This window comes from Clostridium algoriphilum (genome assembly GCF_020443705.1).
GTDB classification, from domain to species: domain Bacteria; phylum Bacillota; class Clostridia; order Clostridiales; family Clostridiaceae; genus Clostridium_AD; species Clostridium_AD algoriphilum.
This window is the reverse complement of record NZ_JAIZZK010000013.1, coordinates 57,672-108,265: the sequence shown is the minus strand read 5'-3', so window position 1 is coordinate 108,265 and position 50,594 is coordinate 57,672. Positions and strand designations below refer to the sequence as shown.

General features: G+C 31.8%; 49 protein-coding genes, 1 pseudogene and 2 riboswitches (1 of these 52 only partly in view). Of the genes and pseudogenes, 33 read left to right on the top strand and 17 right to left on the bottom strand.

The window, feature by feature from the left end; all coding sequences use genetic code 11:
- Window positions 1-132 precede the first annotated feature (132 nt).
- The 10 genes from LGK95_RS11350 (at window position 133) to LGK95_RS11305 (ending at window position 11,005) form a co-directional block, all read left to right on the top strand.
- Window positions 133-1,173 (top strand): ABC transporter substrate-binding protein, encoded by a 1,041-nt coding sequence (locus tag LGK95_RS11350; protein WP_226124899.1) that lies wholly within the window; start codon window positions 133-135, stop codon window positions 1,171-1,173.
- Between the two features lie 25 nt (window positions 1,174-1,198).
- Window positions 1,199-2,104: an ABC transporter permease gene (locus LGK95_RS11345; RefSeq protein WP_226124898.1), complete on the top strand. Its 906-nt coding sequence runs from the start codon at window positions 1,199-1,201 to the stop codon at window positions 2,102-2,104.
- A gap of 2 nt (window positions 2,105-2,106) precedes the next feature.
- Window positions 2,107-2,898: an ABC transporter permease gene (locus LGK95_RS11340; protein ID WP_226124897.1), complete on the top strand. Its 792-nt coding sequence runs from the start codon at window positions 2,107-2,109 to the stop codon at window positions 2,896-2,898.
- A gap of 35 nt (window positions 2,899-2,933) precedes the next feature.
- Complete coding sequence (locus LGK95_RS11335) at window positions 2,934-4,268, top strand: aminotransferase class III-fold pyridoxal phosphate-dependent enzyme (protein WP_226124896.1); 1,335 nt, start codon at window positions 2,934-2,936, stop codon at window positions 4,266-4,268.
- Between the two features lie 76 nt (window positions 4,269-4,344).
- Window positions 4,345-5,664: a M20/M25/M40 family metallo-hydrolase gene (locus LGK95_RS11330; RefSeq protein ID WP_226124895.1), complete on the top strand. Its 1,320-nt coding sequence runs from the start codon at window positions 4,345-4,347 to the stop codon at window positions 5,662-5,664.
- Window positions 5,665-5,687: 23 nt separating this feature from the next.
- Window positions 5,688-7,235 (top strand): NCS1 family nucleobase:cation symporter-1, encoded by a 1,548-nt coding sequence (locus tag LGK95_RS11325; protein ID WP_226124894.1) that lies wholly within the window; start codon window positions 5,688-5,690, stop codon window positions 7,233-7,235.
- A gap of 69 nt (window positions 7,236-7,304) precedes the next feature.
- A complete protein-coding gene (gene hydA / locus LGK95_RS11320) occupies window positions 7,305-8,678 on the top strand; it encodes a dihydropyrimidinase (protein ID WP_226124893.1) in 1,374 nt (457 codons plus the stop codon).
- A gap of 4 nt (window positions 8,679-8,682) precedes the next feature.
- Window positions 8,683-9,006: a hypothetical protein gene (locus tag LGK95_RS11315; protein ID WP_226124892.1), complete on the top strand. Its 324-nt coding sequence runs from the start codon at window positions 8,683-8,685 to the stop codon at window positions 9,004-9,006.
- A complete protein-coding gene (gene preA / locus LGK95_RS11310; protein WP_226124891.1) occupies window positions 8,996-10,213 on the top strand; it encodes an NAD-dependent dihydropyrimidine dehydrogenase subunit PreA in 1,218 nt (405 codons plus the stop codon). Before LGK95_RS11315 ends, preA begins: the two co-directional genes overlap by 11 nt.
- Window positions 10,214-10,570: 357 nt before the next feature.
- Complete coding sequence (locus tag LGK95_RS11305; protein ID WP_226124890.1) at window positions 10,571-11,005, top strand: hypothetical protein; 435 nt, start codon at window positions 10,571-10,573, stop codon at window positions 11,003-11,005.
- A gap of 103 nt (window positions 11,006-11,108) precedes the next feature.
- Here LGK95_RS11305 and LGK95_RS11300 read toward each other — a convergent pair whose 3' ends face one another.
- Entirely contained in the window at window positions 11,109-12,506 is a 1,398-nt protein-coding gene (locus tag LGK95_RS11300; protein WP_226124889.1) for a hypothetical protein, read from the bottom strand.
- Window positions 12,507-12,637: 131 nt separating this feature from the next.
- The gene (locus tag LGK95_RS11295; RefSeq protein ID WP_226124888.1) at window positions 12,638-13,648 is read right to left on the bottom strand and encodes a DUF3048 domain-containing protein; all 1,011 of its coding nucleotides are present in this window, start codon (window positions 13,646-13,648) and stop codon (window positions 12,638-12,640) included.
- Between the two features lie 187 nt (window positions 13,649-13,835).
- On the opposite strand from LGK95_RS11295, the pseudogene LGK95_RS11290 reads away from it, so the two are divergent.
- Window positions 13,836-14,030, top strand: a pseudogene (locus LGK95_RS11290) (FAD-dependent oxidoreductase); the annotation flags it as partial.
- A gap of 70 nt (window positions 14,031-14,100) precedes the next feature.
- Here the strand turns inward: LGK95_RS11290 and LGK95_RS11285 are convergent.
- The 3 genes from LGK95_RS11285 to LGK95_RS11275 form a co-directional block, all read right to left on the bottom strand.
- A complete protein-coding gene (locus LGK95_RS11285; RefSeq protein WP_226124887.1) occupies window positions 14,101-15,135 on the bottom strand; it encodes a CdaR family transcriptional regulator in 1,035 nt (344 codons plus the stop codon).
- A 115-nt stretch (window positions 15,136-15,250) separates the two neighbouring features.
- Window positions 15,251-16,393, bottom strand: a complete 1,143-nt coding sequence (locus LGK95_RS11280; RefSeq protein WP_226124886.1) for a glycerate kinase family protein — start codon at window positions 16,391-16,393, stop codon at window positions 15,251-15,253.
- A gap of 42 nt (window positions 16,394-16,435) precedes the next feature.
- Window positions 16,436-17,719, bottom strand: a complete 1,284-nt coding sequence (locus LGK95_RS11275) for a GntP family permease (RefSeq protein ID WP_226124885.1) — start codon at window positions 17,717-17,719, stop codon at window positions 16,436-16,438.
- Between the two features lie 294 nt (window positions 17,720-18,013).
- Between LGK95_RS11275 and LGK95_RS11270 the strand changes: the two genes are divergently transcribed.
- Complete coding sequence (locus LGK95_RS11270; RefSeq protein WP_226124884.1) at window positions 18,014-18,556, top strand: carbonic anhydrase; 543 nt, start codon at window positions 18,014-18,016, stop codon at window positions 18,554-18,556.
- Between the two features lie 12 nt (window positions 18,557-18,568).
- On the opposite strand, the gene thiT is transcribed toward LGK95_RS11270, so the two are convergent.
- Window positions 18,569-19,213: an energy-coupled thiamine transporter ThiT gene (gene thiT / locus LGK95_RS11265; RefSeq protein ID WP_226124883.1), complete on the bottom strand. Its 645-nt coding sequence runs from the start codon at window positions 19,211-19,213 to the stop codon at window positions 18,569-18,571.
- A gap of 87 nt (window positions 19,214-19,300) precedes the next feature.
- Window positions 19,301-19,405, bottom strand: a riboswitch (TPP riboswitch).
- A gap of 228 nt (window positions 19,406-19,633) precedes the next feature.
- Between thiT and LGK95_RS11260 the strand changes: the two genes are divergently transcribed.
- The 3 genes from LGK95_RS11260 to hydG all read left to right on the top strand — a co-directional run bounded on the left by LGK95_RS11260 (window position 19,634) and on the right by hydG (window position 22,458).
- Window positions 19,634-20,425: an alpha/beta hydrolase gene (locus LGK95_RS11260; protein ID WP_226124882.1), complete on the top strand. Its 792-nt coding sequence runs from the start codon at window positions 19,634-19,636 to the stop codon at window positions 20,423-20,425.
- A 296-nt stretch (window positions 20,426-20,721) separates the two neighbouring features.
- A complete protein-coding gene (locus tag LGK95_RS11255; protein ID WP_226124908.1) occupies window positions 20,722-20,976 on the top strand; it encodes a TM1266 family iron-only hydrogenase system putative regulator in 255 nt (84 codons plus the stop codon).
- Between the two features lie 63 nt (window positions 20,977-21,039).
- A complete protein-coding gene (gene hydG, locus LGK95_RS11250; protein ID WP_226124881.1) occupies window positions 21,040-22,458 on the top strand; it encodes a [FeFe] hydrogenase H-cluster radical SAM maturase HydG in 1,419 nt (472 codons plus the stop codon).
- Between the two features lie 61 nt (window positions 22,459-22,519).
- Here hydG and LGK95_RS11245 read toward each other — a convergent pair whose 3' ends face one another.
- The 5 genes from LGK95_RS11245 to LGK95_RS11225 all read right to left on the bottom strand — a co-directional run bounded on the left by LGK95_RS11245 (window position 22,520) and on the right by LGK95_RS11225 (window position 28,022).
- Window positions 22,520-23,974: an MDR family MFS transporter gene (locus tag LGK95_RS11245; RefSeq protein WP_226124880.1), complete on the bottom strand. Its 1,455-nt coding sequence runs from the start codon at window positions 23,972-23,974 to the stop codon at window positions 22,520-22,522.
- A gap of 160 nt (window positions 23,975-24,134) precedes the next feature.
- On the bottom strand, window positions 24,135-24,722 hold the full coding sequence (locus LGK95_RS11240) for a TetR/AcrR family transcriptional regulator (protein ID WP_226124879.1): 588 nt from the start codon (window positions 24,720-24,722) through the stop codon (window positions 24,135-24,137).
- A 182-nt stretch (window positions 24,723-24,904) separates the two neighbouring features.
- On the bottom strand, window positions 24,905-25,822 hold the full coding sequence (gene metA / locus LGK95_RS11235) for a homoserine O-acetyltransferase MetA (RefSeq protein WP_226124878.1): 918 nt from the start codon (window positions 25,820-25,822) through the stop codon (window positions 24,905-24,907).
- A gap of 65 nt (window positions 25,823-25,887) precedes the next feature.
- Window positions 25,888-27,177: a homocysteine synthase gene (locus LGK95_RS11230; RefSeq protein ID WP_226124907.1), complete on the bottom strand. Its 1,290-nt coding sequence runs from the start codon at window positions 27,175-27,177 to the stop codon at window positions 25,888-25,890.
- A gap of 187 nt (window positions 27,178-27,364) precedes the next feature.
- Window positions 27,365-27,475, bottom strand: a riboswitch (SAM riboswitch).
- 88 nt (window positions 27,476-27,563) lie between these two features.
- Entirely contained in the window at window positions 27,564-28,022 is a 459-nt protein-coding gene (locus LGK95_RS11225; protein WP_226124877.1) for a YbaK/EbsC family protein, read from the bottom strand.
- A 362-nt stretch (window positions 28,023-28,384) separates the two neighbouring features.
- Between LGK95_RS11225 and LGK95_RS11220 the strand changes: the two genes are divergently transcribed.
- The 5 genes from LGK95_RS11220 to ybaK all read left to right on the top strand — a co-directional run bounded on the left by LGK95_RS11220 (window position 28,385) and on the right by ybaK (window position 32,355).
- Complete coding sequence (locus LGK95_RS11220) at window positions 28,385-28,846, top strand: hypothetical protein (protein WP_226124876.1); 462 nt, start codon at window positions 28,385-28,387, stop codon at window positions 28,844-28,846.
- A 246-nt stretch (window positions 28,847-29,092) separates the two neighbouring features.
- On the top strand, window positions 29,093-30,019 hold the full coding sequence (locus LGK95_RS11215) for an ABC transporter ATP-binding protein (protein ID WP_226124875.1): 927 nt from the start codon (window positions 29,093-29,095) through the stop codon (window positions 30,017-30,019).
- Window position 30,020: 1 nt separating this feature from the next.
- Window positions 30,021-30,965, top strand: a complete 945-nt coding sequence (locus LGK95_RS11210) for an ABC transporter permease (protein WP_226124906.1) — start codon at window positions 30,021-30,023, stop codon at window positions 30,963-30,965.
- A 166-nt stretch (window positions 30,966-31,131) separates the two neighbouring features.
- A complete protein-coding gene (locus tag LGK95_RS11205; RefSeq protein ID WP_226124874.1) occupies window positions 31,132-31,656 on the top strand; it encodes a hypothetical protein in 525 nt (174 codons plus the stop codon).
- Between the two features lie 228 nt (window positions 31,657-31,884).
- The gene (gene ybaK, locus LGK95_RS11200; RefSeq protein ID WP_226124873.1) at window positions 31,885-32,355 is read left to right on the top strand and encodes a Cys-tRNA(Pro) deacylase; all 471 of its coding nucleotides are present in this window, start codon (window positions 31,885-31,887) and stop codon (window positions 32,353-32,355) included.
- Window positions 32,356-32,390: 35 nt separating this feature from the next.
- Here ybaK and yjeM read toward each other — a convergent pair whose 3' ends face one another.
- On the bottom strand, window positions 32,391-33,902 hold the full coding sequence (gene yjeM, locus LGK95_RS11195; protein WP_226124872.1) for a glutamate/gamma-aminobutyrate family transporter YjeM: 1,512 nt from the start codon (window positions 33,900-33,902) through the stop codon (window positions 32,391-32,393).
- A gap of 280 nt (window positions 33,903-34,182) precedes the next feature.
- Between yjeM and LGK95_RS11190 the strand changes: the two genes are divergently transcribed.
- Window positions 34,183-35,535 (top strand): pyridoxal-phosphate dependent enzyme, encoded by a 1,353-nt coding sequence (locus tag LGK95_RS11190; protein WP_226124871.1) that lies wholly within the window; start codon window positions 34,183-34,185, stop codon window positions 35,533-35,535.
- An 86-nt stretch (window positions 35,536-35,621) separates the two neighbouring features.
- On the opposite strand, the gene LGK95_RS11185 is transcribed toward LGK95_RS11190, so the two are convergent.
- From LGK95_RS11185 to LGK95_RS11175, 3 genes are all read right to left on the bottom strand, one after another.
- Window positions 35,622-36,188 carry a sugar O-acetyltransferase gene (locus LGK95_RS11185; RefSeq protein WP_226124870.1) on the bottom strand — a complete coding sequence of 189 codons (567 nt, stop codon included), beginning with the start codon at window positions 36,186-36,188 and terminating at the stop codon, window positions 35,622-35,624.
- A 34-nt stretch (window positions 36,189-36,222) separates the two neighbouring features.
- Entirely contained in the window at window positions 36,223-36,732 is a 510-nt protein-coding gene (locus LGK95_RS11180; protein ID WP_226124869.1) for a DUF2179 domain-containing protein, read from the bottom strand.
- Window positions 36,733-36,991: 259 nt separating this feature from the next.
- The gene (locus LGK95_RS11175; protein WP_226124868.1) at window positions 36,992-37,447 is read right to left on the bottom strand and encodes a hypothetical protein; all 456 of its coding nucleotides are present in this window, start codon (window positions 37,445-37,447) and stop codon (window positions 36,992-36,994) included.
- A 232-nt stretch (window positions 37,448-37,679) separates the two neighbouring features.
- Between LGK95_RS11175 and LGK95_RS11170 the strand changes: the two genes are divergently transcribed.
- From LGK95_RS11170 to LGK95_RS11140, 7 genes are all read left to right on the top strand, one after another.
- On the top strand, window positions 37,680-38,114 hold the full coding sequence (locus LGK95_RS11170; protein WP_404814422.1) for a MarR family winged helix-turn-helix transcriptional regulator: 435 nt from the start codon (window positions 37,680-37,682) through the stop codon (window positions 38,112-38,114).
- Between the two features lie 35 nt (window positions 38,115-38,149).
- Complete coding sequence (locus LGK95_RS11165; RefSeq protein WP_226124867.1) at window positions 38,150-39,589, top strand: MFS transporter; 1,440 nt, start codon at window positions 38,150-38,152, stop codon at window positions 39,587-39,589.
- Between the two features lie 317 nt (window positions 39,590-39,906).
- Window positions 39,907-41,139: an aminopeptidase gene (locus tag LGK95_RS11160; RefSeq protein ID WP_226124866.1), complete on the top strand. Its 1,233-nt coding sequence runs from the start codon at window positions 39,907-39,909 to the stop codon at window positions 41,137-41,139.
- A 205-nt stretch (window positions 41,140-41,344) separates the two neighbouring features.
- On the top strand, window positions 41,345-41,512 hold the full coding sequence (locus LGK95_RS11155; protein ID WP_226124865.1) for a zinc-ribbon domain-containing protein: 168 nt from the start codon (window positions 41,345-41,347) through the stop codon (window positions 41,510-41,512).
- A gap of 192 nt (window positions 41,513-41,704) precedes the next feature.
- Window positions 41,705-42,454, top strand: a complete 750-nt coding sequence (locus LGK95_RS11150) for a hypothetical protein (protein WP_226124864.1) — start codon at window positions 41,705-41,707, stop codon at window positions 42,452-42,454.
- Window positions 42,455-42,656: 202 nt separating this feature from the next.
- Entirely contained in the window at window positions 42,657-43,331 is a 675-nt protein-coding gene (locus tag LGK95_RS11145) for a response regulator transcription factor (protein WP_226124863.1), read from the top strand.
- 20 nt (window positions 43,332-43,351) lie between these two features.
- Window positions 43,352-44,725 (top strand): sensor histidine kinase, encoded by a 1,374-nt coding sequence (locus LGK95_RS11140; protein ID WP_226124862.1) that lies wholly within the window; start codon window positions 43,352-43,354, stop codon window positions 44,723-44,725.
- A 92-nt stretch (window positions 44,726-44,817) separates the two neighbouring features.
- Here the strand turns inward: LGK95_RS11140 and LGK95_RS11135 are convergent, their stop codons facing one another.
- On the bottom strand, window positions 44,818-44,982 hold the full coding sequence (locus tag LGK95_RS11135; RefSeq protein WP_226124861.1) for a hypothetical protein: 165 nt from the start codon (window positions 44,980-44,982) through the stop codon (window positions 44,818-44,820).
- 217 nt (window positions 44,983-45,199) lie between these two features.
- Here LGK95_RS11135 and LGK95_RS11130 point away from each other — a divergent pair, with 217 nt between their 5' ends.
- Entirely contained in the window at window positions 45,200-45,925 is a 726-nt protein-coding gene (locus LGK95_RS11130; protein WP_226124860.1) for a hypothetical protein, read from the top strand.
- 41 nt (window positions 45,926-45,966) lie between these two features.
- Window positions 45,967-46,386, top strand: a complete 420-nt coding sequence (locus tag LGK95_RS11125) for an acyl-CoA thioesterase (RefSeq protein WP_226124859.1) — start codon at window positions 45,967-45,969, stop codon at window positions 46,384-46,386.
- A 138-nt stretch (window positions 46,387-46,524) separates the two neighbouring features.
- On the opposite strand, the gene LGK95_RS11120 is transcribed toward LGK95_RS11125, so the two are convergent.
- Window positions 46,525-47,133 carry a 3'-5' exonuclease gene (locus tag LGK95_RS11120; RefSeq protein ID WP_226124858.1) on the bottom strand — a complete coding sequence of 203 codons (609 nt, stop codon included), beginning with the start codon at window positions 47,131-47,133 and terminating at the stop codon, window positions 46,525-46,527.
- A gap of 167 nt (window positions 47,134-47,300) precedes the next feature.
- On the opposite strand from LGK95_RS11120, the gene LGK95_RS11115 reads away from it, so the two are divergent.
- The 3 genes from LGK95_RS11115 to LGK95_RS11105 form a co-directional block, all read left to right on the top strand.
- Complete coding sequence (locus tag LGK95_RS11115; RefSeq protein WP_226124857.1) at window positions 47,301-48,974, top strand: sensor histidine kinase; 1,674 nt, start codon at window positions 47,301-47,303, stop codon at window positions 48,972-48,974.
- Window positions 48,975-48,978: 4 nt separating this feature from the next.
- The gene (locus tag LGK95_RS11110; RefSeq protein ID WP_226124856.1) at window positions 48,979-49,677 is read left to right on the top strand and encodes a LytR/AlgR family response regulator transcription factor; all 699 of its coding nucleotides are present in this window, start codon (window positions 48,979-48,981) and stop codon (window positions 49,675-49,677) included.
- A gap of 220 nt (window positions 49,678-49,897) precedes the next feature.
- On the top strand, window positions 49,898-50,594 hold the start of the coding sequence (locus LGK95_RS11105; RefSeq protein WP_226124855.1) for a carbon starvation CstA family protein. The gene runs 740 nt beyond the window's last position; 697 of the gene's 1,437 nt are visible here — the first part of the coding sequence; the start codon lies at window positions 49,898-49,900; its stop codon lies beyond the right edge, outside the window.

The window sequence follows — 50,594 nt, the reverse complement described above, 5'->3', positions numbered from 1 at the left end:
AATTATAACAAATAGAGGGGGTCATTGTTTTTTTTATTATAAAAGTAGCTTAAACCCTTGCTAATGCAAGGATTCAAATAAATAAAACAAAGATAGTGTTAACACTATCTAGTTTAAGGGGGAGATATTAAAATGAAAAAAATATTAACGGGTATTTTATGTTTAGGGCTTATATTAAATCTTACAGGGTGTGGATCTAAAACTGCAACTACGGCAACGAAGGAATTAGTGGTAGTTGACTGGGGTGGAAATTATACAGACGTTAGTAAGAAAGCTAGGTATGAACCATTTGAAAAGAAATATAATGTAAAAATTAAAATTGTATCTCCTACAGATTATGGTAAATTTAAGGCGATGGAGCAATCAGGAAATATAGAATGGGATGTTGTTAACGTTGATGCGGATTTTGCTATAAGAGGAGCAAAGGATAATTTATTTGAAAAACTTGATTATAATGTAATAAAAACTGATGGTGTAGATAAAAAATTTATTTCAGATTATGGTATTGCATCTGAAACCTTTGCTGTTGCGATTTCATACAACACAAATTCTTTTACTGCTGCTAATCACCCAACGACTTGGAGTGACGTTTGGGATACAAAGAAATTTCCAGGAGCTCGTTCTTTTCAAAAATTTGCTGAGGGTACTTTAGAAGCTGCATTACTTGCAGATGGAGTTAAACCAGATAAATTATATCCATTAGATGTTGACAGGGCTTTTGCAAAACTTGATAAAATTAAGCCTAGTGTAAAATCATGGTGGACATCTGGAGCACAAGCACCACAACTACTTGCAACTGGTGAAGTTACTGCAGCTGCAGCCTGGAACGGAAGAGTACTTGCCGCTAAAAAACAAGGTTCTCCAGTGGACGTTGAGTATAATCAAGCTATAATACTTGCAGATTCTTGGGTAGTACCAAAAGGATCAAAAAACAAAGATTTAGCAATGAAATTTATTAATTACTGTACTACAGCAGAAACTCAAGCTGAATTTTCAAAGCTAGTAGACTATGGTCCAACTAATTCAAAGGCATTACCATTATTAAGTGAAGAAATTAAAACTAGACTAGGAAAATCAACTAGTAGCGCTAAGCAAACTGTTGCCGATATTAAGTGGTGGGCAGACAATTTCAATGCTGTAGATGCACGTTTCCAAAAATGGCTTTTAAAATAATATAAGAAGATTCGGGGGTATAGTTATGGAACATGAATATTCAAAAACAAACAAAGGGATACATAATGAAAATGTACCCTTTTCCATTAAATTAAAGAAAATGTTAGATCCTAAATGGATTATGATTTTATTACCGGTAGCTTTTATTTTGATTACTACATTTATACCTATGATAAACCTATTTAAATTAAGTGTAGTAGATGAAAATGGTTTTACAATGAAATATTTATCGCAGGTTTTTACAGAGCAAATATATTTAAAGGTTATATTTCTTACATTAAAAATTGCATTTTTAGTTACTATAAGTTGTTTAGTACTTTCATATCCGGTTTCTTACTTTATTATAAAATTAAAATCTCCTAAATTAAAGAAAGTTATATTGCAACTTATTATGATACCATTTTGGATAAGTTTACTTGTAAGAACTTTCTCTTGGATAGTAGTACTTCAAGATCAAGGGGTAGTTAATTCTATTCTAAAAAGTTTGGGAATTACAAGTCAACCTGTTTCTTTGGTGTATAACACAACAGGGGTATTAATAGGAATGACTCATGTATTACTTCCTTATATGATTTTGAATGTATATTCAACAATGGAAGGAATAGATAGAAATTTAGTTCAAGTAGCTCAAGTAATGGGAGCAAAACCTACAAGAGCATTTTGGGAAATATTTTTCCCGTTATCAGTTCCTGGAATATTATCAGGATCAATGCTAGTATTTATTCTTGCTTTAGGTTACTTTATTACTCCGGCATTACTTGGTGGTGCTCAGGACATGACGATTTCTATGCTTATTCAAAATAATATAAGTAATACTTTGAACTGGTCTTTAGCATCGGCTCTTGCATTAGTATTATTTTTAATCACACTAGTATTGCTTGGTGGATTACTCTTCTTAATGAGAAACCATCCTGCACTTAAGGAGGATTAATTATGTGGCTTGCAATTATAGCAATATTGGTATTGCTTTTTATAATAGTTCCAATTTTAGTATTAATACCATTATCATTTACATCCGTGAATTATTTTACATTTCCACCAATCGGATTTTCAACGAAGTGGTATCAAGATTTCCTTCAAAATGAAGAATGGATTGAATGCTTTTTTAGAAGTCTTGGGGTTGCATGTTTAACTGCGATATTTGCAGTAATCATAGGAACACTAGCTGCGATGGCTGTTTCTCGAACAGATTTTAAATACAAGAAAGCATTTATGGCTTTAATGGTTGCACCAATGGTAATACCGGTTGTAATTATAGGTATAGCACTTTATAATTTTTATGCACCACTTAGGTTAAACAATACTATTACAGGACTTGTATTGTCGCATACTTTGCTTGCGATACCAATAGTATTTATTACATTAACTGCAGGGCTTAAAGGAGTAGATTCTAACATTGAGCTTGCAGCTGCTGGACTTGGTTCAAAACCCTTTGGTGTATTTTTTAAAATTATATTACCTCAAATTAAAACTTCAATGTTATCTGCATGTTTATTTGCTTTCATTACATCACTCGATGAGATAACAGTTACAATATTTTTATCCGGTACTGATACAAAAACACTACCAATAGCTATGTGGGAAAGTATGAGAAATAACATAACTCCGACTATTGCTTCAGTTTCAACGATTCTAATATTTGGAACTGTATTATCTTTTTTATTGCCGGAACTTTTGAAAAAATTATTTCATAAAAGACCTTTGGACCGAATTGTTGAAAAGTAATCTATTGTAGAAAAAATATTAATTAGGGGTGAAATATGGAAATTTTAGAAGCTAATAAAATTAAACAGCAAGATAAAAAATATAATCTGCATTCTTGGAGTGCTCAAGGAAATTTAAACCCGATTGTAATAGAAAAAGCTGAGGGTATTTATTTTTGGGATAGCGATGGGAAAAAATACTTTGATATGTCATCCCAACTAGTAAACCTTAATGTTGGTCATGGTAACAAAAAAATTATCCAGGCTATAAAACAACAAGCTGAAAAGATGGCTTATATGGGACCGGGTTATGCAGTGGATGTTAGATCAAAGCTAGCAGCTAAAGTAATAGACAAAGCTCCAGGCAACATGGCAAAAGTATTTTTTACTTTAAGTGGAGCTGAATCTAATGAAAATGCAATAAAAATGGCGAAGATGGTAACAGGCAGAAATAAAGTATTCTCAAGATATAGGTCTTACCATGGAGCTTCATATGGAGCAGCAAATCTTTCGGGAGAACCAAGACGTTATACTTGTGAACCTGGCATTCCTGGATTTGTAAAATTCTTTGATCCATACATTTACAGAGAAGGTATAGAGTTTAAATCTGAGGAGGCAGCAAGTAAATATTATGTTGATAAACTTCGAGAACAAATTATATATGAAGGTGCTGAGTCTGTAGCTGCAATTTTTATTGAAACTATAACTGGAAGTAATGGTGTAATAATTCCTCCTAAGGGGTATCTACAAGGGCTAAGGAAAATATGTGACGATTATGGAATTATGCTTGTGTGTGATGAGGTTATGACAGGATGGGGAAGAACAGGAGAATGGTTTGGGTGCAATAACTGGAATTTAGAACCTGACATGATTACTTTCGCGAAAGGTATAACTTGCGGTTACGTTCCATTAGGCGGAGTTATAGTAAATGAGAAAATAGCAAAATATTTTGATGATAATGTTTTATATTGTGGACTTACGTACAACGCGCATCCTTTAAGTTGTGCAGCTGGTTGTGCGACTCTAGAAGTATATGATGATGAAAACCTTATAGATAATTGCAAAGCTATGGGAAAAGTATTGGGAAAAGAACTAGAAAAATTAAAAGGAAAACATGCATCAGTAGGTGATGTAAGATATATAGGCTTATTTTCAGCAGTGGAATTAGTTAAGGATAAAGCTACAAAAGAGGCAATAGTTCCTTACGGCAAAGACCCAGATAAAATTATGGGTAAAATTGTAGGAGCATTAAAGGATAAAGGATTTTCTACCTATTCTCATGAAAATTGTATTATTGTAGCACCTCCATTAATTATAAAGGAAGAGGAGCTCAAAGAGGCTCTAGTTATGCTTGATGAAGTATTAAGTTATGTAGATGAAGAATTAATTTAGAAAATCTGAGGAGTTTTATTGTCATAGGCCTGAGGACATGATAAAAACAGATTTTACGGTGGGGGGGGTTAAATTTATGAGAGATATAATTGAAGTTATAACAGAGCTAGGTGAGGAGTTTAAATCAGGTACTATAAAATTTACTCAGAAGTTAATACAAACTCCAAGTATAAGTAGTACAGAAAAAGCTGTATCTGACCTGATACTTTCTGAAATGAGGAAGCTTGAATATGATGAATACTTTAGAGATGATATGGGAAACATTGTTGGAATTGTAAAAGGAACCGAGCCGGGGCCAACTATAATGTATAACTCTCATTTAGATCATGTTAGCCCAGGAGATGTAAACAATTGGGAGGGGTACGATCCTTATGGTGGGGAAATAGATTTATGTGAAGTAAATGCACAGGATAAATCAGTAACAGAAATAGCAGAGTGTATTCATGGACGGGCAGCTTCAGATGTAAAGGCAGGAGAAGCCGCACAAATATATGCAGGTGGAATACTCGCAAGACTTAAATATTTAGGTTATGGATTTAAAGGGAACTATATGTTTACTGGAGTTGTACAGGAAGAACCAGCTGAAATGGTGGGAATGATCCATCTTATTGATAAGACATTTCCTGCAAAAGGAATAAATTATGATGCTATGGTATCCTCCGAAGCTACCTCATTAAAAATTTATTGTGGACATAGAGGAAGAGTAGAGTTTTTGTCAACGATTTATGGTAGAACCTGTCATGGAAGTTCGCCATGGCTTGGAGTTAATTCTATTTATAAGGCAATACCACTTATAAGTAAAATAAAAGATGAGCTTTATCCATCACTTCCTTGTGATGATAAATTAGGAAAAGCATCTATATCTATAAATATAATAGAATGCTCACCAGGAGCATTGTCCATTATACCTGATAAATGTATGCTTTCAATAGATAGGAGAACTATTCCAGGAGAGACTGCTGAAACATCAAAAGCTGAAATAGAGAAACTTATACATCAAATAGTTAAAACAGATCCAGAATTTAAAGCTTCTATAAAGGTGAAAGCTGCATTAGAAAAGTCTTATACAGGGGTAGAGTATGAAGCTGTTAAAGATATGAGTCCATGGAAAATAGCAGAAGATCATCCCTTTGTATTAGCAGCGGCTGAAGGTCTTAAGGAAGTTGGTCAAACGGTCAAATATGGATATTGGGAATTTGGAACAGATGCTAGTAAAACTGCAGGCATAGACAGAAAACCAACTATTGGATATTCACCTATGCAGGAGCAATATGCTCATACACCATACGACAAGGTACGAACTGACTTTATATCAAAAGCTTTAATAGGCAATGTAGCAATATTTTTAAAAGTTATTGGTTGTGAAGATAAAGCTTTTGAACCACTTAAGTGGTAATTAATTGTTAGGGGGAGTATAATATGTCAAAAGTAGTAAAGACGCAAAGAGAAATTAGAGGGTTGTTTGAATTAACAGATGCAGCAGTAAGTAAAGTAAAAGATAGCCCTTATTATAATGTTGATTTAGCAGCAACAAAAATTAAAGAAAGAACTTGGGGAGCTTACAACATTGCTGCTTTATGGATAGGAATGTGTGTCTGCATACCTACATATATGATGGCTTCTGGTATAATGGCAGCAGGTTTAACCTGGTGGCAAGCACTTTTGAATATTACACTCGGCAATCTTATAGTATTAATTCCTATGCAGTTAAATTCACATGCAGGTACCAAATATGGTATACCGTACCCAGTATTTGCGAGGTTATCATTTGGAGTGAGAGGTTCAAACATTGCGGCTATGGCAAGAGGAATTGTGGGTGCAGGTTGGTTTGGAATTCAATGCTGGATTGGTGGAGAAGCAATAAATACCGTATTTTCTACATTAAGTCCAGCATGGGCGCATTGGTCACTTGGGATTTGGATTTCTTTCTTTGCATTCTGGGCAGTAAATGTAGCTATAGCATATAAAGGACTTGAAGCTATAAAATTTATGGAATCTTGGGGAGCACCAATACTTGGTATAATATCCTTGGCTTTAATGTATTGGGCGTTTACATCAGTAGTAGGTTCAGGAAAAAGTGTAGGAGATATATTCAATATGCCTGTTGGAAACAAAGCTACAAATTTTTGGAAAACATTTATGGTAAGTTTGACAGCAAATATAGCATTCTGGTCTACACTTTCATTGAATATTCCTGACTTTAGTAGATATGCAAAGAGTCAAAAGGATCAAGCAAAAGGACAAATTTTGGGATTGCCTTTAACTATGCTTGCATTTTCTTTCGTGGGAGTATTTGTAACAGGAGCTACAAAGGTTTTATATGGTGAATTTATATGGGATCCAGTACAGGTTATTCAAAAGATAGATAGCCCTATGGCTGCTATAATAGGGGCAATAGGAATAACAATTGCAACACTTACGACTAATATTGCAGCGAATGCAGTGGCAACATCTAATGATATATCAAATTTAAGCCCTAAGAAGATATCATTTAAGAAGGCAACACTTATAACAGGGGTTCTTGGAGTAGCAATAATGCCTTGGAAACTAATGTCTACAGCAAGTGCATATATTTTTGGATGGCTCGGAACTTATGGATTATTACTTGGACCTTTAGCTGGTATATTTATTGCAGATTATTATATTCATCGTAAAAAAGTTATAGATGTATATTCTCTGTTTGCTGGCAGTGAAGGACGTTACTGGTACAAAAATGGTGTCAACAAAAATGCTATATACGCTTGGATACTCGCAGCTATACCTCCTATCATAGGAAAGTTTGTTCCAAGTCTTGGTTTCTTAGCTGATAGTGGGTGGATAATTGGATTTCTTTTAGGAATGCTAATATATACGCTTCTTATGAAAAATGATAAAGTTACTCTCCTATCAGAAGAAGAAAGCGTAAGAATAACAGAAGTAGTAGAAAATTCTTCTGACCAGAATATAGAAAAAACTAATGTTTGTTAATTAAAATAATAACTTCTGTGCATGATTATATGCGCAGAAGTTATAAAATTTATGGGAGATGTGTATAATATGGACTTAGTAATAAAGAATGGAACAATAATAACTGCAATTGATACTTATATAGCTGATATAGGTATAGAGGATGGAAAGATTTCTGTTATAGGTAAAGATATTATTGATCCTTTATCAAGGGTTATAGATGCAAAGGGTAAATATATAATTCCAGGGGCCTTAGATGCCCATACACATTTACAGATGCCTTTTGGAGGCACGGTTTCATCAGATAACTATGAAGCTGGTACAAGGGCTGCGGCATGTGGAGGTGTAACCACTGTGTTTGATTTTGCAATTCAACAAAAGGGAGATGGAATAATTCAAACTGCCCAAAATAGAGATAAGCTTTGTGCCCCCAACGCTTGCGTAGATTATGCGTTTCACGTAGCTATAACTGATCTTACCCCTAAAGTATTAGAAGAATTTCAAAGTGCAGTGGATTATGGTATTCCAAGCTTTAAGGTCTTTATGGTATATAAAAAAGAAGGTTTAATGGTTGATGATGCTGTGCTTTGTAAAGCATTAAAAAAATCTAGTGAAACTGGAGCTATGATTAGTGTTCATGCCGAAAATGCAGATTTAATTGATTCAAGAATAGAAGAGTACTTAAGTGAAGGCAAAACATCTGCATGGTATCATTATTTATCTAGACCTGAATTTGTAGAAGCAGAAGCTGACAAGCGAGCTATACATTGGGCTAAATCATTTAATGCACCATTATATATAGTTCATCTAGCTAATAAAGAAGGCATGGATGAAGTTAAAAAGGCGAGAAGTGAAGGGTATGAAATATATGCAGAGACTTGTCCTCAATATTTGAATTTTAATAGTGATGTCTATAAAAGAGAAGATGGAAGAAATTTTGTATGCTCTCCACCAATAAAAGGTCAAGAAAGCCAAGATGCTTTATGGGAAGGAATAAAAACTGGTGATATTGCGACTATTGCAACAGATCATTGTCCATTCCAAAGTTATGAGAAAGATTGGGGAAAAGATGATTTTACTAAAATACCAAATGGATGCATGGGTGTAGAAAATATGTATCCATATATGCTTAGTGAAGCAAATAAAGGTAGACTATCCTTTAATAAGGTTGTAGAGTTATGCTCCTCGAATCCAGCAAAAATATTTGGGTGTGCTCCAGCAAAAGGAACTATAGCTCCAGGAAGTGACGCAGATATAGTGATTTATGATCCAGAGAAGGAAGTTACTATAACAAAAGAAAATATGCACTCCAATGTTGATCATACCATTTGGGAAGGAACTAAAATTAAAGGCTATCCTGTAATGACGCTGTCAAGAGGGAAAATAGTATTTGAAAATGGAGAATTTAAAGGAGAGCCAGGCTGGGGGAAACTCTTAAAAAGAAAAGGCAGAAAGGTAAGGTAACATTATGATTAATAAATTTATTATTGAAGAAGAAGTAAACAGATGTTTGCTTTGCTTTGATGCTCCTTGTAGCAAGAAATGCGAAGTAGGAAAGGATCCTGCAAGCATTATATTGTCATTAAGATTTAAAAATAATAAGGCAGCTGCTGTTAAAGCACAAGATTTTGAATCTCAATATGGATCTTGCGTAAAAGCCTGCCACAATAAAATGAGCTGTATGAAAAATTGTATAAGAGCTAAAATTGACAGACCGATAAAAATACCTATGCTTATGAATTATATTAGTAATTCAAATAAAATAGAAGAGGAGGTAGGGGATGAAAGGTAAAGATTTATCTATAGATTTTTGTGGTATTAAGTGTGAAAACCCATTTTTCCTTTCATCTTCAGTTGTAGGTAGTAATTTTGAAATGTGTTCAAAAGCTTTAGAAATGGGATGGGCTGGGGTAGCATTTAAAACGATTGGTTTTTATATATCAGAGGAGGTTTCTCCCCGCTTTGATGTAATAGGAAAAGAGGCAACGAACTTTATAGGAATGAAAAACTTAGAGCAAATCTCTGACCATCCTTTAGAGCAAAATTTGAATTGGATGAGGCGACTTAAAGAAAAGTATCCTTCTAAGATCCTGATTGCATCCATTATGGGTGAAACAGAGGAAGAATGGACTAAACTTGCAAGGCTAGTAACGCAGGTTGGAGCAGATATTATAGAATGCAATTTTTCCTGCCCTCAGATGGCAAAGGAAGAAATGGGAGCCGATGTTGGTCAAAATCCGGAATTAGTAAAAAGCTTTTGCGAAGCAACTAGAAAAGGAACTAATCTTCCAATACTAGCTAAGATGACACCAAACCTTGGAAATATTGTGATACCTGCGGTTGCATCAATTGAGGGAGGCGCTGACGGCATCGCCGCTATAAATACAGTGAAAAGTATTACAAGGGTTAATTTAGGTAACTTAGCTCCGTATCCTTCTATTGAAGGTAAATCCTCAGTCTCTGGTTATTCAGGAAAAGCTATTAAACCTATAGCATTAAGATTTATAAACGATTTAGCTAAAAGTGATAAATTAAAAAATATCCCTATAAGCGGTATGGGAGGCATTGAAAACTGGGAGGATGCAGTCGAATTTATTCTGCTCGGGGCTTCAAACCTTCAAGTTACAACTGCTGTTATGCAATACGGCTACAGAATAATCTATGATTTAATTAGTGGCATTTCTTACTATATGGAGAAGCGAGGATTTGAGACAGTTGGAGATATAGTAGGCAAAGCACTTCAAAATGTTGTTCCCGCAGATGAGTTACCTAGAGATTTTATAATATACCCATTAATTGATAATGTTAAGTGTATAGGTTGTGGGAGATGTTATATATCCTGCAGCGATGGTGGACATCAAGCAATTGAGTGGGGAAGTGATCTTCGAGTTCCCTCCATAATTAAAGACAAATGTGTCGGTTGTCATTTATGCGGGCATGTATGTCCAGTAGGTGCCATAGAGCAAGGTGAAAAGAAATATAAAAATAAGAATATATAAGGGGGTGCCAATAGATGATTAAATATCATTTAAGGAGGCAGCCCGTTTTTCATATCATTCATCGAAAATTTACAAAATAAATGTATATAATTTTATATGAATAAATTATTAAAAGAAATGCTTGTTTTTAAAGCTTTCCAAGAGTTTGGTAATAGATTGTTAACAATATTGACACTTAAATGCAACAATTATTTGTTAGTATTATTATAAGAAGCAGAGGTACTGCAAGAGGTTTTTAGGAAAGTTAATGTAAAAGATTTATTGCATTAACAAGTTATACTAAAAGATTATGCTTAACCAACATTAAATTGAAATTTATATTATAGCCTTTAAGGGCGGAAATGGAGACAAATTATTATGAATGTTAAATCTAAAAATGGGTCTAAAAAATTAGGGAAATCTGCTATTTCAATTGTTTTGTATATTATCGCAGCAATTGTAGCAATCATGGGAGTTGCATTGTTAGTTAATAATATCTACTTATTTAAAAATACAGTTTCTCAATATGTAGCTCAAGGTTATGCTGCTGCTACTGTAAAAAAGGAATTAATGACATCACAGCTTCTACCAGGGATATTTGAACCAGTTGGCGTATATGGAGGCATTGCATTTCTTCTATTAGGCGTTGGTATAGTTAATAAGAAAGTTTCAAATTGTTTAAGATTGTTAACTAAAGCTGAAGTTTGCAACGATATTATAGAAGAAGATGTTGTAAACCCAAATGTTGTTAATGCAGGTAATGCAGATATAACTAAGAAGACAGAAAACGTGAAAAATATAGAAAAAGCTTAATGAATATGCAACAAAAGGACTTGCATCAGTATAATTGATGCAAGTCCTTTTTAAATCCTAAATTTTATAATAATAATTTTGCTTTGTTACATGAAATATTAGTTTAAATAATCAATATAGCAACTATTGTAGTAACTATTAACCCTATAATTACCGGCTTAACATTTTTCTTAGCAAGTTCAAAAGGATCCACACCACAAATAGCTGCTACTGGTATTACTGCCCAAGGGATTATTGTTCCTCCACCTACCCATATTCCAGCTATTTGGCCTAGTGCTGTAAGTGTAGCTATGCCACCGCCGAGTGCTGTTGAGAAAATTCTAGCAATAGAACCAACTAGTGGTATGCCGGAAAAACCAGAACCGTCTAGTCCAGTTATTGCGCCAACAATTGTAATTGTACCGGCTGAAACAACAGAGTTCAGTGGAACTAGGTTTGATAATGCCACGCCTAAGTCATTAACTATTCCATTAGAACTTTGGGGAAGTATTTTTCCGAAAATATCAATGAGAGCTGAATCTCCTAGATAAAAGAAAGCAGCTATAGGAATAACTATACCAAATATCTTAAATCCAAATTGCAAGCCTTTAACAAGATTATCTGTGATTTTCTCAAGTGAATGACTCTTATAAGTAAATACTGAAACTAAACTTAATACAAATACAGCTGTACCTCCAATAAGAGCTGTTGCGTCTCCGCCTTGAAGTTTTGAAGTATACATTATATAGATGTCTATTGCGAAAAGCACAAATATCAATAACGCCAAAATTCTTCTAAGTCTTTTTGAAGATATAAGCATTGTGTCTGTTGTATTGATAGGTGATTCTACTATTTTGTTTTGGCTTAACGGTATGCCTGCTTTAATATCTTTACGAAGAAGATAAAAGGCTACAGTAGTTGTAACTAAACCCATTGTGATTACAAGTGGGATGCTTGCAGATATAACACTCGATATAGGAATGCCTGCTCCACCTGCTGTAAGTTTAGGTGCTGCTTGAATTATATAATCACTTGAGAGAGCTATGCCGTGTCCAAATAAGTTCATTGAGATAGCAACGCCCATGGCTGGTAATCCGGCTTTGATAGCTATAGGTAAAAATAATGCTCCCACAAGAGCGACTGCTGGTGATGGCCAGAAAAACCAGGACAAAATCATCATAACAATTCCAATAACCCAATAAGCTACCCAATAATTTTTAATGACCCCTTTAAAAGGAGACACTATTTCATCATTTATGCCAGAGGCCACAAGAGTGTTGCTCATAGCAGTTACAATGGATATTATGAAAATTGTAGGCATTAATTCCTTTGTTGCGTAAACAAAACTATTAAATACTCCCATGGTAGACTCTGAAATAGACCCAGTACCTGCAATACCTAAAATAAATATACCTACTATACATATAAGTGTTATATCTTTCTTCTTCACCATAGCAAATATTATTATAATAATGAAGATAAGATATATATAATGGAGGGGTGTTAAAGTTACATTAATCATCAACTACTCCAATTAGAATTATTATAATATATGTTATGACAAAATACATACCTTGTTACAATATTTTATGTACATATTTGTATATTTTATGGGTTATATTGTAAATAGGGTGTTCCAGCTTCTATCATAATTTATTTTATGTCAATAACAGTACTTTTGTCTACAATGTTCCACCAGGTCTTACCAGGATTTAAAGGCAAAGAATTACCTTTCTCATCTGTTAGAATAGTTTGAGATGTAGAATCTTTTTTCGACCAGTGCATTTTAACAAACTTACCATTGCTAATAACATAGCCATCCCCTGTGCCAACAAGCTGAATGTCTAAATGAACTCCGTCTTTCTGATTTTTAATGGAAGTTATTTGTACAACTACATTCTTAAATGATAGAGGGAGATTATCTTCTTTATTATTTGAAGATTTTCCATCCATGCTTTTTAGGTAAAAACCATTTTTAAAAGCGTAACTAGTATTGTAGAGTCTATTCATTTTTAATACTACATTTGTTACTTTAGGAGATGTAGCATTATCCCAGTAGCTTTTGTCAAATTTTAATTTAACAGAAGGTGAGTATGCATAATTCTTTGTTTTAACAAGGGCTCTTAACTTTTCTGTAGATGTATAAAGGTTATGCGGTGATTTCCTTATTGAATCTCTCCAGTAAGTAGAAGTATTTGTCATTTCATTCATACTCATTAATTTTTCGCTCTTTATTTCATTAAGGGCTTCTTGACTTCCTCCACAATGTGCAAAGGGCAAATTATATTCTTTTGCTATATCTAAGAAATAAGGTCTAGCGCTTCTGAGTGGTCCGATTTTTTGTGCATTTTCCTTTTGAAATAATGCAATAAATCTAGGGGTACCGCCTTCAGCCATGGTTTCATAAACTATATCTGCAGCGTTTAAACCTGATTGAGGTCTTGCAGGTACAGAGTTTTCTACTATGGCAAGTACAGCTACATTATCTAATACTTCCTTTTTAACTTCTTCACCTGTATATGGTGAATAGTATTTTTGAACTGAATTCACAGAGGGTTTTGATTTGCTAGGATTAGCAATGGGTTCGGCTTTTTTGCTACATCCCTGAGTTATAAAGCTTATTGATAGAATTATACATAATAGTAGCTTGGACTTGTTTTTCAAATTAAACATCTCCTTAGTAAATTATTTAGAAAAATTGGAATACTTTCCTCTATTATAAACTATTCGAATTATCATGTATTTAGTATTATACTAATAGTTTTAAAATATCTATTCTAATGTAAATGTTTATATTAGAATAGATATTAATAAAGACTTAATATTATAAGTATGTTGGGAGGGTCATTTTATGTATGACGTAATTATTATAGGGTTAGGGGTAGTGGGAGCGGCTATTGCAAGAAATCTTTCAAGATATAATTTAAAGATATGTATTCTAGAAAAAGAAGATGATGATGTTTCTACTAAAGAATCAAAAGCTAACAGTGGTATAGTTCATGGAGGCTATGCTGCTAAATACGGTACATTAAAAGGACGATTATGTGGAATATACTCGAAAAATCAGGCATAAATCTAAGGCAATTAGCATTTGCCTTGGATGATTATCTTTGAAATTATATCCACATTAATCCACATAAGAGTTCAAAGAGCTCAAGCAAAATCTTTGGATTTTTACCGGTCAGTTGTTTAATTCTATCTAGCCTGTAATTTAAAGTATTCCTATGTATGTTTAGGCTACTGGCAACTTTATTGATATCACCATTTTGTTCAACATAAATTTGTATAGTTCTAATAAGTTCTAGTTTCTTTCCGGTTTTATCAAGATTTGTGAATAGAGATATTAATGATTCTTTTTTGTTACAAGATAAATTTATAAAGAACTTTAAATCACTATAGTTATATATTAAAGATGATGGTTTTATCTTAATGCCTAAATTCATTGCTAGAGCTGCATTTTCTAGTGAAATAGCAGCTATCTCTTCTTCTCCTCCTAAACTTATTTTACGAACACTACCACTTTTTTCTATATCTCTTAATACTTCACTAGATTTAAGATTATCTGTAACAAAAAAGACCGTTTTACTATCACTTAAATTATAATAATGTGTGTATTTTTCACGTAATATTTTATATTCGCTTATGTTATCATTATTATTATATACAAGAATAGCTTGACACTTCTTAGTAAGATCAAGACCATAATTTTTAGCCTTCTGACGAAAGGCATCATCATATGTTGTTTTTCTGTGGGCAACATCATTGTAAAATTTCAACATGGTTAACCTTTTGTTTTGTATTTCTTCAATTGTCTTGGATTCTTCAATTAAGAGAACTGCGGTTACACGTACCAGTTTGCTAAACCTACTTACTTCATTAGGATTACCTGTAATGCCTACTACCCCTATTACTTTATTATTTATAATGATAGGCTCATTTACTCCCGGTTTTATTCTAGCACTATTTTCATAAACCTCATTGATAAAGGCATTATTTATAGCTTTTATAGCTCCTTCATGAACGTTGCCAATTCGGTTAATATCTCCACTTCCTATAATTACTCCATTTTCATCCATAACATTTATATTGTAGGGAATTACATTCATCATTTCTGAAACGATTTTTTGTGCTATATTTTTTGATAATTTCATATTATTCACATCCTTTTAATTAAAAGTAGTATACAACAAAATAGAAGAACAATTCCACACTTGTTCTAATTGAGTTAAAAAATCAGAGCCAAGAGTGGTGTTCTCCATAAATGTATTATAATAAGTTCATCAGTCTTATAATGTTTTCAGCTGTCTTTTCAATGTTTTTCTGACCGTTCTCTAAAGCTTCTTCTATAGGAGTTACCTCTCTCATAATGCTAAATATCGAACCTATGCCCTTTTCATATAATATATCAATATCCTTACCAACTCTTCCAGCTAATGCAATCACTGGTTTATTGTATTTGGAAGCAAGCAATGCAACACCTAAAGGAGTCTTTCCATATTGGGTCTGAAAATCTATGCTTCCTTCTCCGGTCCAAACCATATCTGATTCTTTTATTTTTTGTTCTAGTCCAGTATACTCAATGACAATATCAATACCTTTTTTTAAAGTACCATTTAAAAAAGCCATAAGCCCAGCACCTAGACCGCCTGCGGCTCCGGAACCTGCTTCATTTAATACATCTTTACCAAGTTGTTTTATAATTATATCAGCATAATGTTCTAAATTACAGTCTAATGTTTTAATCATTTCTTTGGTAGCTCCCTTTTGTGGACCAAATACTTTTGAAGCTCCTCTTTCACCACAAAGTGGATTATTAACATCACAAGCGACTTCTATAATAACTTCTTTTAAGCGTGGGTCAAAATCACTTAAATCAATACTACACAGTTTCCCTAATTCTCCACCACCAAAAGCTAGCTCATTACCATGTTTATCTAATAGTTTTCCACCAAGAGCTTGAAGGACTCCCGCTCCGCCATCGTTTGTGGCACTCCCTCCAATTCCTATTAATATCTTTTTAACGCCATGATCTAAACAAGCCTTTATAAGCTGACCAGTACCATAAGTTGTTGTTAGCATTGGATTCCTTTGCTTTGGAGTTACTAGTTGTATTCCACTGGCACTGGCCATTTCTAACATTCCTACTTCACCATTTCCTAAAATACCATACTGGGCGTAAACATCAGTTCCAAGTGGACCGACTACTTTTAAAGAATATACTTTTCCTTTAGTAGCATCAACTAATGACTGCATAGTTCCTTCTCCACCATCAGCCATAGGTACATGAACACAACGAATATTACTATTAGCTTTTTTTATTCCTCGTTCCATTGCTTCACAAGCCTCTTTTGCTGTCATGCTTTCCTTAAAAGAATCCGGTGCTAATACAATAACATAGTTTTTTTTCATAATATCACTCCTAACTTAGATATATTTAATGAGTTATTTTAGTTATTTTAAAAATCCAAATATAATTGTTGCTGTAATTGCCATAGATCCACCAACTATAGATTCATATGGAATTAGTTTCATACGGTCTTTAATTTTCATTTTTACAGAATCTCCTGTAGCATGAAAGAAATTACCTTGTGGTAAATGATCAATAACTGTAGCTCCTGTATGAACCATAATTGCCGCATTTAATGGTGCAACTCCCATAGATAATATTGCCTTCCCAAAGCTTCCAGATGCAAGAATCGACCCTGTTGATGTTGACGCGGTAGCTCCTGCCATAAGTATCCCTGATATTGGCGCTAAGAACACACCTGAAATACCTGCTGATTGAATAGATTGTACCACTACAGCACTTAAGTTAGATTTAGAAATGATACCAGCTATTGCACCTGCGCCAATTAGTATTATTGCAGTACCTGTCATTTTATTTAAACCTGAGGTTGTATATGGGATAACTTTATCAAATTGACCCATTGCAAGTAAACCTATTAAGCCTGCAACTGGAAGTATAATCATGGAATCAATATTAATTTTTACCAAAAAATCTATATGTAGTATGTTTCCGATAGGACTAATTGATAAAAGTATTATTGCTACAAGTGGTGCCACCATTGATTTAGCGAAACTTGGTTTTTCTTTAGTATTAGTTACAATAATTTCAGTTTCTTTAATTAGTTCGCCTTTTTTACTTAACAATGTAGCAACGAAATATGTTACAATTAACCCTACTATTGCTGGTATAAACCCATTAATCATTACTTGTGCTAAATCTAAATTAAAGCCTTTTGCTATTGCTATGGTATTTGGATTAGGGGAAATTATATTTCCAGCCTTACCACCACCAATCATTGCTAAAAGTATTGAAGATTTAGTAAGTCCAACCTTTCTTCCTACGGATAATGCTATTGGTGCAACTATAATAACTGAAACTGCAATAAACACACCTACAGCAGTTATAACCATGGTTGCTATGGCAATTGCCAAAAGAGCTTTTTGTTCACCGAGTTTTTCAACTATAGTTTCAGCAATTCTCTCTGCTGCACCAGACTCAATTAAAATACCTGCAAGGATTCCCGCTGCAAGGACTCTAACCACTGCTCCCATTACGCTATTAGTGCCATCAATAACAATCTGTGTGGTCTGTGCTAAACTTGCACCACCAACTAATCCACCTATGATAGCACCACCGAAAAGTGCGTATACAGGACTTACCTTTTTAAATATCAAAACTATCGCAACTATTAAACCAAATATTGCCCCAGTCCAACTTATAACAGCCATTTTATTTCCTCCTTATGAACAATGAAGTAGTTTACTATGATTAACGTTTTCATAGCTAATATATTAATAGTAATGTATATATTAAATTTTTCATATTGGTTAATTAACATTTTTTATTGTTCATTTGCACAATGTAGATACAATATTTTATAGTATAACAGTTGTGTTAATATTGTATTAACATTATTTATAAAATTCAAAAAGTAGTATTAGTAATTATTAGGTGTGCTATAATAATAAAAATAAATAAAATCATACATTAAATTAAAATAAATGTAAGGAGATGATGTCATTATGGATAGATTAATAAAAATTAACACTAAAGAAGATATATTTGAAAAATACAGAAATACACCTATTAGTGATTTGTTAGAATATCATGATTTAAATATGCCATATAAGGCGGTAAGTAGTCCACAGATGTTAATAGGAATGTGCATGGATAACAGGAAATATCTTCATATACCAAACAACTTTGCATTTATAATTCGTTCTGGTGGAGGAACTCTACGCTATAGTGAATTTAAAGTTTCTTATACAATAGCTATAGGAGGCATTAAAACTATTGCACTTATAGCTCATAATCATTGTGGTATGGTTAATTTGATGTCGAAAAGAGAAGGGTTTATTCAAGGACTAGTTGATATAGTGGGATGGGAAAGACAAAGAGCAGAAGATCACTTTATGAACTTTGCTCCGATGTTTGAGATAGGTAATGAAATAGAATTTGTGCTTGAAGAAGCTAAGAGGTTAAGAACTAAATATCCCAATATAGTAATAGCTCCCATTTATTACAACATAGATAACAATTTGTTGTATTTAATTAAGGAGGATTAGCAAATAGTTAGATTAATCTAAGATAGTTTGTTTTATCACTAGTTTAGATAAACGCTTTATAGGTAAAATTCCTATAATTACACAGGTGATAAGTGCTTCTAAACTCATATATGAGCCGTTATATAAAAGGGAGTATAAATAAACTGAAGTTCCTTTTGGAGCATAACTTCCAAAAAATACAACCCCAGATATAAAATGGCATGCAAATCTTGCGAGCATTGCGAGAATTACTCCAATAAGTATTCCTTTGGTATTACGTGATCTAAAGTAACCAACAATTCCTATAGCCATAAAAGGAAGTGGATAATCAAAAAGTACCTGTACAGGGTGCAGTGCAAAGGGACTCATAATAAAATTAATAATTCCAAATAAGAAGCCTGTTAAAAATCCAACTTCAGGACCATAAAATAAAGCTATAAGTACAATGGGAACCATGCTTCCGGCGGTAACACTGCCACCTTGCGGTAATTTGATAATTGTAATAAGTTGTAATACTGTAGCTAATGCGACAGATATTCCGACTAAAGTAATCATTTGGGTAGTAAACTTGATTTTCCGTATTTTTATAACTACAAAGATTAATAATAGTACTCCGAGTAGTGCAAAAAGAGCAATAGGACTTTTGGTAATTTCAGCAATTCTTTCGTTAAAAGTCATTTGTATAGCCTCCACGTATTGTGCTACAGAAGTATTATGGTGAAAACAGAAAAACTATATTCGCAAAAGGAATATAGTTAATGTATTTATACATTATAACCGCTTTCCTCCGCTGGTATTATCCAGATCAGGTATAAGGGACAATGAATTAAATGTTCATATCTCAGCCATAAGGCACCCCTAGCACATATATTATTATTTCTATTTAATTATATAACAGTATATTACATTTTACAACAAGGTTTGATATATTATTAAGCATAGAAGGAGTGATATTTGTTGTTCTATTAAGTGAAGTTATTTACGACAGTGTATTATTTTTAAATAAAAAGGAAATATAATTCTATAGATAATATCTTAAGACAATATACTTTTAATAGTATATGTGTTTAATATATAATATAGAGGGGGAAATAAGAAATGTCATTTTTACAAGTAAACTTTTCTTCAAAGACATTAAACAGAAATGTTACTTTTAATGCCCTTATACCAATAGACACAATTGAAATATCTGGCCAAGCAAAAATCGAGAAAAAACCAATGAAAGCTCTTTATCTTCTGCATGGATTAACACAAAATTACTCTAGTTGGGTTTGCAGTAGTAGAATTCAAGAACTATCTATAACACATAACATAGCAGTTTTTATGCCATCTGGAGAAAATAATTTTTATGTAGACGATGATGATAAAGGAGAATTGTTTGGAGAATTCATAGGAAATGATTTAATAGAATTTACGCGGTCAATATTTCCAATATCAAAGAAAAGAGAAGATACATTCATAGGTGGACTATCTATGGGTGGATATGGAGCAATTCGAAATGGTTTAAAATACTCTGAAAATTTTAGTCGTATCATAGCATTATCTTCTGCTCTTATTACCTACAATATTGCTGGAGTTTCTACTGATTATAAGGATGAGATTGGTGACTATAAATATTACACGAGATTATTTGGTGAATTACCAAAACTTCAAGGCAGTGATAAAGATCCAGAGGCACTTATTATTAATTTAAAGAAGAGAAACTCTTCAATTCCTAAAATATATATGGCATGTGGTACAGAGGACTCATTATTAGAAGTGAATCATAGATACCGTGATTTCTTAATTTCAGAGAAAATAGGTGCAACATACGTAGAAAGTTCTGGTGGCCATACGTGGGATTTTTGGAATGAATATATTGAAAAATCAATTATATGGGCATTAGATTAAGTAAGCAAAATAGTAGCTTGCTATTTACTATAAGGAGTGTTACGGTATAATTGATTTTAGGTTATGGGTTAGGGATGGAGTGACATCTGCTATTTATTTTAGCATATCATATAATAAATTTTATTAATAAAGTTATCGTTCTGAATGCATAGGGTTCGTCCCGAATGAGAAGGCGAGAGAATAGTTGTAATGATTCAAAGACATACCTTTTGGTGGTGTCTTTGGTTTTATTAACCTATCCTTGTGCCTTTTGGGTGCAGGGATTTTTTAAATTAATTAAAGAAAGGATTTTATGGATGGAGACAAGAATCGCTTTAATCGGAATTATTGTTGAAAACACAGATGCTGCTCCAAAACTTAATGCTATTCTTCACGAATATAGACAATATATTGTAGGTAGAATGGGAATCCCATATATGAAACGTCATATTTCTGTAATAAGTGTAGTTGTGGATGCACCTAATGATGTTATCAGCTCACTATCAGGAAAACTTGGAATGCTACCAAATGTAAACATCAAAACACTTTATTCTAAAGTGCCACCACAATAACAAATAAAAACATCTTAATCGTTTTATAGATAATAAATAATAACATTAAAAGGAGTTTATGCTATGTATGATTCTAAGTCGAAAATTGCAACAGAGTTTATTGAAGACGGTGAAATTTTATCCACCATTGCCTATGCGCAGGAAAACAAAGAAAATCGAGAATTAATTGATAGCCTAATAGAGCGTGCAAAAGACGGAAAGGGGTTAACTCATAGGGAGGCTGCTGTGCTTCTAGAATGCGATTTGGATGATGAAAAAGAAAAAATGTTTAAGATAGCAAAAGAGATTAAGCAGAAGCTTTATGGCAATCGAATTGTTATTTTTGCTCCTTTATATCTATCAAACTATTGTGTAAATGGATGTGTGTATTGTCCTTATCACTCTAAAAATAAAACAATATCACGTAAAAAGCTTACGCAAGAAGAAATAGTTAAAGAGGTTATAGCACTTCAGGATATGGGACACAAGAGATTGGCTTTAGAATCAGGAGAAGACCCAATAAACAACCCAATTGAATATATTTTAGAAAGTATAAAGACAATATATAGTATTAAACATAAGAATGGTGATATACGCCGAGTAAATGTTAATATTGCTGCGACAACAGTAGAAGATTATCAGAAGCTTAAGGAAGCTGGCATTGGTACATACATACTTTTCCAGGAAACTTATAATAAGAAAAGTTATGAGCAGCTTCATCCAACAGGACCAAAACACAATTACGCATATCATACTGAAGCTATGGATCGTGCAATGGAAGGCGGTATTGATGATGTGGGAATTGGAGTCTTGTTCGGTTTAAATATGTACCGTTATGACTTTGTAGGTTTGCTTATGCATGCAGAACATTTAGAGGCAGCTATGGGAGTGGGTCCACATACTATCAGTATTCCACGCATTTGCCCTGCTGATGATATTGATCCAAATACATTTTCAAATTCAATTTCTGATGAGATGTTCGAAAAAATCGTGGCTGTTATTCGTATTGCTGTTCCATACACAGGCATGATTGTTTCTACCCGTGAATCGAAAACAACCCGCGAGCGTGTACTAGAACTAGGAATATCTCAGGTAAGTGGAGGTTCTTGTACAAGTGTCGGAGGATACTCTGAGCCGGAATCCGAAGAAGATAATTCAAAGCAATTTGAAGTAACCGACACCCGTAAATTGGATGAAATCGTAAACTGGTTATTGGGGCTGGGCTATATTCCAAGCTTTTGTACTGCCTGTTATAGGGAAGGACGTACAGGTGACCGTTTTATGAGTCTTGTTAAGGCTGGTCAGATTGGAAACTGTTGTCAACCTAATGCATTGATGACACTTAAAGAATATTTGGAGGATTATGCATCACTTGATACTAAAATAAAGGGTGAGGCAGTAATTGAAAAAGAAATTCCTAATATTCAAAATGAAAAGGTTCGTGCAATTGCAGTAGAACATTTAAAAGAACTTAAGGAAGGGAAACGAGATTTTCGTTTCTAACATTAAAAAGGTGTATAGCAAAATTGTGCTATACACCTTTTTATATTTAAATAACAACAATTTAAGATTTTACTTGTGATTCTTTAGTAACACTTTTATGATCACGACTTAAGAGCAGTGTTAATATAAAACCAATTGCAATAATTATGGCAGCAATGCTCAAAGAGTGACCAAAACCATTATATATAGCTTTTACTTGATCTTGAGAGTTGCTTTGATTGCCTACATTATTTAAGTAACTATTTTGGTATGCGGTCATAATACCTAAAAATAAAGCGGAACCCAAAGCACCAGCTATCTGCCTTACAGTATTTTCTATTGCAACACCATCTGCTTGATTTTTATATGATAATTCATTAAGTGCATTTGTCTGACTAGGTGACATCGACATAGATATCCCTATGCATATAAAACAATATAAAACAGCAATTGTTGCTATAGAAGTTGATGGTGTAATACGCGATAATATTAAAGTGAAAATGCATATTATTGCCAAACCTGATGGAATCAATGTTTTACCACCTATTTTATCATAAATTTTACCAACAAATGGAGTTACTATAGTAATACAAAGAATTCCTGGCAATAAAGCAAGTGCTGATACGAAAGTTGATGTTTTTAAACCGTTTTGTAACAGTAGAGGTATTATCATACCCAAAGGAAATAGTAACATCTGCATTAGTACAATTAATATCATACCTATTGTAAATACAGGATATTTGAATGATTTTAATTCTAACATTGGCTCCTTTAATAATAATTGGCGTTTACCAAACAAAATTAATGCGATTAGTCCAATTGCAAAAACAATAAGCATATTAAACGTACTTATAGTACCAAATGCGCTTATTGCATATATAACTCCTGCAAAACCTATAGTTGATAACAAGATAGATAAATAATCAATCTTTGGTTTTGTTATTACCGATGTATTCTCTAAAAATATATAACCAAAAACCATACAAGCAATCAATAGTGGAATTAATATTATGAATAATGCATGCCAACTAAAAAGTTGTAGTAATAAACCAGCGACTACTGGAGCAAGTGCAGGCCCTAATGTAATTACAGAAATGCATATTGCTACTGCTGAGCCACGTTTTTCAGGTGGATTCACTACTAAAGCTGTATTCATCATAATGGGTATTAACATCCCTGTACCAGATGCTTGGATTAATCTTGAAATTAATAAGGCAGCAAAGGACGTAGAAAATATAGCCAGTATAGTTCCTACTAAAAATAATGTCATTGCGCTTAAAAATAATTGCTTTGTAGTAAAAGTATGAATAAGAAAAGCTGTAATTGGTACAAGAATTCCAACTACTAATACATAGCCAGTTGTAAGCCATTGTGCTGTTGTAGCTGTAATATGCATTTCTACCATTAATGTCGGAAATGCTACATTGAGTATGGTTTCGTTAAATAGGGATATAAAACTTCCAATTAGTAACACAATCATAATTGCTTTTGCATTATAATATTCTGCTACTTTTGTATAACTTTTGGTTGCGTTCATAAATTATAATCTCCTCTGAAACAGTATTAGACCAGTCTATATAAAAATAAAATAACCTATACATTTTGAAAAAACATTTCTTAAGTTATGCTTTTAATAACTAGCTTAAAAGAAAAATTTTATCAAAATGTTATTTTAATACTTATAATAATTTATAAATTTAGATTTTATTATTTAAATAAGGAGTCAATAGAATTTTTATCTGATTACTAACAGTAAGGAAAATCTCATCACTTCTATGAGTAAGTGATACTGTTATAGCACCTTCAATAATAATTTGGATGAACGTGCCTAATTCTTTTGCAATTTCTTTTTCAATTCCACTTTGAACTAATTTTTTGACATACATGGTTTGTAAATCTGTAAAAGATTCACTACAAGCTTCTCTTAGTGGTTGGCTTGACAAATAGGTTTCTAATGCTATAAGACTTATAGAAAAGCCTATTGGTTTACTTTCTTTTTTAAAATCTTCCATTATGTTTTTGATAAGGTTTTGAATGGCTTCAATTGGATTTGGATACTTATCTAATACAATCTGTAATCTTGCTTGAATAGATGTACTTGCTAGGTGTATAGCCTCTAAGGCTAACTCCTCTTTCCCATTAGGGAAATAATAATATAGAGAACCTTTAGGTGAACCACTTACTTTTAAAATTTCGTTTAATCCTGTAGCGTTATACCCTTTAAGTTGAAAAAGCATTGCTGCCACATTAAGAATTTTTTCTCTTGAATCAGTTTTACTTCTCATTAAAATAATGTCCTTTCTTGAAATATAATATAACGACTGGTCTATATGTTTATTATAAACATTAGCTTAATAATGTCAAGATATTCTGGTGAAATAATTTGAATACATACTCGACATAACCAATGAACTAGGGGACATATAAAAGTTGCTGACATAAATATTATCAGCAACTTTTATATGTGTTATTTAAGATGTACTAAATTGTAAGGCGTTTCTTGATAAACATAATAATTTAGCCAATTTGCGAAAAGTAAATTTGAATGACCTCTCCACTTTACAATAGGTTTCTTTGTTGGATCATCTTTAGGATAATAATTCCTTGGAACATTTCTATCTATACCGTTTGCAATATCTCGGTCATATTCTTTTTTTAATGTTAAAGGATCATATTCCGAATGTCCAGTTATAAAAATTTGGCGTCCTTTTTTTGCTGATACAATATAAATTCCTGATTCATCAGATTCTGATATTATTTCAAGTTCATCTATTTTATCAATATCAGCTTTTCTTATCTCAGTATATCTCGAATGTGGAACATAAAATTCATCGTCAAATCCACTTACAAGTCTAACATTTTGTTTTATTATTTTATGTTTGAATACACCAAACATTTTACTATCTAGTTTATGTTTATGCAATCCGTAATGATAATGAAGCCCTGCTTGAGCACCCCAACAAATATGCAAGGTAGAGTATACATTGCGTACACTCCACTCCATGATTTTTTTGAGTTCCTCCCAGTAATCTACTTCTTCAAAAGGTACATTTTCAATTGGTGCGCCTGTTATTATCATTCCATCAAATTTTAGATCCTTTATTTCATCAAAAGTATTATAAAACTTAATTAAATGTTCTTCAGATATATTTTTACTCGCATGACTTTCTGGGTGAAGAAGTACTACATCAATTTGCAATGGAGAGTTTCCAAGAAGTCTTAGAAGTTGCGTCTCTGTATCTATTTTTGTAGGCATCAAGTTTAAAATTATGATCTTTAAAGGACGAATATCTTGATGAAAGGCGCAGTCTTCTGTAATAGTAAATATATTTTCTTTATTTAAAGTTTTATATGCTGGAAGATTGTCTGGTATTTTTATTGGCATTTAGATCCTCCTTGTAACACGGCATCGTCTAAAATAACTGCTTAATGCCTTAGTTGTATTTGAAACTATTTAACTGCTTTTTCTAGAGCTTGCTTCAAGTCGTATATAATGTCATCAATACCTTCAACACCAATTGATAGTCTTATTAAATCAGGAGTAACTCCAGCAGCTTTTTGTTCTTCCTCATTAAGTTCAGCATGTGTTGTGCTTGATGGGTGAATTACGAGCGATTTAGCATCTGCAACATTTGCAAGTAATGAGAATAATTTTACACTGTTAATAAATTTTTTCCCAGCTTCAAGTCCACCTTTAATTCCAAAAGTGAATATTGATCCTGCTCCTTTTGGTAGATATTTTTTAGCTAAGTCTTTATACTTACTGCCTTCAAGTTCAGGATAATTTATCCATGAAACACTTGGATGGTTACTTAAATATTTAACAACAGCTCTAGCGTTTGATACATGTCTCTCAACTCTTAATGACAATGATTCAAGTCCCTGAAGAAATAAAAATGCACTTTGTGGACTAAGCGTTGCACCGGTATTTCGAAGTAGTTGAACTCTAGCCTTTAAAGCAAATGCTGGAGCACCTAAATCGGCATATACGAGTCCATTGTAGCTTTTGTCTGGAGTAGTAAAATCAGGGAACTTACCGCTTGCAGCCCAATCAAATTTGCCACCATCAACTATAACTCCACCAATAGTAGTTCCATGTCCTCCAATGAACTTCGTTGCTGAATGAACAACTATGTCAGCGCCATACTCAATTGGACGACAAAGGAAAGGAGTTGCGAATGTACTATCAATAATAAGTGGTATTTTATTTGCATGTGCAATATTTGCTACTGCTTCTATATCTAAAACATTTATTTTTGGATTTCCTATTGTTTCACCATAAAGTGCTTTCGTTTTATCAGTTATAGCTTTTCTAAAGTTTTCAGGATCATCTGGGTCAACAAAAGTTACGTTGATTCCAAGTTTTCTAAGGGTAACATTAAATAATTCATAAGTACCACCATAAAGTGTACTTGTAGCTACTATTTCATCGCCGCAGCTTGCAACGTTTAGTATTGCATAGAATATTGCAGCTAGACCTGAAGCTGTAGCAAGTCCAGCCACGCCACCTTCAAGAGCAGCTACTCTTTTCTCAAAAACGTCTGTAGTTGGGTTCATTATTCTTGCATACACATTTCCAGGTTCTTTTAATTGAAATAAATTTGCTGCATGATCTGCATTTTTAAATACAAAAGATGATGTTTGATAAATTGGAACTGCTCTTGATCCTGTAGTAGGGTCAGGGACCTGTCCTGCATGTACCTGTAATGTTTCAAAACTTAATTTTCTCTCACTCATAATAATATCTCCTTTTTAATTTATTAATTTTATTTTGACATTTTAAATATTTAATAGTTATATTGTTGAAAGAGGTACTAAAATGTGTTAATACATCTACTTTGATGAAAAAAAAAGCAGCCTTCCTATAAGGAAAGCAGCATGATTAACTTTAATAAACAATAAAATTGTATAATAAAATTTGCTATCGTCCTTATCTTTCAGATTTTATAATCTGATGGAATTGACACCATTGCACTCATAAAAAAATGCTGGTTGTCGGGCATCATCGGGCCAGTCCCTCTGCCGCTCTGGATAAGTTGTATTTAGTTATTAGTGCCTAGTATATTACTCATAAATGTAATTGTCAATACTTTTTATATAGCTTCTTGGAATAATAATTATTTTGTTTATTTACAAACGTCGATATATTCAGCTTGAGTAAGCTCTTGCATTACTAATGGCTTGATTTTTAAGGCTGTATATGCTGACCCAGCTGCTGGGTAGACATATTCATAGTTTTCAAGGGAAACATCTATGTATACTGAAATAGGGTTTGTTAACCCGAATGGGCATACTCCGCCTACAGGATGACCTGTTATTTCTGCAACTTCATCGTGATTTAACATTTTTGCTTTAGTCTTGAAAAAGTCTTTGTATTTTCTATTATCTATTCGTGCATCTCCTTTAGTAACAATCAAAATATCTCTATCTTTAAGACGAAATGATAATGTTTTTGCAATTAAAGCTGGGTCAACCCCTAAGGTTTTGGCAGCAAGGTCAACAGTTGCACCGCATTCTTCAAGAATAAACACTGGATCTTCAAGTCCATGCTCAACAAAAAAATTCTTTACACTTTCAACACTCATAAGTAGCCTTCTTTCATTTGTGGTCTAATAGTTTTAAGTTTAAAAGTATGATAAGTGTTTTATTGAATGTTGTCAATAGTTAGATAATATTATTATGTACAAAATTAGGGTATATAGTCGATTAAAACTATATTAGTTAATAAAGGAATTTATTCATTAATATAGAATAAGTATAGTATACATAATTATATAAAAGTATAATATTAAGTAAACAAAATAACATGGGAATTTCTAAATTTTATATAAAAGTACTAATGATTTTAATATTTAGATTATACGAAAGGAATGTTAAGTTCTTCAAGTTGACGATACTTCACTTAAAAATAGTGTTGTAGAGAAATACATAAAAGGATGTGTTTAGAATGGGAAGAAGTACACTTGTAAAAAGTGCAGATAAAATAGGCAGAGTTAGTGAAGATTCAATAAAAGAATATGTGGACAAAATGGAAGCGCTCGCTGTGGGAATGAACGAGATAATGCTTAGAAGAGAAGATATTTTAGAACTTATAGGCGGCGAAAAAAACATTACAATGATGAAAGAAAATCATAATAATCATCTACGATTTGTTGCATCAATATTGCAAACACCTGATTCAGGAATTCTGGTGGATACTACTTTAGGGGTTTTTCGCGCATATATGAGCAGGGGTTTTAGCCCAGATTATTGGGAAGTTCAATTAAACACTTGGAGAGAACTGCTGAAACAAAATATGACTGATAAAGCATTCTTGGAGGTAATCAGTATTTATAATTGGTTTACTGTAAATATACCTCATTTTACAGTAGTTGCAGATGAAAAATCAAAACATATGGACAATGATTAAGGAATACGACTAATAAATGACATACTTGATGTGTCTGCTTAAATTATGCAAATCAAAAAGCTAGTCCTATGTGTGTAACATATAGGGTTAGCTTTTTTTATTAGTTGATTTATCAGTGTTCATCATTGAGGTACAGGAACTATTGCCTCTGGTTTGAAATATAGAGTACTACGTGTTATAATACACTATGGCAATTACCTGTTTTTGAGTGGTAAACAATTTAAAATACATATAAGGAGGTTCTATATGGAAGTGAAAAATATAGTGCAAATTAAGAATGTTACAAAGAAAATCGGAAAAAAACTTATAATAGATGACCTTACTTTTGATGTTCATTCTGGTGAGGTGTTTGGATTCCTTGGACCCAATGGTGCAGGGAAAACTACTACTATTAAAATGCTTTTAGGACTTATGACTATGACTAAAGGTGAAATATACATTGATGGAGCTAATGTTGAGAAGGATTTTGAAAAAGCCATTGCTAGAGTGGGTGGGATTATTGAAAACCCAGATTTATATAAATATTTAACCGGATATCAAAACCTTGTTCATTTTTGGAGAATGTACCCAGATGTAAAGAAGGAACGTATTGATGAGGTTATTAAAATTGTTGGCCTTGATAAGAGAATACATGACAAAATAAAGACATATTCTCTAGGCATGCGCCAAAGGTTAGGGGTTGCACAAGCCCTAATTAATTCTCCAAAGCTATTGGTACTCGATGAACCTACTAATGGACTAGATCCTGCCGGAATTCATGAACTACGGACTCATTTAAGAACTCTTGCAAAAGAAGAAAATGTTGCGATTATAGTATCTAGTCACCTGCTTTCAGAAATGGAGCTTATGTGTGATAGGGTAGGAATAATACAAAATGGAAAATTAGTTGGAATTCAAGATATGAGCGAAATGCTTGATGATGTCGACGATTCAGCTGTAGCTCTAATAGTTAAACCAATTAAACAAGCGAAGACATATTTAGAAAGTCTTAATAGTAACTATAAAGCACAAATTGATGGAAATGAGATTAAAATTAAAGAGGATATAGATAATATTCCTGAGTTAATTGAGAAGCTTGTAGATCAGGGAATTAAGATATATGGCGTTCGAAAGGTACAACAAAGTTTAGAAAATAAATTCTTGAAAATGACAGGGGGTAACGAAATTGCGTAAGATGATTAGTTTAGTTCGTAATGAAAATATGAAGCTTGCCCATCATACTAGTACTTGGGTGATGATGGGAATAATGGTTCTTCTTATAGTAGTTGTCGGATTGGTAACTAGATTTGCAGTTCCACAAGCACCTGCAAGTAATTGGAAAGCAGATATAACAACTGAAAATCAATTTATTAAACAAACAATAGCTAAGCCAGAAATAGAAAAGTCACAAAAAGATCAGGGTATTAAGCAGTTACAAACTAATGAATATCGTCTTAAACATAATGTGCAACCTATACAAGGTAACTCATTATGGGGATTTGTAGAAGGGATATCAAGTAACTTTATATCATTAATTGCCCTTTTTGCAATTATAATAGGTGGTGGCATAGTGGCAAACGAGTTTTCAGGGGGAACGATTAAACTATTACTAATTAGACCTTCAAAGCGGTGGAAAATATTGTTGTCAAAATATATTGCTGTTATAGAGCATATTATTCTAATGCTCTTAGTACTTTTAGTGGTATCATTTGTTCTTGGAGGAATATTGTTTAGCTTTAAGGGCGCAGGTACATCATTGCTTACCAATTCAGGTGGGATAATTACTGAAACTAGTATGATGTCGCATATTGTGCAACTTTATGGACTTGAGTCTATAAACTTGCTTATGATGGTTACTTTATCATTTATGATTTCTACAGTTTTCCGTAATAGTGCAATGGCTATAGGAATTGGAGTTTTTCTTCTAACTGTAGGGAATGTAATAACAGTATTCCTTGCTAGATTTGATTGGTCAAAATATATTTTGTTCGCAAATACTAATTTAAATCAATATATTAATGGGGAGCCATTGGTTAAAGGAATGACAATGACATTCTCAATTATTGTATTGATAGTTTATTTTATTATTTTTAATGCTATTTCATATATTGGTTTTACTAAACGGGATATAGTATCATAATATTATAAATATGATGTAGACAAACTAGGTAAATATAAATTTACCTAGTTTTTTTATTAAAATCATAATAGTCAGTTATCTCTTTATAAGGTAATACATGTTATAGTAACAAAAGAAGAGTACTAGAGTAATATAAAGTATAATAAATATTATTTTGGAGGTACTTATGTACGATTATCGTTGTGAAGAATGTGAAAATCTTGGACAGTGTAGGCACATGGAGAATATGCCTATGGCAAATATGCCCATGATGAACATGCCTATGGGAAATATGCCCATGATGAATATGCCTATGATGAATATGCCTATGATGAACATGCCTATGATGAATATGCCCATGATGAATATGCCTATGTGTGATGAAGATGATGAAGATGATGAAGATTTAAAAAGTATGTATCCTAAGGTTTATATTAGGATGTACCCAATGGTTAAACATCACTATAATATGATTGTAGCAAAATATGGAAAAATGTACTGCCCTAGCGAAGATGAAATGGATCATATGTGTAAAGATATATGTGACAAGTACAAAGAACATCATAAAGACGACGATGACGACGACGATTGCAATGATGATGGTATGAGGGATTTATCACGTCGCGACGGCGGTGGAGGCATACTTGGAGATTTAGCTAGAATACTGCTTATTGGAAATTTAATTGGGGGAAGAAACTACTACGGATTTTAGAATTACCGCTAGGTAATGTTAAGTAGAACGAGTTAACTTTAAGTTTTATCCACATAAAAAAACTGTTGAAGTAAGTTCAGCAGTTTTTTGTGGTTAAGTTCAACTTCTTAGATTAAGAGAATGATTAGTATGTTATTTGTCTAGGTAGTGCATAAGGTGAAGAAAGAGGATATAATAAGGAGAGTTTATAAATTAACGTGTTAATTTAATGTAGTTAGGAGAATTATGATGATAAAAACAAATGTTATGCGGATTTTAGATAAAATAAATGTTGAATATGATGTTATAACTTATGATGTTAAGGATGAGAAGGTAGACGGAATATCTGTGGCAAATAAGATAGGAAGAGTTGAAAAATATGTTTATAAAACCTTAGTTACACATGGAGCTTCTAAAACTATTTATGTTATCGTAATTCCAGTTAGAGAAGAAATAGACTTTAAGAAAGTAGCTAAAGTAACTAATGAAAAAAGAATAGAAATGCTAGACTTATTGGATCTTCATAAGTATACAGGTTATATTAGAGGTGGTTGTTCGCCTATAGGTATGAAAAAACAATATAAGACATTTATAAGTGAAGGGGCTCTTGATATGGATAAGATAATTATTAGCGCTGGAAAAATAGGATTTCAAATAGAAATTAATGCAAATAAATTAAAAAGTATTATAGAATGTGAGTTTGCTGATTTGACAAAGTAAAATGATTCCTGCCATACACAGAAATCATCCTATTCTTAGTTATTTATATATTTTTTTTCATAGCTCCAATACATTATCCAGGCAACCGCCGCAAAGAATATTGGTCCAGCTATACTCCAAATTGTTGTTTTTAAATCTCCTTCGAGTGCTGGTTGTAGTATTGAGAAGAAGTTTGCAAACCCAACAGTGAACATAACTATTGCTGTCCATATTACAGCACTTCTGTCAGTTTTAAATATTTCAAAAGGCTTAATAATATCTTTATTTTTTTTAAATGGTGCGAATGCAAACGCTATAAACATGTATGGAAGGGTCATAGCTACGTTAGTCATTGATACTAACACATCGAAGAATTTTGACATATTATCTCCACCAAAGGATACAAGAGCAATCATAACACAAACTATTGCAGCTTGAATCCACATTGCCCTTTGAGGCAATCCGTTTTTCATTTTTGCAAGTTTCCCAGGCCATAACTTAGCTGGAGTACCCAAAATTAACTGTTTTAATGGAGAAAACATTAATGTGAAGAAAGCACCTGCTAAAGCTAAGAACATTGAAATTCCAACGAATCTAGCTATTCCGTGTGCCATAGCTAATGAAGTAGCTTCACTTGCACCGAATGCCTGACCAAGAGCGTATCCTAGGTTGCCCATTACTACATAACCAGCATTGCCTAAGTGAACGCTCTTGTCATTCATAACAGTTGCCCAGTTAGTAAATATACCAGTAAGGAATATTCCTAGTGAGTATCCAATTGAGATAACAACTGCTGAAATAACAACACCCTTAGGGAATGTTTTCTCAGCATTTTCTGTTTCATCAACTAGGCCTCCAACAACTTCTATACCACCATAAGCAAATAAAGCAAATACTATGAATGCAAAAGCTGAAATTATATTTCCAGTGTAAGCAGGGTTTGGTGAAGATGTGAATGAGCTAAGTCCAACTACCGGTTGAGCTAGTTGGCCATGATTTCCTATAAGTACTGCTATAGCTCCAACAAATAAGACTATGTTTAACAATGCAACTGCAGTACCACCTAGTGAAGTTACCTTCTTAATTTTTTCTAATCCTTTAGTTGATACATAGGTAACCAATATTATCCAAAGAATTCCAAGTAGTCCTAGAGTTTTAGGTCCAGTTAGTCCCGTTATTCCAAATAAAGCCCAAGTCTGTGTTGTATCTTTACCAAATATCGCATTTGATATTGGAACCCAAACTCCTGATGCAACGTTAACCATCCAAACTACATAGGATGCATACCACATGAACGTTCCCATAAAAGCAAATTTAGCTCCTACTGATTTTTCCATCCATGAGTAAATCCCACCCTTTTCGTTTTTGAAAGCTGCACCAAATTCAGCCATCATGAAAGCAAAAGGAATAAAGAATGTTATTCCTGACAAGATATACCATGGAATAGCGGCGTAACCCATCTTATAGAATGATCTTGGGATGTTGTTAAATCCATAAACTGAAGTAAAAATCATTAAAACTAATGATACCAATGATAAGTGCTTAGTACTTTTTATGTTTTCTGACATACTTTATTCCTCCTTAGATGTAATCGATATAATTAATTTATTATTACTATTATTATTATATATTAATCAACAAAATATTCAATAATCTTGTAGAAAGGAGTTAAATTATACTAATTTCATTAGTAATGGTTTAACCTGCAGTTGCAGATTTAAACTTAAAATGATATAATGTATACAATTAAAACTATAACTTAGTGAAATGGGCATTCTAACTCTAAAGGAACAAAACAGTTGGAATGTTTTTTTAATTTAATTACAATTAAGTATAGAAGGAGATTATATGCGAAAAAGTGGAAGAACACCATTAATGAGAGCGAAAAAATTAGAAAAGGCATTAGGTATTGAAGAAATATATCTAAAACTCGAGGGAGCTAATCCGTCAGGACATAAATATGACCGTATTGCAGAGGTATTAGTAAGAGATGCTGTTGCTAATGGGTTTGAGAAAATTTTAGTTGACGGTTCTGAATGCTACATAAAATCCGTAATGTTATTTGCAAAGATAAACGAACTCGAAGTGAAAATTCCGCTATTTAAACAAGAAAAGTGGAAAATATCACGTTTAAACAAAGATTTTTTAATGGATTTGAGAGATAAACATAATACATTTTCACGACTACAATTAAGAGATATAGCAGAAAAAAGTAACATGTATTTAATGTGCGAATGGAATTTGAATAATATTATCAGTCATTTAGTACTTGAGGATATGACGAGTGAATGTTTGGAACGTATGGATTATAAAGTTGATTCTATTACTCTTCAGTTAGCATATGGATATACACTTTCAAGTATTTACAGTGGGCTAATAAAAAGTTGGGTAGAGGAAGAATTATGTGAATTACCTCAATTATTATGTGGTTCTAGTCCATCATGGCAAGATGTTTTGGATCAATACGCTAAAAAGATGAACATTGGTAAGGAAGAAAATGATAAAGATATTACTGAAAGAAAAGATTTATATTTACCAGATAAACATACAGAAATTGTTGAAATAATTATGAAAATTATTTTAGAGACGCGAGTTGAAATGATTGGCATTGAAGAAGACGATTTGAAGCATGCAGCTACTATGCTACGTGAACTTGAGGGTGTTATAGTTTCAAGAAAAGAATCCTATGCAATGGCAGCGTTTATTCAAAAGGTGAAACAAGGAAGTTTAAAAAGCGGGAAACATTTAATTATTCTAAATGATGGGCGAAGCGAAATCGAAGTATGCGAAATTAAGAGTTTCGATTATAAAAGCAAAGAGGATTTAATTGAAATGACACGTTCTTGGTTATCCGATTACAATGATTCAGTTGGAGAGACGGTAGATGCTATAGAAAAAGCTATGAAAGAAGGATTTTTGTTAATAGCAAAACGAAATGGTGAAGAACAAGGTATTTGCATTATTGTTAATATGGGATTTGAAAGATTTATTCCTACATATCATCTAGCGTATATTGGTGTTAAAATAGGAAACAAAGGGCGTGGTGTGGCATCAGAACTAATTAGCCGTGCTATCGAACTGACAGATGGTAATTTGTCTCTTCACGTAGACCTTGATAACAAACGTGCTAAAAATCTCTATCGGAAGATGGGATTCAACCACGTATATGACCGTATGATATTTAACCATCCAACTGAGTAAGCTAAAATTAAAAAAGAGGCAAACTACTGAAATATACTTCAGTAGTTTGCCTCATCTACTTTATTAGTGATTTAATGTGAATTCTCTTATAAAGTTTTAGCATTAATATATTTCAGTATTTTACAAGGATTTCCTACAGCGACAACATTAGCTGGTATATCCTTTGTGACCACACTACCAGATCCAATTACAGTATTATCTCCAATAGTTACACCTGGATTTATTATAGAGCCACCACCAACCCACACATTGTTTCCTATAGTAACGGCCTTTGTATAATCAGCATTTTTGGGTCTTAACGTAGGATCAACTAGATGAGTTGCAGTATAGATACATACATTAGGAGCAAATAATGCATCATCTCCAATTTTAACAAGTCCATCGTCTAGGATTAAGAAATTAAAATTAGCATAGAAATTTTCACCAATTTCTATATTGGTTCCATAATCACAATGAAAGGGAGGTTCTATTTCAAAATTTCCACCTATTTTTCCAAATAGTTTCTTAAGAATATCTATTCTCTCGGTAGTTTCTTCGGGGTCAGTATTATTATATAATTTTGTAAGATGCCTAGCTTTATTTCTTAATAATACTAGATCTTTATCATAGGCATTATATATTTCACCATTTAGCATCTTTGTTTTTTCACACATTTTATACACTCCTTATCCAATTACATATTTAATATTATTTTCTAATTCCATATCCACCATAAATAGTTTTAGTATCTGCTAGTGAAATTACAGCATTTATTTCAGAATTTTCTATTACTCTTAGTATTTCAGATTTTCTTTTTCTCTTAACATGTAGTATAAGCATTTTTTTTTCTTCTTTTAATCCCTCTGCTTCAATAAGCGTAACGCCAACATTTTGTTTCCTCAATATTTTAGCTAATTCTTCGCCATCTTTAACAGACACTATTGCGTTTATTGTCATTAATCCTAATGCTAATTTATCTTCTAAAATACAACCTATGTAATTTCCACATGCAAAACCTAATGCATAAGTAACCATTTTAAATGGTTGTTCATTTATTCCAATAAGCACTGTGCCAATTACATACAACCATATAAGTACTTCAAAAAAACCAATAATAGCACCATAGAATTTTTCACCCCGAGTTATAAGTACTATTCTAATTGTGGTTAATGAAACCTCAATTATTTTAGCAAAAAAAATAAGAAAATAACTAAACATACGCAGCCCCCTTTTATATGTATTTGTTGCTTGTATGTTTTTTACTATATAGTATAATATGCTCCACTTAGGGTGGATTTACAAGGCTTATTCATAAAAATTCATAAAAATTTATATATATTTAATTATATGAAATAAATTTTGAAAATTGTAAAAGGAGCTTTTCTAGTAATCCGAACCAATAGAAATAACCCAATGTGTTTTTGAACTCAACATTGGGTTATATAACAATGAAAAACTTAAAACACCTAAGTAAAAATTATTCTTCTACATTGTCTCTTGTTGTCATAGGCATCATAGAATTCATTTGATTCATTGCCATCATCTGATTTATTTGCATCATATACATCATAGGATTCATCTGCATCATCTTGTCCATTGGCATCATTTGCATCATTTTCATCATCTGATTCATTTGCATCATATACATGGCAGGATGCATTTGCATCATTTGATCCATAGGCATCATCTGCATCATAGGATTCATTGGTGCCATTTTATTCATTGGCATCATCTGCATATTAGGATCTACTGGTAACATCTTATCCATAGGCATAACCTTCATATTAGGATCTGTCGGAGCCATTTTGTCCATAGGCATCATATTCATATTAGGATCTAATGGTGCCATATTGTCCATAGGCATCATTTTCATCATCGAATCCATTGACCTCATATTTTTACATCTCATTGTATTCATTGAATAAGTTCTCATAAAAATCTCCTTATATAAGTTTTATACATTATATTATTATGACAGTATACATTTTATGTTACTAATTCTTACAAGTTAATATAATTCATGAGCATTTTTATAGGAGTAAAGGTTATATTTATGTAAAGACATTAATAGTTGACAAGTCAACAAAATCTCTTTATAATAAGGTTGATAAGTCAACTATATTACTGGAATTTCTAAGGTAGTTAACATAAGGTGGTGTCAAATTTTGAAGGAAGATATAATGTATTTAATTAAGCTTAACAATAGAATATTCAGAACTACGCAAATTTATTTGGATAAGGTACTAAAACAATATGAATTAAGTAGTGGTTCTTATCCATATTTACTTATACTAAGGGGAAACGAAGGGATTAGCCAAAATAAAATAAGCGGAGAAATAGGTTGTGATAAGGCAATGTCAGCTAGGACAATAACGAAACTTATAAAACTTGGATACTTAGATAGGAATAAGGATGAAACTGATTCTAGGGCCTACAAATTATATTTAACAGAAAAGGCAAAGGTTATAATCCCAAAAGTTCTTGATGAAATTCATAAATTGGCTAATTTAATAACAAGTGATTTAAATTACAATGAGAAGGTTATTACCATAGATTCATTGAATAAAATTCTAAATAATATAAAAATGATAAAAATATAGTAATTCTTAAATATAGGGATAAAAGGAGAATGTAAATGGAGTCAACAAATGATAGTAATTATAAAAATAGATGGGTAATTCTATTTATAGTTGTAATGGTAACTTTTATGTGTACATTAGATAGTAGTATCGTAAACGTAGCTTTACCTGGAATGGCTAAATCTTTAAATGTAACATCAGCAGGTATCCAATTGGTAGTAACAAGTTATTTAATTGTTATTTCAGCAGCTATATTAGTTTTTGGTAGATTGGGCGATATACTTGGTAAAACAAAGGTATTCAAGTTTGGCATAGCTGTATTTACAGTAGGTTCTCTATTTTGTGGGATAACAAGTTCGCTTACAATCTTAGTTATAGCGAGAGTTGTCCAGGCAATAGGTGCTGCAGCTACTATGGCAAATAATCAAGGGATTATCACTGCGGTTTTTCCAGCTAATGAAAGAGGCAAAGCATTAGGAATTACAGGAACGTTTGTGGCTCTTGGAGCAATGGTAGGGCCGGCACTGGGAGGATTTATAGTAGATGCCATCAGTTGGGAATATATATTTTTAATAAATATACCAATAGGTATAATAACATTATTCTATGGAGTGAAAATACTTCCTAAAGCACACAAAACAGAAAAGGTGAAATTGGATGGACTTGGAGCAGTATTATTTGCATCGGCTATAATTCCTCTATTTGTAGCATTAGGAAAGGGACAAGAAATTGGTTTTTTGCATCCCATAATTTTGTTTGCATTCTTGTTTTCTATTGTTTGCTTCATTGTATTTATTATTGTAGAAAAGAAACGTGAAAATCCTTTATTAGAGTTAAAGATATTTGAAAATAAATTATTTTCACTCTCTATTTTCTGTGGATTTATATCTTTTGTATCTATATTTTGCTCAATTATTATTCAACCTTTCTATCTTCAAGACGTACTAAAATATTCGCCTGCATTCACTGGGTTAATACTTATGGTATCTCCTTTAATTTTGTCTGTTGTCGCACCAATTAGTGGTCATCTGTCAGACAAAATAGGATCTGAGATTCTAACTTTTATAGGTCTTGTAATTACGAGTTTAGGGTTACTATTAATGTCAACTCTAAATGAGCAAACTAGTCTGATGAGTATGTTGTTTTATATAGCAGTTATGACCCTTGGAAACGGCTTATTTCAGTCTCCTAATAATTCTTTAATAATGTCTACAGTACCAAAGGATAAACTAGGTATTGCAGGAAGTATTAATGGGCTTGTAAGGAACCTTGGGATGGTATGCGGAATAGCTTTATCAACGGCTCTCTTGTATAACAGGATGAGTCATAAAATTGGTTATCGCGTAACAAATTATATAGTAGGAAGAAATGATGCATTTATATATGGAATGAGAATTGTATATATAACTGCCTCGGTTATTTGCTTAGTTGGTGCTGTGTTAACTTTTAAAAGATTATATGGTAGTAGATTAAAATCCGTAAAGGCAACTAATTAGTAAGTTGAAAATAGTTTAGACTTTAAATATAGTATATCCAAAATAAAAAGAGTTAACAGTATGTATAATCTTTTCAATGTTCTTATTTTCATTCTTTATGCGGTTTTAATTGTACAAACAAATTTTACATAAAAAGCAATTACATAGGAGGTATGTTTTTATTAACTCTATTTTTATGGTATAATTTTCTTAGACAATATGCATAATAAATTATAAACAAAGTTAATGGATTGTCTAAATTATATTTAAGTTGTGGAAGGAAGTGAAATTTAGTAAATTTGGGTACTTGTTGTACACTTAATTACTAATGTTAAATTATGAATGATAAATTGTTAGATAAATATGCTCTTTTACTTATAAAGACAGGAATTAATATTCAAAAGGGTCAAACACTTGTAATTAATTCACCTATAGAATGTGCTCCTTTTACCAGAATTGTTTCTAAAATTGCATATACAGAAGGTGCTAGGGATGTAGTTATAAACTGGAGAGATGAATTATCTTCTAAAATAAGATACATGAATGCGCCAGAGGAGGTTTTTGAAGAATTTCCAGAGTGGCAGAGAGATTTTTATTTATCAAATGCACGAATGGGAGCTGCATTTTTAAGTATATCAGCATCTGACCCTGAGCTTATGAAAGATGTTAATCCTATGAGAATGTCAAAATCAAATAAAGCAGCTAGCGTTGCAATAAAGGAATACAGAGACAGGCTTATGAGTAATAAAAACGTTTGGTGTATAGCATCAATTCCTACTATATCCTGGGCAAAAAAAGTTTTCCCTAAATTAGTAGAAGATGATGCAGTTGAAAGGCTTTGGAACGCTATATTTAAAACCGTAAGAGTTGATAAGGAAGATCCTGTTGCTTCATGGGAAACACATAAAAGAAATTTAAAGGCAAGTATGGATTTTCTAAACTCTAATGATTTTAAATACTTAGTGTATAAAAATTCTCTAGGCACAGACCTTAAAATTGAACTTCCGAGAAATCATATATGGCTTGGGGGATCAGATTATACACCAGGTGGCATAGAGTTTATAGCTAATATGCCTACTGAAGAAGTATATACACTTCCTAAAAAAGATGGAGTTAATGGAACAGTTGTAAGCTCAAAACCGTTAAATTATAATGGTAATCTGATTGAAAACTTTTCACTTACTTTTAAGCAAGGGAAAATCGTAGATTATAAAGCGGAAGTGGGTTATGATATTTTAAAGAGCATTATAGAAACAGATGAAGGATCTTACTATCTTGGCGAAGTAGCATTAGTGCCATATAATTCTCCAATATCAAATTCTAATATATTGTTTTATAATACATTATTTGATGAAAATGCTTCATGCCATTTAGCTATTGGAAAAGCATATCCAGTATGTATTAAAAATGGTGAGAATTTAAGTGGTGATGAACTTGCAAAATTAGGAGTTAATGATTCAATGATGCATGAAGACTTTATGGTTGGCACAGAAGACTTGAAAATAACAGGTATTACTGCAGATGGAAATGAAATATCTGTCTTTAAAAATGGAAATTTTGTATCACACTAGGTAAGAGAAATTAATATGTGAAAAGCAATTTAAATAGTGAAAAAATATTGTACATGGATTTTTAATATGTTAATATAAGTATATAATAGCAATTATTAATTGCTATGCAAAAAAATCTAATCTGATAACAACATATCCTCTTTTTAGGAACTTATTGTTAATCACATTTAGATCTTAATTTTCTTAAAAAGGAGGAATGTTAAAAATGGAAGACAAGAACTTAGTTTGTAAAGACTGTGGAAAAGGATTTGTATTCACTGAAGGTGAACAAGCTTTCTACAAAGAAAAAGGATTTGAAAATGAACCACAAAGATGTGTTGATTGTAGAAGAGCAAGAAAACAACAAAATGATAATTCATCTTTTAGAAGATAACATAAAAAAGCCTTATAAAACTCCGGTTTTATAAGGCTTTTTTATGCGCAAAATTTATAGCTTTTGTATAGATAATAATTTATAATCACATAATTTCACATAATATTAAGATATTTATTCGAAGTTTTCCTTCTATAATAATGTTAGTAACAAATACAATAACTTAATAAAATTATTTGAGGAGTGGATTATATGTTAAACTATAGAAAAATAATATTATCAACAACTCTAGCAATGGCAATAATAGCACCAACTGCTGTTTTTGCAGGGCCCTTAAAGGCAGATACACCTAATTATAAAATAAGCGTATGCGAGAAAGAGTGCACTAAATCAACTTGTAAAATGGACATGAAACAAAATAAAGATGATTCAAAGTGTTGTAAAAAAGATGATTCAAAGTGTTGTAAAAAAGATGATTCAATGTGCAATAAAAAAGATGAATTAGCAGCAAAATTAGAAATATATAATAAAACACTTAAGGATGCAGAAAAAATTGTACCAGGAACCACTGCAAAGGGCGAAGTTGTTTTAAAGCAAAGTAAACAATTAAAAAATCAAATTAAAGAGATAAAAAAAGAAAAAACACAAGCAGCTATATTACCATTAAAAAAAGAATTTAAGATTCAAATAACTGCTATAGAACTAAAAGTTGCAAAGGGTGAAATAACCGATAAAAATGCTAAAGACCAGTTACTAAATGCGCAACAAATAAAGAAAACAGAAGTTAAAAATATAAAAAAGCAATTTGAAAGCCAAAATAAACCAGAGAAACAAGCAATAAAAGTTAAAAAAGATGCAGTAAGTGAGAGTTTTAAAAACTTTACTATAGCTGTTAAATCAAAAAATGCTAAGACAATAGAAAATACCTTTAACATATATCTTCAAAATTTAAATAAATTAAATGGTATGTTAAGCCAATTAATTAGTCATATAACAGTATAATATATAAATAGAATAAAGTAAGAAAAGACTATATTTTTAATTAAATATAGTCTTTTTTTATTGATTTATAATGGAAGTATTATTGAACAAGGGAAAGTGTCGAGAATTAAATTTATTTGTATATAGTACGAACTGTATTATAATATAGATAATATTTATAAACAAACATAATTATATTAGTTGTATTTATCAGGAGGAAATTATGAATTATAGTATTTATTTAGTTGAAGATGAAGAAAATTTAAATAGCATACTTACATCATATTTACAAAATGAAGGATGGAGTGTTACATCATTTTTAAATGGAAAAGAAGCACAAAAAGAAATCCATAATGAACCACATTTGTGGATTTTAGACATTATGCTTCCAGATATAGATGGCTATCAGCTAATTAAAGAAATAAAAGGTGGCAATGAACTAACACCAGTTATATTTATTTCGGCTAGAGATGCGGATTTAGATAAAATTATAGGACTTGAGCTTGGGTCAGATGATTACCTAGCAAAGCCGTTTTTACCCAGAGAACTTATAATAAGAACGAAAAAACTATTAGAGAGAGTTTATAAAGAATCACCTACTAAATTGAATGAAAATAAAACTGTGCTAGGGTCTTATAAGATAGATGAGAATACTAGGGAAGTAAGTCTTAATGGAGAAGTAATAGAACTTACATCTAAAGAATTTGATTTGCTTGTCTTTTTCATAAATTACAGAAGTCAAGCGTTCTCTCGCGATCAAATCTTAGAAAGAGTTTGGGGAGAAGATTATTTTGGAAATGATAGAGTAGTGGATGATCTGCTTAGGAGACTACGAAAAAAACTGCCTTTACTAAATATAGAAACAATATACGGATATGGGTACAGGTTAGCAAGATAATGTATAGTAAATATAGCTTTATGAAAAACAAGTCTTTATTTTTTCAAATTGGAATTGTATTTGCAGGTATAATTATAGGGTTAAGTGTATTACTCGCTTTTTTATTTCCAATTATATTAAGAGAGTTTTTTACAAATGAGGTGTATAGCACTATTGAGGGTTCACAATATAATATAATTAATAGAAGGGTATCTAAAAATCTAGAAATGGAATATGAAAGTGAACAAGGTAATGATGTTGAACTAGATATACGGTCTGTTACTCACATTCAAATTCCAAATGAAGGAATTAGTGATGCGTCAAAGTTAAAAATCACTAAAGCGATAAACTCATCAGAGGTCGACTTAGGATTTGTTAAAGAAATAATTAGACAAGGAGAATCACAGAACAAATTAAGCAAAAGGTACGTAAAAAGAATAGGTAATAAAAATATTTTTTATGTTATTACTAAATATAAAAACAATAATAAATCAGGTTTTCTATTATCATACATGTGGGATACGTATAGAAATAATTTGCTAAAGACCTTGTTGCAAAAATTACTCATAATAACATTTATGGCAGTAGGTATTAGTTTATGTATAGCTTTAACACTTGCAAAATACATAACATCTCCTATAATAAGGCTTGAGAAAAATGTTAAGAAGATTGCCCGAAAACAATGGGACGAACCTATTATATTTGATAGGCAAGATGAAATTGGAAGTTTAGCAGGATCCATTGAACACATGAGGAAGGAACTTATCAAGAGAGATGACAGTCAACAATGGATGCTTCAAAATATTTCACATGAGCTAAAGACACCTGTGATGGTAATTAGGAGCTACTCGGAAGCGGTTGGGGATGGTATATTTCCTAAGGGAGACCTAAAAAGTAGTATGAAAATAATCAGTGATGAAGCGGAAAGACTAGAAAAACGTATAAAAGATTTATTATATTTATCTAAATTGGAATATTTATCAAAACATGTAGCAACATATGGAAGTATAAACATAAAAAAAATAATAGAGGATGTTGTGGATAAACTTAAGTTTACAAATGAAAATTTAAATTGGGAGCTAAAACTTTTGAATATAAATTTTAAAGGAATTAAAGACCAGTGGACTGTAGTAATTGAAAACATTTTAGATAATCAAATTAGATATGCGAGAAAAGAGATAAAGATATTTATCCACCAAAATGATAGGTATACATCTATTTGTATTCACAATGATGGAGAAAAAATACCGCGAGATGATTTTGAAAAGATTTTTAATAAATTTGAAAAAGGTAAGACTGGAAAATTTGGACTTGGTATGGCAATAGCTAAATATATAGTTGAGTATCATAAGGGAGAAATTTACGCGATAAATGAAAATAATGGTGTATCTTTCTATATAAAGATACCTATATAATATTAAAAATCTATATTATATAGGAGAACTAGATATATACTGTTAAACAATAAGGATCTAATTCCTTTTATCTTTCAAAGTGTAAATTTTAATTATTTATTATGCGATAATTTGGAACGTTTAGTAAATTTGTCATTATTTGCATCTATTTTTACACCATTTTCAATTCCTATATCACCACCGCTTTGTGGAAACATTTTTCTAAGTTCAGCATTGGTTTTTTTATCGGTCTTCATATGACTTTTATTATTGTCCATAAATATTCCTCCTTATATGGGTTATATAATATTAATATAACCATAATATTAAAAAATATATGTCCAGAAAAAATTACTACAAATGGTATAAAATATTATATATAGGTTAATATTTTTAAAAAATTGTATTTATGAATTTTAAGTAGATGTATAATATTAATATAAAACATTGTTATTTATATAAATTTAAAAATAATATAGAAGGAAGTGACGTAATATGCCTTTTAATGTATACGATAAAAATAAAAAATATTTAGGATTTATTCAATGTGCATATCCACAATATTCGAATGTATTTATGGCTGCTAATACGGATGTTAAATTAAATGAAAAGGATCTTCATATAAATACTGTAAAATCTGAGCTAGCTAGTTTTTTAGGTTGTAAAAGTATTTTAGGAAAAATTAATGAACCAAGACTGAACAAAAGTATAGATAATATTATTGCTAAAGAATTTGGTAAATTTAAAAACAATACTTATGAGGAATTATTGAAATTAGTATACCTTAGAATATTACGTGATGAAGATAATTTTCATTATAAAAAGATAGAAAAATCCCAAATTAATTCTTATTTTTTGGTGGATATTAGTAATGCGGTGATTGAAAATGATTCTATAATTATAGATGAGGAGATAGAAGATATTAGTAATGAAAAAATAGGGAATGATATTCCTATGATTGCAAAGATTACTGAATATCCTAGAATACAAATTGATAGTATGCTTTCAGGACAGGGATTGTTATTAGGTGCAGATCTTGAGGACTTGGTGGGAAGAACGCATATCCATAGGACTAAGTTAAAAATAAAATCAGGAAACTTTACTAGTAATCTTGATTTACCCGTTGAATTATACCTGAAAAAAGGTGACACAATTCAAATATATATACACAATAGAGTTATTAAAAGGATATTTTGTGATGGTATAATATATGAGTTTTAATTACTTATAAGATAAACACAACGCGGATTGGAGAAATGAATATGTATGTCAATGAAACAAAACTAAAAGTAAGGTATGTAGAGACAGATAAAATGGGAATTGTCCATCATTCAAATTACTATGCTTGGTTTGAAGTAGGGAGGACAGAATATATAACAGCGATAGGTATGACCTATAAAGAAATGGAACAAAGTGGTATTATGTTGCCGGTAGTTGAGAGCTCTTGTAAGTACAAAAAAGGAGCGAAAAACGAAGACATACTCATAATCGAAACTTTTATGAAAGAACTAAATGGGGCTAAAGTAATATTTAATTATAATGTAGTAAGAGAAGATGATGGAAAGATTTTAGCTAAAGGTAGTACAACGCATGCTTTTGTAAATGAGAGATTTAGAATTGTAAATCTCAAAAAAACTAATATAAAGGTATGGAGTAGGTTCCAAAAACTTCTTGAAGAATAATATACTATTTATACTTAAAAGTTTTTTTAGTATGCTATAACAAAAAGTATATATTACTTCAGTTGCGTTTAAATGCAGTCTAAGCAATATATACTTCTGTTAGCATAATATGATAAAAAGAGTAATCTAAGTAATAAATTATTTAGCAATTTTTGAAAAGTAATGTTTAGGAATGAAACCTTTCCTTATGCCTTCTGTAACTAGCAAATATGTTGCAGTAGTATCAAATCTGGCATCATGAAAATTCGATTTATCTCCAAAATACTCATTGCTTTTTAAATTTATTTGCGCTTCATTTAATTCAAGAAATTTAATGGCTTCTGATAATTTTGGATTTTTATGGCCTCCACGTGCAGTGAGAAGTTTACAGATATCTTTATAATATTTCATTGTACAAAATATATGTTTAGGAGTTAGACTATGCCCACAATTTTCAAGCTCGTGAGTTAAAAATTTTATATCAAAATTAACATTGTGTCCTATAAGAATATCTGCAGTTACAAAATCATCCCAAAAATCCTCGTAAGAATCTTCAAACGTTTTGCCATCGCTTAGATCAAATAAATCATCTACACTAAAACCATGCACTTCTTGTGCAGATGGTTCTATATAATCTACTGTGAAAAATATATTTTTACCTATAGTTTTTATAGGTTTATAATCAGTATCAACAAGGATATAACTGAGTTGACATATGTTCCCTGGCCTTATGCCAGTAGTTTCTGTATCAAAAAAAATCATTCTCATCAAAGGACCCTCCTGTAGCTATTAAATGTTTTTAATTAACTAATTGAAATGTTACATTAATTATAACATAGATTTTGTGCCTTTATGTATTATAGAATGTTGTATATAATATAAAATAGGAGCCTTTTTAAGTGAACGTGAATTTAGATGAAACGGGGGTTATATAAATGATTGAATTACTAAAAAGCCTTACTAATAATCTAGGTTATGTAATTCTTATTGCATTTATTGTTTCAAGAATAGGAAGCTTTAAAAAAATTGTTCAAAAAGATAAATTTAAAAAAAGAGATTTAATTATACTTTCAATAATTTTTGGTACATTTGGAATTTTAGGAACGTACACTGGGACACAGGTTAATGGAGCTAGTGCCAACACTAGAATTATTGGTGTAATGGCAGGGGGAATATTGTGTGGCCCATATGTTGGGATACTTGCAGGAGTTATAGCTGGAGTGCACAGGCTAATAATAGATATAGGGGGAATTACATCAATTCCATGTGCGATGACCACTATAATTTCAGGAATAGTCGCAAGCATGATATATAAAAAATCAAATGAAAATAACAAGTGGTTGTACGGGTTAATTAGTGGTCTTATAATAGAAATTTTGGAAATGGTTTTAATACTTGTTATGGCACATCCTTTTCACAGTGCCTTAAACATTGTAAAAAGCATATATTTTCCTATGAGTTTTACTAATGCCATAGGGATTTCAATTTTAATATTAATAATTCAAAAAATACATAGGGAAAAGGAAGAGGATGCAGCGAAACAAGCACAAATTGCTTTAGAAATAGCTAATAAAACCTTGCCCTATTTTAGAGATATGAATGAAAATTCATTCGAAAAAATATGTGGAATTATAAAAGATTCAATTCATGCGGATGCTGTAGCTATAACAGATAAGAAATATATATTAGCGCATGTTGGTGTAGGAGCTGATCATCATATAAAAGGGCAGGGGATTGTAACAGAGGCTACAAAAAAAGTTATTAAAGAGGGCGAATTGCTTTCTTTAACTAATGCAAAGCAGATAGATTGTCCTAACTTGAATTGCAATTTGAAATCTGCGATTATTGCTCCATTGAAGGAAGGAAATGAAATGATAGGTACATTAAAAATATATTATTGCGGTGAGGATGCAATTTCTTTTAGAAATATAAACTTAGCAGTAGGATTATCTCAACTTATTTCTACTCAACTAGAAATAAGCAAACTTGAAGAGCTAAAGCATATGGCAAATAAGGCTGAAATAAAGGCACTACAAGCTCAGATAAATCCTCACTTTTTGTTTAATGCACTAAATACTATAATTTCATTTATTAGAATTAATCCTAATCGGGCAAGGGAGTTAATTATAAATTTATCTACTTACTTAAGATATAATTTGGAAATGGGAGAAAATCACGTAGACATTTACCGTGAATTAGAGCAGGTAAAGGCATATATAGAGATAGAGAAAGCAAGGTTTGGTGAAAAACTTCATGTAATTTATAATATTGAAGAGAATTTAGACATTAAAATTCCAAGCCTTATAATTCAACCAATAGTTGAAAATGCTATAAAACATGGCATTTTAGAAGGAAGGGGATCTGGCAGCGTCACAATTGAGATTAAAAAAGTTACAAGTGAGGATATTGTGATAATGGTTGAAGATGATGGAGTGGGCATAACAAACGAAATTATAGAAAAAGTATACGCGGGAACAATGGAAGGTAATAAAATAGGTATATCAAATGTTCATAATAGGTTAAAATATATTTATGGTGAAGGATTAAAAATAGAAAGACTATCTAGTGGTACTAGAATCAATTTTAATGTAAGGAGAATAAAGGAGTGATTATGTGAACTGTATTATCGTTGATGATGAATATCCGTCACGAGAGGAACTAAAGTATTTCATAAATAATTTTAGTAATATTAAAATAATGGATGAATTTGATGATTCGATTATTGCACTAGAATATATTGAAGCAAATAAACCGGATGTTATTTTTTTGGATATTAATATGCCCAAACTAGATGGAATGGCATTAGGTAAAATTATTAGTCACTTCACCAAACGTCCATTTATCATTTTTATTACTGCGCATAAAGATTACGCTGTAGATGCATTTGAAATTGGAGTTTTTGATTATGTATTGAAGCCATATTCGGAAGAACGTATAGTTAGTGTATTAAAAAAGATAGAGAGTTTGGAGAAAAAAAGCGTAAATAAAAAAATAACCCTTTGGAAAGATAGTAAGATGATGGTAAGGAATATAATTGATATTGATTATTGTGAAGCAAACGAACGAGAAACATTAATTTATATTAAAGGTATGCAATACAATATAAATTGTAGTATCTCAGATTTCTATAAAAAACTTCCAAAGGAATTTTTTTTTAGAAGTCATAGATCATACATTGTAAATACTGATAAAATAACGGAAATAATTCCATGGTTTAACAATACCTTTATGTTGAAATTGCAAGATGAGAAAGTAGATGTTCCAGTAAGTAGAAATAATATAATTCAGTTTAAACAAATAATGGGCATATAAAAACACTAAATGTGTTTTATTATTTTCCATAAATGAAACCACACTTAATTAATATAAATAAAATATATTTTAAAATCATATATTCAAACACTGACAAAGTAATGGTATGGTTATGTAGGAGCACTTCATGTAGTTTTTTTGTTTCTTCATGTATGAAATCGTATTCAAATCCTATAATATATACTATAATAAAGATATTATATTACTAGGAGGGGTTCAAATGGTATCGTTTATTGTAGCAATTATAGCTCTTATAGCAGGATATTTTATTTATGGTACAATTGTAGAAAAAGTTTTTGGTGCAGATGAAACAATAAAAACTCCAGCAATAAGGCTAGCGGATGGTGTAGATTTTGTTGAGATGCCTCAATGGAAGATTTTCTTAATCCAATTTTTAAATATTGCAGGCTTAGGCCCTATATTTGGTGCAATTGCAGGTGCAATGTGGGGTCCAGCAGCATTTTTGTGGATTGTCTTTGGATGTATCTTTGCAGGAGGAGTTCATGATTACTTTTCAGGTATGTTATCAGTAAGGCATGATGGTGCAAGTATTCCTGAAGTTGTAGGAAAATATCTTGGTAAAGGTTTTAAAAACTTTATGAGAGTGTTTTCAGTGATAGTTCTAATACTTGTAGGAGTGGTTTTTGTAACTGGGCCAGCTGGAATATTAAAAAGTTTGACAGGGCTAAATTTACAAATGTTAATATATATAATATTTGCATATTATATACTAGCAACAATGGTTCCAATAGATAAACTAATTGGAAAAATATATCCTATATTCGGTTTTTGTCTATTAATAATGGCAGTGGGTATTGCTGGTGCCTTAATTTTTGGAAGAATGCCTATACCAGAAGTAACAATATCTAATTTGGTTAATATGCATTCAAACCCAGGCAAGAATCCAATATTCCCAA

Coding starts and splice junctions, on each gene's coding strand:
- metA (WP_226124878.1), bottom strand. CDS start 25,822: ATGCCAATAAAAATACCAGACAATCTTCCAGCATATAAAACTTTAAAT.
- LGK95_RS11165 (WP_226124867.1), top strand. CDS start 38,150: ATGGAGTCAACAAATGATAGTAATTATAAAAATAGATGGGTAATTCTA.
- LGK95_RS11325 (WP_226124894.1), top strand. CDS start 5,688: ATGTCAAAAGTAGTAAAGACGCAAAGAGAAATTAGAGGGTTGTTTGAA.
- hydA (WP_226124893.1), top strand. CDS start 7,305: ATGGACTTAGTAATAAAGAATGGAACAATAATAACTGCAATTGATACT.
- LGK95_RS11125 (WP_226124859.1), top strand. CDS start 45,967: ATGTATGTCAATGAAACAAAACTAAAAGTAAGGTATGTAGAGACAGAT.
- LGK95_RS11185 (WP_226124870.1), bottom strand. CDS start 36,188: ATGTGTGAAAAAACAAAGATGCTAAATGGTGAAATATATAATGCCTAT.
- LGK95_RS11245 (WP_226124880.1), bottom strand. CDS start 23,974: ATGAACGCAACCAAAAGTTATACAAAAGTAGCAGAATATTATAATGCA.
- preA (WP_226124891.1), top strand. CDS start 8,996: ATGAAAGGTAAAGATTTATCTATAGATTTTTGTGGTATTAAGTGTGAA.
- LGK95_RS11140 (WP_226124862.1), top strand. CDS start 43,352: ATGAAAAACAAGTCTTTATTTTTTCAAATTGGAATTGTATTTGCAGGT.
- LGK95_RS11115 (WP_226124857.1), top strand. CDS start 47,301: ATGATTGAATTACTAAAAAGCCTTACTAATAATCTAGGTTATGTAATT.
- LGK95_RS11240 (WP_226124879.1), bottom strand. CDS start 24,722: ATGAGAAGTAAAACTGATTCAAGAGAAAAAATTCTTAATGTGGCAGCA.
- LGK95_RS11130 (WP_226124860.1), top strand. CDS start 45,200: ATGCCTTTTAATGTATACGATAAAAATAAAAAATATTTAGGATTTATT.
- LGK95_RS11350 (WP_226124899.1), top strand. CDS start 133: ATGAAAAAAATATTAACGGGTATTTTATGTTTAGGGCTTATATTAAAT.
- LGK95_RS11150 (WP_226124864.1), top strand. CDS start 41,705: ATGTTAAACTATAGAAAAATAATATTATCAACAACTCTAGCAATGGCA.
- thiT (WP_226124883.1), bottom strand. CDS start 19,213: ATGACTTTTAACGAAAGAATTGCTGAAATTACCAAAAGTCCTATTGCT.
- LGK95_RS11135 (WP_226124861.1), bottom strand. CDS start 44,982: ATGGACAATAATAAAAGTCATATGAAGACCGATAAAAAAACCAATGCT.
- LGK95_RS11315 (WP_226124892.1), top strand. CDS start 8,683: ATGATTAATAAATTTATTATTGAAGAAGAAGTAAACAGATGTTTGCTT.
- LGK95_RS11335 (WP_226124896.1), top strand. CDS start 2,934: ATGGAAATTTTAGAAGCTAATAAAATTAAACAGCAAGATAAAAAATAT.
- LGK95_RS11275 (WP_226124885.1), bottom strand. CDS start 17,719: ATGGCTGTTATAAGTTGGACTGGGGCAATATTTGGTTTAATAGTTGCG.
- LGK95_RS11285 (WP_226124887.1), bottom strand. CDS start 15,135: ATGAAATTATCAAAAAATATAGCACAAAAAATCGTTTCAGAAATGATG.
- LGK95_RS11260 (WP_226124882.1), top strand. CDS start 19,634: ATGTCATTTTTACAAGTAAACTTTTCTTCAAAGACATTAAACAGAAAT.
- LGK95_RS11270 (WP_226124884.1), top strand. CDS start 18,014: ATGGATAGATTAATAAAAATTAACACTAAAGAAGATATATTTGAAAAA.
- hydG (WP_226124881.1), top strand. CDS start 21,040: ATGTATGATTCTAAGTCGAAAATTGCAACAGAGTTTATTGAAGACGGT.
- LGK95_RS11330 (WP_226124895.1), top strand. CDS start 4,345: ATGAGAGATATAATTGAAGTTATAACAGAGCTAGGTGAGGAGTTTAAA.
- LGK95_RS11175 (WP_226124868.1), bottom strand. CDS start 37,447: ATGAGAACTTATTCAATGAATACAATGAGATGTAAAAATATGAGGTCA.
- LGK95_RS11180 (WP_226124869.1), bottom strand. CDS start 36,732: ATGTTTAGTTATTTTCTTATTTTTTTTGCTAAAATAATTGAGGTTTCA.
- LGK95_RS11190 (WP_226124871.1), top strand. CDS start 34,183: ATGCGAAAAAGTGGAAGAACACCATTAATGAGAGCGAAAAAATTAGAA.
- LGK95_RS11155 (WP_226124865.1), top strand. CDS start 41,345: ATGGAAGACAAGAACTTAGTTTGTAAAGACTGTGGAAAAGGATTTGTA.
- yjeM (WP_226124872.1), bottom strand. CDS start 33,902: ATGTCAGAAAACATAAAAAGTACTAAGCACTTATCATTGGTATCATTA.
- LGK95_RS11145 (WP_226124863.1), top strand. CDS start 42,657: ATGAATTATAGTATTTATTTAGTTGAAGATGAAGAAAATTTAAATAGC.
- LGK95_RS11225 (WP_226124877.1), bottom strand. CDS start 28,022: ATGAGTGTTGAAAGTGTAAAGAATTTTTTTGTTGAGCATGGACTTGAA.
- LGK95_RS11160 (WP_226124866.1), top strand. CDS start 39,907: ATGAATGATAAATTGTTAGATAAATATGCTCTTTTACTTATAAAGACA.
- LGK95_RS11210 (WP_226124906.1), top strand. CDS start 30,021: ATGATTAGTTTAGTTCGTAATGAAAATATGAAGCTTGCCCATCATACT.
- LGK95_RS11215 (WP_226124875.1), top strand. CDS start 29,093: ATGGAAGTGAAAAATATAGTGCAAATTAAGAATGTTACAAAGAAAATC.
- LGK95_RS11120 (WP_226124858.1), bottom strand. CDS start 47,133: ATGAGAATGATTTTTTTTGATACAGAAACTACTGGCATAAGGCCAGGG.
- LGK95_RS11340 (WP_226124897.1), top strand. CDS start 2,107: ATGTGGCTTGCAATTATAGCAATATTGGTATTGCTTTTTATAATAGTT.
- LGK95_RS11255 (WP_226124908.1), top strand. CDS start 20,722: ATGGAGACAAGAATCGCTTTAATCGGAATTATTGTTGAAAACACAGAT.
- LGK95_RS11300 (WP_226124889.1), bottom strand. CDS start 12,506: ATGATTAATGTAACTTTAACACCCCTCCATTATATATATCTTATCTTC.
- LGK95_RS11345 (WP_226124898.1), top strand. CDS start 1,199: ATGGAACATGAATATTCAAAAACAAACAAAGGGATACATAATGAAAAT.
- LGK95_RS11280 (WP_226124886.1), bottom strand. CDS start 16,393: ATGAAAAAAAACTATGTTATTGTATTAGCACCGGATTCTTTTAAGGAA.
- LGK95_RS11305 (WP_226124890.1), top strand. CDS start 10,571: ATGAATGTTAAATCTAAAAATGGGTCTAAAAAATTAGGGAAATCTGCT.
- LGK95_RS11205 (WP_226124874.1), top strand. CDS start 31,132: ATGTACGATTATCGTTGTGAAGAATGTGAAAATCTTGGACAGTGTAGG.
- ybaK (WP_226124873.1), top strand. CDS start 31,885: ATGATAAAAACAAATGTTATGCGGATTTTAGATAAAATAAATGTTGAA.
- LGK95_RS11220 (WP_226124876.1), top strand. CDS start 28,385: ATGGGAAGAAGTACACTTGTAAAAAGTGCAGATAAAATAGGCAGAGTT.